Raw genomic sequence first — 47,380 nt, 5'->3', positions numbered from 1 at the left:
AGCGCTGCCACCGCGGCACGAAGGAATTCGAGACGGCCCTTTTCCGGCACAACCTCGAGGAAGAGGGTTCGTGCAACCAGTGCCACAATCCGCATGCGTCGAACGTCGACGCCCTGCTGACGGCCGAGCCGAGCGTCATGTGCGCGAACTGCCACTTCGACGAGCCCGAGCGCGAGAAGCCGAAGGCGGCGTACATGACGCACGACTCGATGAACTGCCTCGAGTGTCACGTGCCGCACGGGGCGAACAACGCGAACTACCTGATCTCACCCGACGGGGACTTCTGTCGGCCGTGCCACGAACAGGCCCATGCCGTCACGCACCCGGTGGGTCCCGAGGTCATCGACGCCCGTACCGGGGAGCCGGTCACGTGTCTGAGCTGCCACCAGCTGCACGGTGCGGAGTTCGACTGGTACCTGCCGCTCGATCCGGCGCGGGACCTGTGCATCCAGTGCCACCGGCGCTGAGGTCTCAGCGCGCGAGAACGGCCGCCGCATCCGAGCCCCGGGGCGCGTTGCGTGCGTGGCAACCCGTGCACAGCGCGGCATGCGACTCGAACGCGACCAGCATGTCGTTCTCGTGCCGGAAGATGTCGTGGCAGGTCGTGCACTCGATCCGGTCTTCGATCAGTTCGAGGCGGGGGTCGATCGACGTGCGGAGCCGGAAGCCGCCCCCGCGGTCTCCGGTGACCTCGACCAGGTAGGGATGGCTCGCCTGGGTGTGGGGACGAGGCGGATCCCATCCGTCGGCGAGTTCCGCCGGGAGTTCCTGCTGGTGGTCGTGGCAGCGCAGGCAGCTCTCGGTCACCGTCTGGTTCGTCACCAGCTCCATGTTCGCGTGGTACCAGTCCGCGGCCGCCCGGTGGGCGGCCGTGAGCAGGGAGAGGTCCGGGACGGTGTCGCCGTGGCAGGGACCGCAGGCCGTCGCCCCGTCCTGACTGCCGGCCGGCGCCAGGCGGGACAGCTCGGCGTGCTCGGTGCGGCCGGGGAGGGTCACGCGACCCGGCTCGTGGAAGGAGTGGCAGTCGATGCAGGCGCGCTCGCCGGTTCCGTGGAAGGCGGCGGAGCCCCACGGCCGGCTCGAGCCGGGCCCGTGGCAACCGGCACAGGTCGGGGTGGGGTCGTCCACGGTGGAGCGGCCCAGCTCGTGGCAGCGGCGGCAGTCCAGGGTCTCGTGGTGGTGGGCGTCGCCGGCGGTGGCCGACGAGGCCACCAGGAGCGCGAGAAGGGCGGCGAGCACGGGGGCACGGCGGAGGGGCCGATGTCTCGACGTGTGCATGGTACCAGCGGCTTCGGATGCGGAGTCTCGTGATGGAACTGGCGTGGGGGTGATCGGCAGGTCGCATCCGTGACTTGAGCCGCGGCTCGGGACTCGATCTCACGATTCAGGAGCCGTCGCCGCTCTTCGCGGGTGATAGTCTGATTGCATCATGAACGACGTCGTCGAGTCCTCGCCTCCGACGCGCGCGGCTCCGGGCAGCGGACTGGCCGCCCTGCTGGTCCTGTTCTTCCTCTCCGGTGCCGCCGCTCTGGTCTACCAGGTCCTGTGGCTGAAACAGCTGACCCGGCTGTTCGGCGTGAACGCGCACGCCACCGCGGTCACGCTCTCGATCTTCTTCCTCGGACTCGCCGTCGGGGGCTGGGTCTGGGGTCGTCGGGTGGGAGCGGTCCGGCGACCACTGCGGGTCTTCGCCGGGCTCGAGCTGGCGGTCGGGGCGAGCGCACTGCTGTTCTTCGGACTGTTCGCGGCCTTCCGCGCGGTGCAGACGCCGCTGCTGGAGGCGGTGGGGCACGAGCCGGTGCTGGCGCTCGTGGTGAAGAGCGCCCTCGCCCTGCTCATCCTGTTCCCGCCGGCCTTCTTCATGGGCGGCACGCTGCCGGTCATGGCGCAGTACCTGGTGCGGCGTCGCTCGGAGCTGGGCCGACGCACCACGCTCCTGTACGCGGTGAACACGCTGGGGGCCGCGACCGGTGCCCTGGCCGCGGGCTTCCTACTGCCGCGTGTGCTCGGTCTGTCCGGGGCGTACCTCTTCGCGATCGCGATCGACCTCACGGTGGCGGCGATCACGTGGTGGTGGTCGCGGTCGGAGGTCCCGGGGACCGCCGAGGTCGAGGAGTCCTCCGATCCCGCGGGTGAGGCGATCGACACGAGCCCGCGGCGGCTCTGGTTCGTGGCGGGTTTCTCGGGTCTGGCCGCGCTGGGGCTCGAGGTGCTGTGGACCCGGATGTTCTCGCAGGTCCTGCAGAACTCGGTCTACACCTTCGCCATCATCCTGACCGTGTTCCTGGCTTCGCTGGCCGTCGGATCGGCGCTGGCGAACCGCCTGTGCCGACGCACGCGGTCGGCCACGTCGACCCTCGTCGACCTGTTGGCCGTGTCGGGACTCGCGGTGGCGGTGACGCCGTTGCTCTTCCAGGCGATCGCCGGTGGACTCGAGTTCTGGAACAGCGACCTGGGCTTCTGGCCCTACGTCGGGCTCACCTTCGCCGGCACGGCGATCACGCTCGGACCCGCGGTGGCCGTGATGGGCGCCGTCTTCCCCTTCCTGATGAAGGTCAGCGAGCCCGGCATGCGCAGCGCCGGACGCACGGTCGGAGAACTCGCCGCGGTGAACACGGTCCTGGCGATCCTGGGCTCGCTGCTCGCCGGATTCGTGTTGCTGGGCACGCTGGGTGTCTGGGCGAGTATCTGGACGATCGCCGCAGCCTACTTCGTCGTGTCGCTCTTCTTGCTGCGCGGTGAGCAGCGCGGACGACGGGTCGTCGTCGCCGTGGGGGCCGTGGGTGCACTCGCGTTGGCCATCGGTCTCGATCTCGAGGAGATGCGGATCGGCTTCGACGACGCCCACGGCGAGGAGATCGTCGAGATGTGGCAGGGGCCCGACGCCGCCGTCGCCGTCACCCGTCACGACGAAGAGCAGCTACGGCTGCGGATCAACAGTTCGTACAACCTGGGTTCGAGTGCGTCTGCGATCAACGAGCGGCTGCAGGGGCAGTTGCCGGGCCTGCTGCACCCCGATCCGCGGAGTGCGTTCTTCATCGGTCTGGGGACGGGGATCACCGCGAGCGGGGCCATGCACTTCCCCTACGAGCGCATCACGGTGACCGAGGTGAATCCCGACGTCGTCACCGCGGCGCGTCGGCACTTCCAGCCCTGGCTCGAGGGTCTGTTCGACGATCCGCGCGTCGACGTCGTGGCCGAGGACGGCCGGATCCATCTGAGCACCCGCCGCGATCGCTACGACGTGATCACCGCCGACATCTTCCTCAGCTACAAGGCGGGCGTCGGGGCGCTGTACACGCTCGAGCACTTCGAGACCGTGCGGGACCGGCTGAACGACGGCGGAGTCTTCGTGCAGTGGTTCGGTGCCTTCGACACGTCGCGTCGCGAGTTCGACGTTCTGGCGCGCACGCTGCTCGAGGTGTTCCCCCAGGTCACCCTGTGGCGCCGCAGCTTCTCGCCCGTGTTTCCGGTGTACGCCTTCGTCGCGACCACCGACGAGCGTCCGCTCGACGTCGTGGCCCTCGAGCGCGACCTCGATCGCCTGGTCGACCAGGGGCACCTGGACGAACGCGTGTGGCTGCCGAACATTCCCCTGGCCGCCTACGTGGCCAACCTGACCCGGATCCGCGACGAGTTCGCCGGTGCGCCCCTCAACACGGACGACCGCACCGTGTTGGAGTACATGGCGCCGGTGACCGAGCGCCAGGCCAAGGGTTCCCACCAGCGCGAGGTCCTGGCCTGGGAGCCGTTGCTGCACTTCTGCCAGGAACTGCACGAGCGCGTGCCACCGGAGAGCGATCCCTATCTGCGGACGGCGCCTCCGGAGATGAGGCGGGAGGTCCGCGCGGGGACCGCCTACTACGGCTACGAGGTCATGCGCCGCACCGGACGCTCGGCCGAGGCCGCACGCTATCGACGTCAGTACGAGCGTCTGTTGCAGCCCTGACGGCCCTCACCACTGCATGGTCTCGAGGTGCTTGCGCAGCCGCGCCATGGTCGGGAACTTCCGCAGGATCAAGGTGCGCTTGAGTCCGCAGCAGATCTCCTTCACCGCCGCCGATTGCCGCGCGTAGGTCTTTCGCCCACCCAGCACATCGTAGAAGAGCCGGATCGCGTCGCACACGTCGGCGCGTCGGTTCTCGACCTTCGGCGCGTCCCAGTGGAAGAAGTCGATCAGCTTCAGTTCGAACTCCAGGCCGTGGCGCGCGACGATGATGTTACCGGCGTGCAGGTCACCGTGGTACTCGCCGGCCTGGTGGATCGGTTCCATGCCCACCACCAGGGCGTACAGCAGGTGGAGGGCCTCGAAGGGCGCGAGGCGACGGCCGGGCCGGGTCTTCAGGAAGTCGTCGAGGACGGGGCCGTCGACGTATTCCGAGATCAGCGCGGTGATCGTGTGGCCGCGCAGCGTGAGCTGCTCCTCGGTCTGGTACTGGATCAGGATGTCGCAGTGCCGCAGCTTGTGCAGCTTCTTCGCGTAGTCCCGCGAGGTCTTCAGGCCCGGATTGCGCTGCGGGAAGAACAGCTTGGCTGCGCGTTCGATCCCCGTCCGTACCTCCGCCACGCGGTAGACCTCGCCCTCGTAGCCGGCACCGAGTTGCTCGAGCACCCGGTACTTGCGGGCGAGGACGCGGTCGGGGGACAGGTCGAAGGAGTCGATGGTGGGGGTGCTCATGGGCGTGCCGGGAGAGAGGCCGGGGAACTGCGAGCCGCTTCGTGCCAGCACCGTTTCCGCCCCGGTCGGGGCCTCGGAATCGCCCCGGGGGTCGAGGCCGGGACGCGAACGATGCAAGTCCTCGGAGAACATGTATGATCGCACGCCCGGGGACGCATCGTCTCCGGGATTTCCGACGTTCCGGGAGGCTCCCATGATCACCGACGATCTCCGTGACGCCATCGCGACCGGCCACGCCGATGCGCTCGCCCGTGCCGTGGGCGGCGACCCCGAGCGCGCGAACGCCGCCATGTCGTGGGAGGAGCGCGAGGTCCCGCTGCTGGTCTACCTGATAGGCGCCCCCTTCCACGGTCTGTGCCCGCGGGGCGAGCAGACGGCCATGGCCGGGGTGCTGCTCGACGCCGGTGCCGCGGCGGACTGGGACCCGATGACCGACGAGCGGGCAGAGACGCCCCTGATGACGGCGGTCAGCGTGTACGAGCTCGGAATCGTCGACCTGCTGATCCGTCGCGGGGTGGATCTCGAGCGACGGGGCGGGGCCGTCGACGGTGGAACCGCCCTCGATCTCGGGATCGCCTTCGCGGCGACCCGCGAGGTGGATCGGTTGGTCGGAGCCGGGGCGGAGCTGGGCACCCAGGACCGCGCGGCCGGGGGCGGTGCGCTCGACGAGTTGCGGCGCCACCTGCAGGATTCGGCGCCGACCGATCGCGCGGTGGTGGGGGCCACGATCAATGCGCGCTTCCGATGCCTCGCTGCCTTGCGCGAAGCCGGCGCCGACCTCCAGGCCAACTACGGCGAGGCATCCCTGCTGCACTGGGCTGCGTGGTACGGGCGGCCCGAGGTGGTCGAACATCTGCTGTCGCATGGGCTCGATCCGAAGGCGGTGGATCCCAACCACGGCCGCACGCCACGGGGCTGGGCCCTGCACCGTCGCGACGACAAGGGCTGGCCGTTCCCCGACGGACTGACCGCCGCTGCCGAGGTGCTCGAACGCGCCGGAGGTTGATCCGGTCGCCTCGCGCCTCGGCAAAAGTGTGAGCCCCATGAAGCCGTGATCGATCTCACACTTTCGCGACCTGACAATGGACGGCGTTCGTCGACACTGTGCAGCGAATGCGTCGTCCAGGAGGTCGCACCATGATCGTCGGAGTTCCGCGCGAAGCGCACGGCTTGGAACATCGCGCGGGGTTGACCCCCTTCGCCGTCCATCGATTGTCGAGTCTCGGGCACACGGTGGTGGTCGAGAGGGGCGTGGGCGAGGACGCCCACTTCAGCGACGCCGACTACCAGAACGCCGGCGCGCAGATCCTCTACAGCGGAGAAGAGATCCTCCGTCGCAGCGACCTCTTGTGCTGCGTCGGTCGTCTCGACCGTGAGCAGGCCTCGATGTTGCGCCCTGGCGCGACCGTCTGCGGCTTCCAGCACATGGCCGTGGCCGGTCCCGAGACCGTCGGCCCCTTGCGCGACCGCGAGGCCACACTCATCGGCTACGAGTTGATCGAGGACGGCTCGGGGGAGGCTCCGGTCCTCGTTCCGTTCAGCGAGATGGCCGGGCACATGGTCCTGCAGATCGCCGCCCGCTACCTGCAGAACGGTGAGGGTGGTCGCGGGATCCTCCTCGGATCCGTTCCGTGTGTCGCGCCGCCCACCGTGCTCGTGCTGGGCGCGGGTCGGGTCGGGCACGCGGTCACCCGCCATGCCCTGCAGGCGGGTGCGCACGTCGTGGTCATCGACACCGACGTCGGCAAGCTCCGCCGCCTGCACGACGAGACCAACGGCCACGTGGTGACCATCGTCGCCGGCAGTGATCGGCTCGAGAAGTTCACCGCCATTTCCGACGTCATCATCGGCGCGGTGCTCATCCCCGGTGGGCGCGCTCCCTTCGTGGTGAGCGAGGAGATGGTCCGCGAGATGAAGCAGGGCAGCGTGATCGTCGACGTCTCGATCGACCAGGGTGGCTGCATCGAGACCAGCCGTCCGACCACGCTCGCCGATCCCGTCTTCGAACGGCACGGAGTGATCCACTACTGCGTTCCGAACATGACCTCGAACGTGGCTCGCACGGCGTCGCGCGCTCTGGCCAGCGCGGCCCTGCCCTACCTGATCGAGATCGCGCAGAACGGCACCGAGTCCGCGCTGCGCGAGAACTCCGGCCTGGCCGCGGGCGCGTACCTGTACAAGGGCGAGTTGGTGCACCGCCGCGTGGGCGACACGCTCGACATGCCCGTCACCCCGATCGAACGCTTGCTGGGAGAGTGACATGAGCTGGGTGGACGACTACAAGTCGAAGCTGGCCAGTGCGGCCGAAGCCGTGGGCATGGTTCGTAGCGGGGACCGGGTGTACTACGGGGGGAACGCGGCGATCCCGTCGGCCCTGGTGAGTGCACTCGCCGAGCGGCGCGACGAGCTCCAGAACGTCCAGCTGAACCACGTGCTCCTGCTGGGCGAGGACCTGCTGTCCCAGCCCGGCATGGAAGGGCACTTCCGCCACAATTCGCTGTTCGTGGGCCCGGCCGATCGCGCCGCCGTGAACGACGGCCGCGCGGACTACATGCCGATCTTCCTGCACCAGATCCCGCGTCTCTTCTGCGAGGGGATCGTGCCGCTGGACGTGGCCATGGTCCAGGTCTCGCCTCCCGACGAGCACGGCTTCATGAGCCTGGGGATCGAGGTCCTGGCCTCGAAGGCGGCGACGGCCTCTGCCAAGAAGGTCATCGTCCAGGTCAACCCGAACATGCCGCGCGTGCTCGGCGACGCCTTCGTGCACGTGAGCCGGGTCGATGCGGTCGTGGAACACGAGGCGCCCCTGCCGAACCTGCACACGAAGGATGCCAGCGACGTCGAGAAGGCCATCGCGGGTCACATCGTGCCACTGATCCGGCCGGGTGCCACGTTGCAGATGGGCATCGGCGGGATTCCCGACTCGGTCTACGGGGCGCTCGAGGGAAAGCTCGACCTCGGGATCCACACCGAGATGCTCAGTGACGGCGCCATGCGGGCCATCGAACGTGGTGTGGTGAGTGGAAGTCAGAAGACCCTGCATCCGGGCAAGGTCGTGATCACCTTCGCGCTCGGCAGCGACGCTCTCTACGACTACCTCGACAACAACCCGTTGATCGAGGCGCATCCGACCGAGTACGTGAACGACCCCTTCATCGTGAGCCAGCACGACAACATGGTGGCCATCAACTCGGCGATCGAGGTCGATCTCACCGGTCAGGTGTGTTCCGACTCCATGGGTCCGTACATCTACTCGGGCTTCGGTGGTCAGGTCGACTTCATCCGCGGCGCGGCCAAGAGCAAGGGCGGCATGCCGATCATCGCCCTGCCGGCCACGGCGAAGAAGGGCACCCTGAGCCGGATCCAGCCGTTCCTGAAGCAGGGGGCGGGCGTGGTCACCAGTCGGGCCGACGTGCACTGGGTCGTGACCGAATTCGGTGCGGTGAACCTCTTCGGCAAGAACCTGCGGGAGCGGGCCGAGGCACTGATCAGCATCGCGGCCCCGCAGTTCCGCGACGAACTCACCGAGCAGGCCCGCGAGCGCAAGCTGCTGGCCTGAGAGGTCCTGCGCCGGGGGCGGTTCCGATCGGGGCCGCCCCCGCGCTTGATTCCCCCCGCACCACGACTAGCTTGTGGCTCCGCCCGCGACCGCGGGTGCCCCGACCTCCCCCTTCTCTGGAGCCACGGTGTCCCGGTTCACCACGATCTTCGGCGTCCTCTTCGTCCTGCTCGGTCTGATCGCGTACTTCGCCACGGGTCAGGAGAGCATCACGGCTCTCATCCCGGCCTTCTTCGGCGTGGTCTTCGTCGTGCTCGGGTTGGTGATGCGCGACGAGTCGAAGATCAAGCACGCCGGTCACGCCGCGGCGGTTCTGGCACTGCTCGCCCTGATCGGGAGCGCCCGCGGGATTCCCGGAGCGATCTCCGTGGCGCAGGGCGGCGAGGTCGAGCGCCCCGAGGCCGCCGTCTCCCAGGCGATCATGGCGCTGCTGTCGGTGATCTTCCTCGTCGGTGCGATCAAGAGCTTCGTCGACGCCCGCAAGGCACGCGAAGCGCAGTCCTGAGCGCCGTCACTCCACGAGCACCACGCGGCGCCATCCGCTGCGGTCGCCGGCCGTCAGCCGCAGGAGATAGACGCCGCTGCCCACGGCGACTCCGTGGTCGTCGCGGCCGCGCCAGCGGAGCCGATGATCGCCGGCGGCGAGGGCCCGGCCGGCCGCGAGCGTGCGGACCACCCGTCCCCGTGCGTCGAGGATGCGCAGGGACACCGACGCGGGCCGCTCGAGCTCGAAGGCGAAGGTCGTCGTCGGGTTGAAGGGATTCGGGAAGGCACGCACCACGAGGGGAGCGGGTGCCGCGGGCGCCGCGGTGGACTCGCAGGTGGGCGCGTCGCCGAAGTACAGGAACTCGTCGCTGCCGTCGGTGTCGACGGCCCACACGATCGTGTCGGCCCGCCGCGCGGGATCCGCGTTGCCGTAGGCGGCCACCACCTGATCGCGATCGCTCCCGACGGGGACCTCCACCACCAGGATCTGCTTCTGCCAGGCGTCGGTGGCGCTGACGTTGGCGCTGCTCGCGCGGACGTCGTCGAGCTTGTCGAAGAGGACCTCCTCGGCGCGCGCCAGGGTGAGCGGCGTTCCGGGCGGGAAGGTGATGGCCCGCGTCACGCTCACCCCGATCCTCGTCCCGTCGATCTCGACCAGTAGATCGGTCTTCTTGCCGTTGGGATCGTCGTAGAGGATCTCGGTCTCGGTCTTCAGCAGGGTCGCGCCGTCGCAGGCCGCGGCGAGATCGTGGGCGAGGATCTCGGAGTAGATCGAGCTGCCGCCCGCGTTGCCGTCGGTGAAGATTTCGAGCCCGCCCTCGGTCATGCCCGCCTCGACGAAGTCGCACTCGAAGACCTCGACGGTGGTCGTGAAGAGGTGGGGGGACGCATCGAGGAGCTCGGTGTCGAGTTCGCCGCAGTCGCCGGAGACGATCGTGAGGTCGGCTTGGCCGGCCGACGGCAGCAGCACCACCGACAGGGCGACACCGACGACGACACGGCGAGCGCGCGAGAGCAGGTGAGCGATCACGGGGCGGGCCTTTCGCGGGAGTCCGTTCGGGATCCAGCCTACCCGCTCGCGCGACCGAACGGAAGCCGCCGCCCTTGATTCCCCCGGTGTGCCGCCTAGCATGTCCGATCACGACCACGATCACGACCACCCACAGACCCCGACCCGTGAGGATCCCACCATGGACATGTCCTACCGCCGCCTCGGCCGCTCCGGTCTCCCCGTGAGCGCTCTCTCCTTCGGCAGCTGGGTCACCTTCGGCACGCAGATGCAGCTCGACGAGGCGGCCGCGTGCATGCGGCTGGCCTACGAGCGGGGCGTGAACTTCTTCGACAACGCCGAGGCCTACGCCGCCGGCGAGAGCGAGCGCCTGATGGGCGAGGTGCTGAAGAAGGAGGGCTGGCCGCGCGACACCTACGTCGTGTCGAGCAAGGTCTTCTGGGGCGGCGATTGCCCGACCCAGCGCGGGTTGCACCGCAAGCACGTGCGCGAGGCCTGCGACGCGGCGCTCCGGCGGCTGCAGGTCGACCACCTCGACCTGTTCTTCTGCCATCGTCCCGACGTGGACACGCCGATCGAAGAGACGGTGTTCACCATGGACCAGCTGATCCGCGCGGGAAAGGTGCTGTACTGGGGAACCAGCGAATGGAACGCGCAGCAGATCCAGGAGGCGGTCGGCGTGGCACGCGCGAACCATCTGCACGCGCCGACCATGGAGCAACCGCAGTACAACATGTTCCACCGTGAGCGCGTCGAGGCCGAGTACCGCCCGCTGTACGAGACCGCGGGGATCGGCACCACCATCTGGTCGCCGCTGGCGAGCGGGATCCTCACCGGCAAGTACCGCGACGGCATTCCCGAGGGATCGCGGCCGACGCTGCCCGGCTACGAGTGGCTGCGCCGCCTCTTCGAGAACGAGGAAGGGCAGGCGAAGATCGAGAAGGCGCGCCGTCTCGAACCGATCGCGGCCGATCTCGACTGCTCGCTCGGCCAGCTGGCCATCGCGTGGTGTCTGCTGAACCCGCGGGTGAGCACGGTGATCCTCGGGGCGTCGCGCACCGATCAGCTGGCCGAGAACCTCGACGCGCTCGAGGTGCTGCCGAAGCTCACCGGAGACGTCGTCGAGCGGATCGAGTCGATCCTCGACAATCGGCCGGCGCCGCCCGCGCGATTCTGATCCCGCACCGCGTCGGTCTTCTCACATCTCCACAGTGGTCGAGCGGGGCCGCCTGGTGCAGCGTATTACGAGTTCGCAATTCGTAATATCCACCGGGAGGCCCCGTCATGCCACGCTCCCGTACCGCGATCGTGCTCGCGGTCCTCGTCGCCCTCGCCGTCACGCCCGTCGCGGCGCACGACGTCGCCGAACCGCCACTGTTGATCGACACCGACGCCGGTCTCGACGACCTGCGTGCCCTGGCCGTCGTGCTGGCCCAGCCCCGTCCCCAGGTGGCGGGCATCGTCACCTCGGACGGCGTGCTCGGGCCGGCCCAGGGTGCGTTCGTGGTCGAGGCGTGGATCGAGCGGCTCGGCCGCGGAGACGTTCCGGTGGTCGCGGGCCGGTCCGTCGGGGCATCGCCGCCGCCCTTCCGCGATTTCGTGCGGGCGAACCTGCGCGACGCCGGTCTGCCGATCCGCGACGACCGCCGCACCGACGGCGACCCCCTGGCCCACGTGCGGAAGTGGATCAGCGCCCAGCACGGCGCCGGGGTGAGGATCCTCTGCCTCGGTCCGCTGACCAACCTCGCGGCCCTGATCGAGTCCGATCCGGGGATCGTCGATGCGATCCACTCCGTGTACTGGGCCGCCGACCCGCGCAGCGACGATCCGGGCGCGCAGTGGAACCTCGAACGCGACCGCGCCGCGGCCGACGCGATCCTCGACCTGGGCATCGACCTGCGGCTGGTGACCCCCGCGGCGGGTGACGTGGCGTTGTTCGACGCCGCCCTGCTCGACGCCGTCGAGTCGCAGTCCACACCCGCGGCCGAGGCCTTCGCCGCTCTGCACGCCGTCGACGATCTGCGCGCGCACGCCCTCGAGCAGGCGGACTCGGTGGCCGACGACCTGGCCGCGATCGTCGCCCTGCAGCCGCTGGTCGCGCGCTTCGAGTCGTGGTCGGACACCAACCCGATCCAGGCCCGCACGGCGTCACTGGCCGACTGGGATCGTGATTTCGCGCGGACGGTCTACCGCGATCGCTTCTCCGACGACCACGGACCGCAGCCGCGTCCCTACGTCGTGCTCGAGCGCTACCCCACCGATCCCGAGCAGTTCCTGCCCGACGTGGCGCCCGTGGTCGACCCGATCCTCGAGCGCCACGGCCTCGAGGAATGGCGGGCGTCGGTACTCACGAACGAGCTGCACCGTCACCTGGGGATCTATTCGATCGTCGGCGTGAAGATGGGGATCCTCGCGCGGGAGCTGCTCGACGCCGATCTCGACGAACTGCGCGTGACGACCTGGGCGGGGCCGAAGCCTCCCGTGAGCTGTCTGGCCGACGGACTGCAGGTCGCCACCGGAGCCAGTCTGGGCCGCGGGACGATCGAGAACGTCGACGGCGGCCGCCCGCAGGTGCGCGCCCGCTTCACCAAGGGCGATCGTTCGCTCGAACTCGCCCTGTCCGACGAAGTCCTCGCGGACATCCGCACCGACGTCCGCACCGCCGCCGAGCGCTACGGCAACCTCACCGACGCCTACTTCGACGAGATCCGCCGGCTCTCGTTGCAGTACTGGCTCGACCTCGACCGCCATTCGATCTTCGAACGCACCGACGACCGGAGGACCCGATGAAGACGGCCGCCCCCTGGCTGTTCCTGTTTGTCCTGTTCACGACCTTCTCCGCCAGTCCGGCCCGAACGCAATCGACCGAGGGCACGTCCGACCATCCCTACGTCCTCCCCGACACCGTCGTGGTGACGGGCTCGCGCATCGTCCGCCCGCAGCGGTCGGTGAGCGCGACGGTGACCGTGGTTGGTCGCGAGACCCTCGAGGACGACACCGACAACGTCCTGCCCACCGTGGCCAGCACCGTGCCAGGCGTGTTCCTGCAGCAGCGCACCACCACGGGCTTCGGCATCGGGCCGGGCTCGGGCGGCAACATCAGCATCCGCGGGATCAGTGGGCAGCCGAACACGCGCATCCTCATGCTGATCGACGGCCAGCCGCAGTTCATGGGGATCTTCGGCCATCCGATCTCGGACACCTACGCGACCCAGGACGTCGAGCGCGTCGAGGTGATCCGTGGAGCGGCGTCGGTGCTGTACGGCAGCAACGCCATGGCCGGGGCGATCAACCTGGTCACCCGCCGCAGCGGGCGCGAGGGTTGGTCGACGTCGGCCATGACGAGCTTCGGCTCGGAGACGACGAGCGAGAACAGCCTTTCGGCGCAGTACAACGAGGGACCGACCTCGGTCTTCACCGGACTCACCTTCAACCGTACCGACGGTCACCGCGACGACTTCGACGACGGCTTCGAGAATCTCGGAGGCACGGTCAAGGTCGAGCGCGAACTCGGCGCGCAGTGGCGACTGGTGGGCGACCTGAACCTGGTCGACGCCGAGTACGAACAGCCCAACGCCGTGGGCGCCGCCACTGCGCCGGCCGACTCGATCCGCGAGTACCTGCGCGGTCGCACCTCGATCGCCCTGCACAACCGCAGCGAGCGGCTCGAGGGCACGCTGCGCGCCTTCTACAGCTGGGGCGACCACGAATTCTCCGACGGCTTCGACTCGAACGACTTCTACGCCGGGTTGTCCGCGCACCAGAGCCTGCGCGCCCGAGAGACCACGGTGACCACCTTCGGCGTGGATCTGGCGCGTTACGGCGGCGACGCCCGCAACCCGAGTGCCGGCGGTGACCTCGTGGACGAGACGCTCGACCAGGTCGACGTCTACGGCTTCCTCGAGCAGGGACTGCCCGCGCGCTTCGACCTGACCGCGGGCCTGCGCTTCGTGAAGAGCTTCGATCTCGAGGAGGGCGATACGCAGTGGCTGCCCTACGTCGGGCTCACCCATCAGCTCACCGGCAGCACGACGCTGCGCGCCTCGGCGGGGCGCTCGTTCCGCAACCCCACGCTGCTCGACCTGTTCCTGTTCCCGCCGGCGAACGCGGAGCTCGAACCCGAGAGCATGTGGAGCACCGAGGCGGGCGTCGACCAGTGGCTGCTGGGCCGGCGGCTGCGCGTGGAGCTGACGGGCTTCGTGGCCGAGGGCGACAACCTGGTCCAGGTGGTGCCGCAGGCGGCCGGACCCCCGCGCCGACTGAACAGTGGCGAGTTCTCCCACGCCGGCGTCGAGACCGGCCTTCGTTGGTTTCCCGTCCGGCAGCTCGAGTTCCGGCTCGGCTACACCTGGCTCGACACCGAGGACCCCGAGCTACTGGCCCCCGCACACGACCTGAACCTGACCTCGACCTACCGCCACGAGCGCTTCCGGCTCACCGTGGGTGCCCACGCGGTGTCGGATCTGTACACGTCGCTGCCGTCGCCGGCGGGTGGTGGCACGCAGGAGGACTACGTTCTGCTCGACGCCTCGCTGCACGTGCCGGTGGGCCACGGCGTCACCGCCTTCGTGCGCGGCGAGAACCTGACCGACACCGAGTACGAGATCGACCGCGGCTACCCCATGCCGGGGGCCACGGTCATGGCCGGGCTGCGGTTGGAGCGCTGATCCGGAGCGCCCCGGGGGAAGACCCTCGGGGCGCTGCCGCTCAGACGGTGACGACCTTGTCGGCCCCGCCCAGGGCGATCGCGATCCGTTGCATGTCGACCACCTCGCCCACGCGCACGCGGTCGGCCACACCGTAGTGCTCGATGCACGTACCGCAGAGCAGGATCGGGACCCCGGCGGCCTCCAACTGCTCGAGGTCGCCCAGCACCGGCGAGCCCTCCAGCGCCGCCTTCACGCCCTCGGTGTACAGGCAGATCGCCTCGGGCGGCTCGGGCGCGCCCACGAGCTGGCCCAGGAACTTCCCGAGCATCTTCTGCCCGAATTCGAGGTCCTCGGGCGCGACGTGGCCGAGGTGTGGGCGGGTCACGAGATAGGCGGTGTCCATGATCGGCTCCTCGTCGTTGCAGGAAGTCGTCAGTCTAGCCCCGACGGCCCCGGGGCCGCGAATCCGGGGCGGCGCCCCCCTCCGGGTGGGGTTCTCGCGGATCTTCGCCTTGTGGGAGATCGGGAACCGCTCCATCTTGGATACGTACGGTTGATCGTACGTCCCCGGCGAAGGATGGGTGAACACCCATGGATACCCTCTACGTCCTGCTGTTCCTGGTCGCCTGGTTCGCGCTGCAGCGCTGGGTGCTGCCGCGATTCGGCATTGCCACCTGAATGGCGCCCGACGGCTGCTCGGTCGAGCAGCGCGAGAGCCCGAAGTCGTCCCGGATCGAGACGGACGACGAAGAGACGGGCGTGTCGTCCTCGAGTCGCTGAACCGCGGCGACGCGCCCAGTTACCCTGGAGTCGCCCGTGTCCTACCTGGAGCGCCTCCGCTGGGGTGAGGTGGAACCCCGCCTGCAGCGGATCTTCGAACACTTCCACGACGAGCGCGGGAACGTGCCCAACCTGTTCCGGGTGATGGGCCGACGTCCCGAACTCATGAAGACGTTCAACGCGCACTTCGGAGCGGTGCTGTCGGCCGACGGTACCCTCACCGTGGGCTTCAAGGAGATGCTCGCGGTCCGTGTGTCGCAGATCAACGAGTGCCGCTACTGACTCGCCTCGCACACCGTCTTGGCAAGACGGCACGGAATTCGCGATGAGGTGCTCGAGACCCTCGAAGACCCCGAGACCTGTCCGGTGAGCGAGGGCGAGCGCGAGGCACTGCGCTTCGCCGAGCGCATGACGCGCGAGGCACGGGCCATCGAGGAGCCCGACATCGTGCGGCTTCGTGCCCACTTCGACGACGACCAGATCGTGGAGATGGCCTGCGTGATCGGCATGTTCAACTACCTGAACCGCTTCGCCGAGGCGATGGGCCTGTGGCCCACACGGCCGGGAGAGGGTGGACCCGACGACCCGGAGGTCGCCGGGTGATCCGAGGTCCGGTCCTGGCCCTGCTCTTCGTCGTCCTGCCGACGTCGGCCGGGGCGGTCGAGTGGGACTTCTTCCCGCCCCGGTTCGACGGGGCCGGGATCGTGCTCGTGCCCAAGGCCTACCACTCCTCCCAGGACGACTTCGGGGTCGGTCTCGAGGCCATCCGACCCTTCCGTACACCACTTCAGGGCGATCTCTCCGTCGATTCCGAGTTCACGGTGAAGGGGCGTCTGCACACGACCGGCCACGGATCGGCCGAGGCCGTGGCGACGGTCTACTTCGGCAAGGGCACCTGGTTCCTCAAGAGCAAGGTCGAATTCGAGACCCTCGCGCGGCGGTTCTGGGGGCTGGGATCGGACTCGCCGGAGTCGAACGAAGAGACCTACCGCCCCCAGAGCCTGCTCGCGTACGTCGAACTCTTCCACCGCGTGTTCGACGGCTTCCGCGTCGGCGGGCGGGTCGAGTGGAACGACTTCCGTTACCTCGAGACCGAAGACGGTGGCCTGCTCGACACACGGGACTATCCGGGCCTCTGCTGCGACAACGCCGCCGGCGCCGGAATCGTCTGGGAGTGGGACGGCCGCGACAACCTCTATGCACCGAGCAGTGGTGTCCACGCCCAGGGATTCGCACTGTTCTTCAGTGAGGACATGAGCGGCGACTTCGCGTTCCAGAACTACCACCTGGACTTCCGCTCGTACCACGACCTCGGAGGCGGGAACGTCCTGGCCTTGCAGGCCTTCACCTTCGCTCTCTTCGGAGACCCTCCGATCTGGCGCTACGCCGCCGTCGGGGGACGCGCGCATTCGCGGGGATACCAGCGGGGGCGTTTCCTGGAGCGGCGCATGGCCGCCGTGCAGGCCGAGTGGCGGCGACCACTGATCGGGCGGCTCGACGGGGTGGCCTTCGGCGGGTTGGCGAACGTCGCGCCCGCCTACAACGACTTCAAGCTGGGCACCATGCGACCCACCGTCGGGGTGGGGCTGCGCCTGCACGCCACCGAGGACCGGGATCTCCTGATCCGCGCGGATCTGGCCGTCGGCGAGGAGTCGATCGAGGGGGACCTGTCCTTCGGGCACGCCTTCTGATCACCGTTCCGGGCACATCACACATTTCGAAGTCACCGACGGGGCGTTCGGGCGCACACTCGAATCCCGACCCCGTGTCGCTCCGGTCATGGCGGAGATGCCTCCGGGGGGTCGGACCGCTGTGACCGGTGTCTCGCCGGGCCGGGGATCGCTTCCCGGACGGAGGGGACACGTCATGCAACGCGAACTGACGATCGAAGCCCACGGTGAGCTCTATCACCTGCGGTTCCACAACTACATGGGCCCCTGGGAGGGCCATCAGATCGAGAAGGCCCTCGACCTCGAAGAAGTGGAGCCCCCGCCCGACGGGGAGAGCTACGACTCCGTGCTCGGGCCCAACCAGGCCTTCCTCTGGCACGAGATGGACTTCGATTCGGACCTGCACGCGCTGGTGACCGCCGACCGGCTCACTCGCGTGGCGCAGGTCGTACGCGATCGCGACGTGAAGGTGCTCGAGGGCGCCGACCTCTTGCCCGAGCCGCCCGGGGAGCCCCTGCACGTGGCGACGTCGTCGGAGCCGTACACGAGCTACGTCGACACCATCGAGCAGCGCCACCAGTCCGTCTGGGAGCGGGGGCCCAAGGCCGTGGCCGGAGCCTTCGCGCTGCGCGCGATCCCGGTGCTGATCGTCGCGGTGGCCATCGTGGTCGTCGCGCGCCACACCGGCGACCGGTACGAGACCGTGCCCCTGGGTCAGATGTTCGCCCGCGCCGAACGGCCGACGGTGGAGCAGAGCTGGTGGTCGGCGGTGCTCGACCCGGACCATTCCCGCTTGGTGCGTCACGAGATCCGGCGGGTCCGTTACGCGTCGGGGCCCTACATGATCCTTGCCGACGGTCATTTCCTGTGCTTCGAGGGCGCCGACGAGGTCATGCCCTGGCTGAACGAGATGCGGGCCCGGTCGGCGCCGTTGATCGTGGACGCCGTGGCGGCCGACGGTGAGCTGCGGGTGGAGAGGGTGCACTGCGCAGGACAGGTCCTGGCCCGTGATCTGGTCCTCGAGCGGGTGGCTCGACTCGCCTCGTCGGACGAGCAGCCGGTCCGCGGGCCCCTTGCCCAGGAGGTGGGCTTCCGCACGTTCGACCGTCTCGATCTCGGGGCCGAGGCGGGGGTCGACACGCTCGAGGGCCGATCCATCGCGCTCGACGGCCGGATCGTGCTCGAGAGCGGTCGCCACGTCCTGCGGACCGAAGGGGGAACGGGCGTCGTCCTCCGGACCTCGCAGCTCGGCCACGCGTTGCGCGAGTTCGTCGACGCGATCACCGGCCGGCCGTGTCCGGTGACGCTGGATCTGGTCGTGCGCGAGATCTATCCGTGGACCCGACGGGGCGAAGGGCCGTCGCGGCAGGAGGACCGCTTGCTCGGAGTGGCGACGATCCGCTCGGCCTCGGCCCAGAACCACCACGTGGTCGGGCGCCGCGCGTCCTGAGGGCGGGCTCTGCCGTGGCCGTCCGGGGGCAGCGTGTTATAGTGCCGCGCTGCCCCCTGGACGTCTCGACCCGAGCCTCGCGGAGAACCCATGGATCTGCTACGAACCCTGCCCATCGCTGTGTGCAGCGCTCTTCTCGTCGCCGGATGTGGCGGCGGAGACTCGTCGTCCGGGGAGCAGGCGAATGCCTCGACCTCGGCCCAGGAGGTCGCTCCGGCGAACCCCGGTGACACTCCTGCGCAGCCGACCGGCGGTGCCGTCACCCTGGCCGGGATCCGCTTCGCGCCGGCCGACGCGTGGAAGGACCTCGGACCGAGCCGCATGCGGAAAGCGCAGTACACGCATCCACCGGTCGAGGGCGACACCGAACCCGCCGAGTTGAACGTGTTCTACTTCGGTCCGAATCAGGGCGGCGACGTCGAGAGCAACATCGGCCGCTGGGTCGGGCAGATGGAGGCACCCGACGGCGGCGATGCCGGCGCGGTGGCGGTGCGGAGCAAGCTGACCACGGCCAATGGACTCGACGTCCACTTCGTCGAAGTCGACGGCACCTACAACATGAGCATGGGCGGTGGTCCCATGACGGGCGGCCGCACCAAGGCCATGGAGGGCTACCGCATGGTCGGTGCGATCGTCGAGGCACCGCAGGGTCTCGTGTTCTTCAAGCTCACCGGCCCCGAGGCCACCGCGAAGGCGATGGAAGAGGAGATGCGGGCGATGCTCGCCGAGGCGTCGACGGTCTGAGCCCGAAGACCGTCGACGGCAGCGTGTGATTGCGCCCCACTTTCACCTCTTCACCGGATCTTGCCCGAGATCGGAGAAGGACGCGTTCCCGGACCTGGGTCTGGTCGGTTACACTGGAAGCACGCGTCCACGATCGTCGACGATCGTCGGACCTGAACCCCGTGCGCGCGGCCCCCTGCTGTCCTCGCGCCCGTCCGAACGCCTCTGCACCGTGGAGGACCAAGGAGACACAATGCTACGGAAGCTCTTGCTGGGCGCCGGCCTCGTGGCCGTCACCGCCCTGCCGGCCCAGGCCGACCTGATCATCAGCGAAGTCGTCGACGCCACCCTGCCCGGTGGTCTGCCGAAGTTCGTGGAACTCACGAACACCGGTCAGGATCCGGTCGACCTGTCGAACTACAGCATCGGCAACTTCAACAACGGTGGCACCGAGCTCGGCGGCGGCGCCTCGACGGTGCTGTCCGGCACGCTCGGTTCCTGCGAGACCTACGTGATCTCGTACGAGTTCGGCGACGAGCCCGGGATCGGCCTGTTCTTCGACACCTACGGCTTCGATCCCGACAACTTCGACCTCGGCGCCTTCTTCAACGGTGACGACGTGATCGCCCTGTACGAGGGCCCGGCCACCGGCGACGGCAGCGACGCCACCCTGATCGACGTCTACGGCGTGATCGGTGTCGACGGCTCGGGTGAGGTCTGGGAGTACACCGACGGCTACGCCCAGCGTCTGACCAACAGCGCCAACCCGACCTTCGATCCGACCGAGTGGACGATCGGCGGTGCGGACTCCCTGGAGACCGGAGACGACGCCACCGAGCTCGACCTGATCCTGCAGCTCACCAACCCGGGCCGGAACGAGGCCTGCTCGCCGGTGAGCAACGACGACAGCAGCTTCGGCGCGCTGAAGAGCCGCTTCTAGTCGCTCTTCGTGTTCCGCGTACGACGAGGCCCCCGCTCCGGAGTGGAGCGGGGGCCTTCGTACGTCGGACGTCGGGCCCGGCCTACTTCCAGCTGCCGGTCATGAAGCCCTCGATCTCGGGCACGCCGCCCTGGAAGACGAGATACCCGTCGTGCGGTTCGCGCGGAGTCATCTCGTCGGCCAGTGGCGTGCGCATGAGCGATTCGACGGCTCCTGGATCGTCAGGGTGCATCCCCAGGGCCCAGCCCAGCTTTATGTAGGCCGCCTCGGGGAGCATGTTCGCCAACGGCACCACACCGAGCTGCAGGATCTCGCGGCCGGTCTCGTACACGTGCATCTGCACGAAGCCCCACAGGGTCTGCAGGGTCATGAAGACCAGCACGCCGGCTTCGCGGGCGCGATCGAGCGCCGGATAGACCTGGCGGTTGACGTGGCCCAGGCCGGTACCCGCGATGACGATGCCGCGGTATCCGGCGTCGACCAGCGCGTCGAAGACGTCGGCCTTCATGCCCGGGTAGTAGTACTGCAGGCTGATCTGGTCGTCGAAGACCGCGTGCACGTCGACCTCGGTGTCCTTGCGGCGCGGGCGGATGTCGTCCTTCAGCGGGGTGATCCTCCGTTCGTCGATCTCGAGCATCGCCACCGGGATGTCGCCGAGCGTGCGGAAGGTGCTGCGGTAGGAGCTGTGCATCTTGCGCACACGGGTCCCGCGGTGCAGCAGGTTGTAGCGATCGCTGGTGGGACCGAACATGCACACCAGGACCTCGGCGATATCGCCGTGTGCCGCGGCCGTGGTCGCGGCGATCAGGTTGCGGGCCGCGTCACTGCTCGGGCGATCGCTGCTCCGCTGGCTACCGACCATGACGATCGGCACCGGCGGATTCTGCACCATGTAGCTGAGCGCCGCGGCGGTGTGGTGCATGGTGTCGGTGCCGTGACCGATCACCACGCCGTGGTAGCCGTCGCGGATCGCCTGGCCCACGTTCTCGGCCAGCTCCACGTACTGTTCCGGCCCCATGTTCTCGCTGAACACCCCGAAGAGCTTCTCGGTCTGCAGGTTGCACACATCGGCCAGCTCGGGGACCGAACCGTAGAGCTCGCCCGGCGTGAAGGCCGGGATGACGGCTCCGGTGCGGTAGTCCAGACGCGACGCGATCGTGCCGCCGGTCCCGAAGAGCTTCACGTTCGGCTTCGCGGCGTCGACCGGGAATTCCTGTTCGGGAACCTTGTAGTGCGCCTCGCGGAAACCGATCGCCTCGAGCGCGCGGATCCGGTCGTGTCGCAACCCGATGTTGTAACCGGTGGGGAGTTTGATCACCAGGTGTTCGGGATCGCTCGTCTCGCTGCGCGGAAGGATCAATCCCTCGAACACCCCGCGCTCGGTGACGGCGCGGACCTCGCACCAGACCGTGACGCCCTCGCGCTCCATGACGTCGCGCATCGGGGAGCGGTAGCCCTTGTAGAGATCGTCGTTCACTCGGGGTCTCCCTCTTCGGGGGTCACTCGACCGAACCGGAACGGATCGTGGAGTCGAGTTCGGTCTCGACCCGATCGCGGATGGTGCGTGGGTCCACGTGACCGAGCATGGTCGGCATGATGCGGCCCATGGCCCAGCGGAGCACGGCGTCGGGCTCGTCACGGCGGCGTAGCGAGGGAGCCTCGCGCGCCACGTCCTTCACGAGCTGATCGAGCGCGCGCTGGTCGCCGGGGTGCGGGCGCATGCGTTCGAGCACGGCCTCGGCCGGACGCGAGGTCTCGGCCAGGATCCGTTCGAGCGCGTTCTCGACGGTCGATGCCGTCAGGTCACCCGCTCCGATGGCGTCGACCCACGGCTGCAACCGGTCGGCGCCGGGCAGCGCTTCGACACCGTCCTCGCGCACGAGGCGTGGCAGCCGGTGCTGCATGGCGCGTTCGGCGAGACGGGCTGTGTCTCCCGCGGGAACGTCGAGTCTCTCGAACAGGCCGATCCACGGCGAGGCCACGAGCCGTTGGGCGGCGGTCCGGTCGAGCCCCAGCGCCAGCAGGGCGTCCTCGCGCTCCCACGGCCGGCGGGGGCGACGGGCACGGATCGATTCCATCCACGCCGGCGGAATCGGCATGGGTGGAGTGTCGGTGTCGGGATACATACGGTCTGCACCCGGCAGGATGCGTTCGAAACCGGTCGTGCCGTCGGGCCGTGCCTGGCGGGTCTCGGCGGGGACGCCGGCGAGAGCATCCTGGGCCCGGATGAACGCTTCGCGGACGGCGGTGTCGACGTCCTGTCGCGGACCCCAGACCAGGACGATGGTGTCGGTCTTGCTCGCGCGCAGGGCCTTGCGCAGTTGTTGCCATTCGCTGCCGCGCAGGCCGTAGCCCTCGATGTCGCTGTGGATCATGAACGGGCGGCCGGTCAGGCACGCGATCACGCGCATCCGCTCGGACATCTCCTGGGCGAAGATGATCCCGCTCTGGGTGCGATGCGTGAGGAGTCCGCGGAACTCGGGCAGGCGCAACGCGGCGACCATGCCTCCGGCCGCGACGGCGTCGCGCAGGGGTGCGAAGTCGCTCTTGCGCAGCGCGTTCGTGGCCTCGACGGCCATCGGTGAGACGTCCCACGCGAGTCCACCGTCGGGGATCAGCAGTGCTTCGTGGGTCACGCCGCGGCGTTGCAGTTCGCTGCGGATGCGCAGCAGGTTCAGCTGGCGGTAGGCCTCGTTGTGCACCAGTCGGGGTAGACCGCGGTGGTGGCTCACGCCCTTGATCTCGATCCGCCGGCCGCCGGCCACGGACACGTTCACGTCCTGGCGCGCAGCGCCTCCACCGCGGCGCGTTCGCGAGCACACACGGGTGGTGTTCGCCACCAGCCGCGCCCCCGCCTGCAATTCCAGCGGCGAGTAGAACTCGGGCTCGGTCACCACCTCGGTCAGCGGCATTCCCAGACGGTCGGTCCGGAAGACGACGCGATGACCGATGTCGCTGACCTCGCGGCAGCTGTCCTCCTCGAGCGAGAGCTGCCGGATGCGCAGGGAGCGGTCGATTCCGAGTTCCGGGACACGGAAGGGGACCTGGCCGTTCAGTCCGATCATCGCCGTGCGCTGGAAGCCCGTGGGGATCGATCCGTCCAGGTACTGTTTGCGCATGACGTGCAGTTCGTCGACCGGATCGAGATCGAACAGGTCGGCGATCTCGAGAGAGACCCGCACCGCCTCGTCGTCGACCTCGAAGGGCGGCGTGTCGTCCATCTCGTAGGTGCACACGCTGCGACGGTCGAGCAGGTAGACGATCTCCTTGCGCGTCTTGAACTCCATGAGCGCGGTGCCGTCGTACTCGCCCAGCTCGCTCAGCGTGGGTCGCATGTGGCGCAACACTTCGGCGTCGGCGTGGTCGGTGTAGTGACCCGTCGGGCACCGGCAGAAGAGTTTGGTCGCCGTGTCGAGCTGCTGGTGGACTTCGAGCCCACCCATGAATCCGAGCTCGTGGTAGTCGGACTCGCTCAGCTCGTCCCACTCGCGGTCGGGGAAGTCGAGCAGTGGATCCGGGTTCGGATTCAGGTCGCTCGGGGGCGCGAGATGCGGGCCGAGGTCACGGACGTCTTTCATGCGCACGACCAGGGACTGGAGGGTCGGACTGCGACGGAGAAGGCCCGGGTCGCCGCCTTGCTCCGGGACGGCCGACCGGTGGGCAACCCCGGCACTCTCGGGCAAGCGCGCGGCGGGGTCAACCGTGCGTGGAATGGCAAGATAGGGCGGAACGGACGGCCTGGGGCACGCGGATCACAAATTGCCCCTTGAGTGGGAACGGTCTGTCGTCGATACTATTGAACGTGAGGCGGAGGTGGCGCCCGGTCCGTGACCGCTCAGCATCTCCTTCGCCAGACACGTACCCTCTACGCCGTGGGCCTGGGCAAGTCAGACCACAAGAGGCCCACCGCAAGATAGGTGTCGACGTGACCCGGGGGACGCCCCGGGTTGCGTTCTTTCAGGGAGACCCCTCCCCGGGGTTCCACCACGCACGCCGGTCGCGCACCCGATCGCCCTCGAAGTCCACGCCTTCCTCTTCGAGCAACGCTCGTTGCAACGCGTGTGCGTCGGTGCCTTCGGGTAGACTGATCCGCCCGGCCGCGTTGATCACGCGTTGCCAGGGCACGTGGCTGTCGGCGCCGAGTGACGACAGCACCCGTCCCACCAACCGGGCGCGGCCGGGAAGTCCGGCAAGGGCGGCGACCTGACCGTAGCTGGCCACGCGCCCGCGGGGGATCGCGAGGACCGTCTCCACGATCCGCTCGCGGGCCTTCATCGAAGACGGCGCTCCATCCAGCGCAGCACCTGACGTTCCAGCCCGCGCGGAGCGTCTTCGCCGAGGTCGAGACGGCGCGGGAATCCGACGTGCCCGCCGGCGCTGACCCGGCGCACCTCGAGCAGCGGGTTGGCGCCGTCGAGTGAGACCTCGATGTCGCCGAGCGCGAGCATCGGGTCCTGCCGGCTGACCACGAGCAACGAGGGCACGTGCAGATAGCGTAGCAGGGGACCGACGCTCTGCGTGGCGTAGTACTCCTCGGGGCTGCCGAAGTCCCAGCGCGGGCACACGGTGAGCGAGTCCCACTCGCGAAGGGTCTGCACGCCCAGCAGTTCCTCGGGAGGCGTGGGTACGGGGCGTTTCTCGGCGATCCGCCGGTACATGGTCAACAGGCCGCGCAGGACGTAGTGGCGGTACAGCGGCCATGCGCGGTGGTCGAGGTAGTGGGCAGTGCGGTCGAGGTCCAGGGGTGAGCAGATCGCTGCCACCGCGCGCACGCGGGGGTCGGGCCGGTCGCAGGCATAGCGTAGCGCGATGTGGCCGCCGAGGGAGTAGCCGAGCAGGACGATCCGTTCGTAGTCCCTGAGCACGGGGGAGGCCAGGGTCGCGTCGAGGTCGTCGGTCAGGCCGGCGTGGTAGAAGTCGCGGGAACGGCCGTCCGCCCCCCTCAGGGCGAGGCGGAGACAGCTCCAGCCGTGGGCCTGGATCGCCTGCGCAGCCCGCAGACAGTAGGGACGCTGGTGGCTGCCGCCGAGACCGTGGAGGACGACCACCGCCACCGTGCTGGGTTCGCCACGCCAGCGGCCCGACAGCCGGATCTCGCCGATGTCCGAGTGCGCAGGAGTGCTCCAGGGCACGGACTCGGGTGCGGACACGGGCAGGATCCGCTGCCGGATCGAGGGCCAGAGCGTCCAGGCGTGGCCGGCGATGCGTGTGCGAGGATCCATGGCGGGTGTCAGCCTCCCGCGCCGAAGTCGGGCAGCGGTTCCGGGCGACCGAAGCGGTAGCCGTGTTCCCGGGCCGTACTCCGGATCCGCTCGATGCGTTCCGTGGACATGGGATGGGTCCGCAACCAGGCGAGCGCCGCACTGCCGTCGCGGTGGACCATGCGTTCGAAGAAGTCGGTGGCGCCTCCCACGTGTCCGTAGGTGGCGTTCAGGAGTTCCAGCGCGAGAGCGTCGGCTGCGCGCTCGTCGTCACGGCCCATCTTGCGCTCGAAGCCCTCGGTGCCCACCCGACTCAGTTGTTCGAGGCCTGTCGTCCCGCCGAAGATCGCGTTGAGCACGGTCCCCACGACGACCTGACGTCCCATGCGCTCCAGGTGGTCACGGTGGTGATGATGGGCGATCTCGTGTCCGAGCACCATGGCGATCTCGTTCTCGCTCTCGGCGGCGTCGAGAAGACCGCGGAACACCAGGATTCCTCCGCCCGGTACCGCGGCCGCGTTCACGGCGGGGTCGTCGACGACGACCACGCGGTAGCGCAGTCCCCGTGCCGGAAGATGCGTGGCCATCGCATCGACGATGTCCTGGAGGTGATCGCGCGCGGCGAGCGACACGGGGTCCTGACCCTGCATCGTCTCGACCGAGAACACCTCGCCGAGGCGACGTTCCACGTCGTCGGGGATCCGGGTCGCGAGGGCTCCCCCGATCCATCCCAGGACCAGCCACGCCACCACCAGGACCGCCACGAATCCACCGGCCAGCAACGCCACCATCCGCCAGGGAGGAGCGTCGGAGATGTTCGGGTTCGGACCGGGGTCCGACGGAACGTAGGGTGTGTTCACGATTCGTACTCCACGGCGGTGGCGTAGGCGAGCGCCTCGATGCTGGTCGCATTGGCACCCGGCTCGTTCTGATCGATCATCGAGGTCTCCACCCGCAGGTTCACCAGGGTGTCCGCCGCGCCCGCCTCGTCGAACAGTCGCAGGATCGCCTCGCGACGCGCACGGTCGACCAGTGACTCGTAGGCCCGTACGCGGCCGCCGAAGAAGATCTGGATCGCGCCGACCATGGCCTTGAAGGCGTCCACCGACACGACGACACTCGCGCTGACCAGCTGCGATCTCGCCACGCGGCGATTCCGGTCGAGCTCGCGCACGTTGGTCACCGGGATCGGCCGTCGCTCCCGCTCACGCCGTTCGATCGAGGCGTAGTGCCGTCGCTCGACGAAGCTTCCCCAGAAGAATCCCAGCGCCACGAGCAGGACCGGGATCCCGACCCGCAGCGCGAGGTCCAATTCGAGCGGCACGATCTACCGCACCTCGACGGCGGTTCCGTACACGTAGAGTTCGGCCGCGCCCGAGGCCACCGCACTGGTGGCGAAGCGGACGTTCACCACGGCGTTCGCCCCGACCTGCTGCGCCTGTTCGCACATCCGCATGACGGCGTCGTGGCGGGCCTCCTGCAGGAGTTCGGTGTACTCCTTCAGCTCGCCACCGACGATGTTCCGCAGACCCGCCAGGAAATCCTTGCCGAAGTTCTTGGCGCGCACGGTGCTGCCGGTGACGACGCCGAAATGCGCGACGATCGTCCGGCCGGGAATCGTCTCCAGGTTGCTGACCTCGATCGAGGGATGGTCCACGAACACGGTCTGCCCTCTCGCTGGGGGACGCGAACACGGTCACGGTGGATACCGTGGATGCCGGGTCCGCGGGGAAGTCTATGGAGCCGCCGGAGATTCGGCCATGTGGAGCGCCGGACGGCTTGACCTGCGAAACCGAGCGCCGCATCCTGCGACCGCCTCGCCGCGGCCGCGGCCGCGGCCGCGGTCCGCGGTGCTCGCCGTGTTCACGACACCCCGCCATTGGAAGTGGAATGCAGTATCCCGAGACCCGGAAGGTCGACGTCGTCGACGACTATCACGGCACGAAGGTCGCCGATCCGTACCGCTGGCTCGAGGACCAGGACGGCGACGAGACCGCGGCCTGGGTGGAGGCCCAGAACGAGGTCACCTTCGACTACCTCGAGTCGCTCGAGAGCCGCGGGCCGCTGCGTGAGCGCTTGACCGGACTCTGGAACCACGAACGCTTCGGCACCCCGTGGCGCGTGGCCGACCGTCTCTTCTGGTTCAAGAACGACGGTCTGCAGAATCAGAGTGTGTTGTACGTGCAGGACGACGGAGGCGAGCCGCGCGTGCTGCTCGATCCGAACACGTCGAGCGAGGACGGGACCGTCGCCCTGGGTGGACTCGAGATCAGCGACGACGGCAAGTCCATGGCCTACTCGCTGAGCGTGAGCGGGAGCGACTGGCGCACCTGGTACGTACGCGACGTCGACACCGGCGAAGACCTCGACGACGTCGTCGAATGGAGCAAGTTCAGTGGCGCGAGCTGGGCCCCCGACGCCAGCGGCTTCTACTACAGCCGCTACGACGAACCGGCCGCGGGCGACGAGCACGAACAGGCCAACTACCACCAGAAGGTCTACTTCCACCGGTTGGGCACGGCCCAGGGCGAGGACGAACTCGTCTACGAGCGTCCCGATCAGAAGGAGTGGGGCTTCGGCGCCGAGGTCACCGAGGACGGCCGGTACCTGATCCTGTCGGTGTGGAAGGGCACGAGCCAGAAGAACGGTGTGTTCTACCGTGAATTCGCCGCGGGCTCCGAAGTCGTCGAACTGCTGCCGGACTTCGACGCCGACTACACCTTCGTGGGCAACGACGGCCCGGTGTTCTACTTCCGCACCGACCTCGACGCACCGCGGGGACGGCTGATCGCCATCGACACGCGCGAGCCCGCGCGCGAGAACTGGACGACGGTGATCGCTCAGACCGCGGACGTCCTGCAGGGCGCCAGCCTGACCGCCGGCATGTTGGTGGCCAAAACCATGCACGACGCCCACGACGCGATCGTCCTGCACGAACTCGACGGGACCGTGATCGGGGAGGTCGCGTTGCCCTCGCTGGGCAGCGTGAGCGGCTTCGGCGGCCGCTACGACGCGACCGAGACCTACTACTCGTTCACGTCGTTCCTGCACCCCACGGTGATCTACCGTTACGACTTCGCCAGCGGTGAGAGCGAGCTCTTCCGCGAGCCCGACATCGCCTTCGACTTCGACGCCTACACCACCGATCAGGTCTTCTACCGGAGCAAGGACGGAACGCGGGTGCCGATGTTCCTGGTCCATCGGAAGGACCTCGAGCTCGACGGCGACAACCCGACACTGTTGTACGGCTACGGTGGCTTCAACGTCTCGCTCACGCCGGGCTTCGCGGTGTCACGACTGGTGTGGTTGGAGATGGGCGGCGTGTTCGCCATGGCCAATCTGCGCGGCGGCGGCGAGTACGGCGAGGAGTGGCACCGGGCCGGAATCGTGCACGACAAGCAGGACGTCTTCGACGACTTCGTGGCCGCGGCCGAGTGGTTGATCGAGAAGGGCTACACGCGACCGGAGAAGCTGGCGTGCCAGGGTGGGAGCAACGGAGGACTGCTCGTCGGCGCGGTGGTGAACCAGCGACCCGACCTGTGGGGCGCGGCTCTGCCCGCGGTCGGGGTCATGGACATGCTGCGCTTCCACCGCTTCACCATCGGATGGGCGTGGGTGAGCGACTACGGGAGCAGCGAGGACCCGGACGAGTTCGAGACCCTCTACGCCTACTCGCCGTATCACAACCTCGAGCCTCGGGAGTACCCGGCGGTCATGGTCACCACTGCCGATCACGACGACCGTGTCGTGCCGGGTCACAGCTTCAAGTACGCGGCCCGGCTGCAGGAGATGCAACGCGGGGACGCTCCCACGGTGATCCGGGTCGAGACCAAAGCAGGCCACGGCGCGGGCAAGCCGACGGCGAAGGTGATCGAGGAGTTGGCCGACCGCTACGCGTTCCTGATCGACAATCTGGACATCCCAACACCCAGATTCTAAGTTCTCCGTACGGCTTGCGAGATTCCGGGCCCCTGGTCGCCGTCGCGGCCGCGTTGGACTCGAGCGCTCCGTCGACGGCCACCGGAGTCGGCCCACGCGAGTTCCTGTACGGTACCGTCCTGCTGTTCGTGGCCTTCACCGGCTCCGGCCGGCGTGCCCCTGTGCCTGGGGCCGGCGTGGATCGCGCTGCGCACGCTCGGCCCGGCGGCCTTCGGGGCCCTGCCGGGGACGTCGACCGCGCCGCTCGAGCGGGTGGCCGAGGCCCTGGGGGCAACGGCGCCGATCCCGCTCGGGTTCGCGTTGCGGGCCGCCTTCCGGCGCAGCGTGTCGCGTCCGGCGGAGCGACCGTCGTGATCGCGGGGCGCGGTGTCGGTGCACATCCGTACCCGGTCCGGCGACGAAGTGTCGAGTCGCCGGGCCTGTTCCGAGGACTTCGTTCGGGGGATGCCGATCGATGACGACCGTGAGTACCGCTCCCAAGCACGAGCCCCCTACGCCCGCGCGCACGCGGGGTGAGTTCATGCGCAATGCGATCGCCCTGTTCCGCCATTTCGGGGTGACGCTCCGCCGCGGCCAGAAGCGCGAGACCATCCAGTGGATGCGCAGCCTGCCGTTCCTGTTGATGCATCTCACTCCGCTGCTCGCCTTCGTCGTCGGCTTCAGCCCGGTGGCGGCCTGGGTGGCCTTCGGATTCTGGCTCGTCCGTATGTTCGCGATCACGGGCTTCTACCACCGCTACTTCTCACACCGGGCCTTCAAGACCTCTCGCGTCATGCAGGCGATCATGGCCTTCTGGGGTGGGACGGCCGTGCAGAAGGGCGCGCTGTGGTGGGCGGCGCACCATCGGGACCACCACCGGTACAGTGACGAGCCCGAGGACGTCCATTCGCCGGTGCGGCACGGATTCTGGTGGAGTCACGTGGGTTGGGTGCTGAGCGGTCCGTTCAAGCCGACCGCCATGAACAAGGTGAAGGAGTTGGCGCGCTATCCCGAATTGCGCTTCCTCGACCGTTTCCACGTACTGCCGGGGATCGTGGCCGGGGCGGGCATGTTCGGCCTGGGGGCGCTGTTGGAGCGCATGGCACCGTCGCTCGGCACCAGCGGCGGGCAGATGCTCGTGTGGGGCTTCTTCGTGTCGACGCTCCTGCTCTACCACACCACCTACACGATCAACTCGCTCACCCACACGTTCGGCACGCGCCGCTACGCCACGAAGGACGACAGTCGCAATCACTGGCTGTTCGCGTTGATCACGCTCGGCGAGGGATGGCACAACAACCATCACCACTATCCGTCGAGCGCGCGCATGGGCTTCTTCTGGTACGAGTACGACCCGACGTACTGGGGACTGTGGGTCATGAGCAAGCTCGGTCTGATCTGGGACCTGCGGCCGGTGCCGGCGCACGTGCGGGAGGCCGTACCCGAGAGGTCGTCCTAGTCGGCCCAGGTGGCCGGTGCCGGAGCGTTCCGGTCGCCGGTCACGATCGCGTGCAGACCGACCGGCGCGTCGCGCCACCACGAGTCGGCCGCCTCGGGCCAGGTCCCACTGCTGGCCGTCCAGAACGCCCGTGACCAGGGCTCGAGCCGCAGGGTCGAGCGTCCCCAGATCCGCGCCTCTTGCCCCAGGTGCACCAGAGGGCCCAGCCACGAGGCCTGGTCCAGGCTGCCGGTGATCCGGGCCTCGACCGGGACGGGGGGCCAACCGAGCTCGACGACCACGCCGTCGGCCCGCGGCTCGGCGGCCAGGTTGCACCGCAGGATCCGGGGATGGTCGTCACGGACGGTGTCGATGTCCTCGAGGGCCCAGGGTTCGACCGCGGCGCTGGTGAGAACGGTGAGGTCGACGAAGTCCACGGCTTCGCTCCCCCGCAGGGCGATCCACGCGCGAGGACGTCTCCCGAAGAGGATCTCGGCGAATCGATCTGCGAGAGCGGTCGCCGTGGAGGGCTCGTCGTCGGCCAGATCGGGGCCCTCGGCAGATCCGTCGGCGACCGCCCGGAGTTCGAAGGGCCCCTGTCCGCGGTGGACGAGGACGCGTTCACCGACCTCGAGGGCGACGCCGCCCCCGCCGGCGTTGAACCACACGGCCCATCGTTGCCCGGCGGAACGGCGTTCACGTCCGAGGATCGTCGACACCGGATCACGCGCGGTGATCGGCGTGTCGAGGCGCGCGCCGCGCGCGTCGGTCCGAGGCTCCCACCAGAGCACCGGGACCGTGAGCGATGCGACGGGGTCGTCGCTCCGGCCCGGTCCGAAGGGAGCCGCGCGCGTGCGGCCGGGCGAGCGCACGATGCCGTACAAGAGCACGTGGACGCCTTCGCGCTCGCGCAGAGCGTCGATCCGATCGACGAGATCGGTGTCGATCCAGCGAAGCCCCTCGACCCTCGACGCTCCGGGAGCGGGCGGGCCCGGTGGAGTGCCGGTGGCGAAGGGATCGACGAGCAGCGCGTGGACCCCTCCGTCGGGCGGGGGGTCGAAGGACGCGAGATCGTTCCCGACCACCGCGACATCCGCCCCCAGCGCGCGGCTGGCTTCGGGTTCGGAGCGCAGGGTGGGGGCGATCCCGTGGACCTCGAAGCGGCGACCGGCGTCCTCCCAGGCAGAGGCCGGGTCTCGCGGCGTCCGGACCTGGTCGAGGGCGGGACGGCCGTCGAGAACGGCGAGTGCTCCCGCCGTTCCGGTTCCCGAGGCCCGTGCGTCGGTCCAGTGGACGGCGTCCTCGGCGGCCGACACGAGGGCCGGCAGGACCGCGGGGTCGACGTCGCCGGGCCGCAGGTCGACCACGCCGATGGCCACGATCGTGTCCGCCGGGTCGAGAGTGTCGATCCCGCCCCGGAGTGTTTCCCCGCGGCAACCGGCGAGCACGAGCAGCAGGGCGATCCACGGGCCGGCCTGCCGGGGCCGGCGCGGGCTCAATGCGATCCGTCCCACGTCTTCTCACCGGCGAGGACGGCCACGTCGAGAACGTTGTCCGGCGGGGGGAGCGGACACGTGGAGTAGGGCGTGAAGGCACACGGAGGATTGTAGGACTGGTTGAAGTCGAGGGTCGTCCGCCCGTCGGGACCCGGCGGGTCGAAGTAGAGGAAGCGACCGCCCCCGTACGACGCGACCCCGTTCGTGGCGTCTCCGTAGATGAACGACCACCTCTCGGCACCGTAGCCGGTGGGCTCGAGCCGAAGCGTCGTGCCCTGCAGTTCGAACTCCAGCACGCCCCGGCACTCGACCCCGGACCCGCCGCCCAGGACGTCCGGCACGAACAGTTCGTGCGACTCCGCGTGGGGAAGCCAACGCGCCTCGACGCGGTAGGCAGGATCGTAGTCCCAGCGTTCGATGCCGTCGAAGGTGCGCAACAGAGGCGCTTCGCGATCCTTCACCCGCAGATAGGGACGATCGTTGCGCTCGATCACGTAGAACAGCAGCGGGCCGACCTCGACGACCGTCGGGGTGCCCTCGGTGTCGGATTCCAGACGCAGCGCGTCGATCGCGCGGTCGTCGACCCGTGCCTCGACGTCGGATGCCGCGCGGAACCGGACCCCGTCCTCGCCCACGAGAAGCGTTCCCACGCGAGCGGGATGACGGTCGGGCAATTCGAGATCCGACTCCGGGTCGCTGCCCAGCGTGAGCTGCGGTCGGTTCAGGACGAAGAGACCGACCAGCGACAACCAGCCGTCGTCGCGGGTGAGCGAGGAGAGCCGGCGTTCGACGAAGGCCTCGGTCTCGGCGCGTCCGGTGGGTTCCTGACCGGGCGCCGGGGCGGAGGCGGCCAGCAGCACGACGGCGATCGACAGGGACAGCGGAATTCTCGGTGGGACGCAGATCATTGCCGCATCATACGTGCCCGGGCGCGCGGGGACCAGGGCGGCGATCGGGACCACATCGCGATCAGGGGTTGTACACCTCGGTCTCGCGTCGCTGGACGACCTGGAAATTCAGGCGCAACTGCAGGGTGAAGTCGTCGGGGGGATCGTCCACGGTGCGCTCGTTCTGCCAGCGGGCACTGACCGAGAGCACGCGATCGGTGGAGATGTCGCCGGTGGAATCGTACTCGGCGAAGGCCGCACCGGTCAGCCGGTTCAGCTCGGCGGCTCCCTGCGCCTGGAGTTCGAGCATGAATTCTTCGGGGAACGTCGTTCCACCGCCGGCGAAGACGATGGCGCGGCGGCCCGCACGGTTGTCGGGAATCGCCTGCCTCGTGGTCAACAGGAACTGCTCGGCTCCCGGCTCGCCCGCCCAGATCTGGAGTTCACGCTCGGTGTCGAAGCCTTCGCTGCGGACGAAACGCGCCGCCGTCCCCACCCACAGCAACGTGTCGGGATCGGCGCCCCGGCCTTCGATGTCCTCGAGCGCGGCGAGGATCCCGGCCGACAGGTCCTGCGTGACGACGACCGTGTCGGTGGGTGCGGTGTTGCCCGCCACCTCGATGTCGAAGACCACCGGGAAGTTCACGACGGTGTCGATCGAACGGTCGACGGTGGTGCACGAGTCCGCGCGGAGCAGCAGGCTCAGCGACAGGGCGGCGAGGATCACGAGCGGCTTGCGCGACATGGTTCCGTTCGCTCCGGCGAAGGGCACGGGATCACAGGCCCAGCGCGACGCCCACCGCCACGCTGAAGAAGTCGTTGAAGCTGAGTTCGGCGTTCAAGTGCGCCAGCGGCAGGGCGACCCCGCCACCCAGCGTGACGCGCGGCCGCGACTCGGTCTCGCTGGCGTCGACGCGACCGCCGTCGGGTCCCTCGTAGTCGAGTCCGAAGTCGATGGTGTCGAAGGTCACCGCCGAGTAGACCTCGCCGCGGCCGAATCGGCGACCGACCTGCAGACCCGCGGTCCACAGCGTGGCGTCCATGAGTCCGTCGGCGAACTCCACGGATTGGTAGGCGCCCATGAAGGCGACCCTGACCGGCAGGTCCTCGTCGAGGTACCGGGTCACGTCACTGCGCAGGCCCAGGCCGAAGATCCGCAGGTCGCCCAGTTCGGCCGTGCCCGAGTTCACGTCGGAGAAACGGACGACCGCCTCGTGGCCGCGGTAGCCCAACGTGAGCTGCGGAGCCGTCACCGCCAGTCCGTCGAGATCGAAGCCCCCGGGCAGGCGCACGGCCTGTTCCGTCGTCGCGAGGTCGACGACCATCTCGACCGATTCGGTCGAGCCCACGATCGACGGCGCGTCGCGCTCCACGGGCAGCGGTGTCTTGGCTCCGAAGCCGTCCTGTTGCGCCGGCAGCTGGGCTGGCAGGCCGAGCGGGCCGCGGGCGCGGAATTCACGATCCTCGTCGCGGAAGGAGATGCGCAGGTACTGGACCGAGGCCCGGGCCACGAAGGTCTGCTCGGTTCGTACGAGCCCGGTCGCGAACAGCCCGTTGCCCAGTCCGGCGACCAGCGCGCTGCGGACGGGGGCGGTGTAGCCGATCGCGTTCTCGGCGTCGTAGTTCGACAGGTTCACGGCCAGCTGGGCGCTCGACGCGACGGGCAGGCACACGCACGCGATCGCGAGGGCACCCGTCCAGGGCCACGAGAGGCGATGATGGCGCATTCGTCTCGGATCCTCGGCGGACGGAATCGGAGCTCGCGGGGACCGCGCCCGTGGCGGCGGTCGACCCGACATGTTGCCACATGGTGCTGCCGTCGCCTATCTGTGGCATCCCCGGAATCGAACCTTAACCGAGAGTTCATCGAGTGATCACGGTCCGGCTCCTGATTCCCGCCTTCGTCGTCCTGGGGCTGACCGCGGTGGTCCCCTCGGCCGGCGCCCAGGATCTGCGCCTGCTCGACGCGCGCTGCGTCGACGTCGAAACGCGGTCGATCGTGCCGGCGTCGCTGTGGATCGACGGCGGCGTGCTCCGCGCTCGGGGGATGCCCGACGGCAACGATCTGCCGGAAGCGGCCTTCGCCGCAAGGGCGATCGACCTCGAGGGGGCGTACGTGCTGCCCGGCCTGGTGGACCTGCGCGTCTACGGCGACGTGCAGCGGTCGCCGGGCCACCGGGACTCGCTCGGGGTAGCAGCGGCGTCACGGCTGGCGCTCGCCGCCGGGACCGTGGCGGTCCTCGACGTGTTCGCCACGTCTGATCGTACCGGTGACGACGGTGCGCGTTGGCTCGCCGGGGCTCCCCTGCTGGTCGCGCCCGGAGGGTCGGGGAGTGACTTCCCGTCGGTGCGCACGGTCGGTGGGCCGGAACAGGCGCGGTCGGTGGTACGGCGGACCGGGACACGGCCGGTGCAGGTGATCCTGGACCGCAGCCGTTCGCAGCGGCTGTCGCCGGAGAGCGTGTCGGCGATCCTCGACACTGCCGCCGGGTCCGGGGCCCCGGTCGTGGTCGAGGTCGGTGGCTGGGGCGACGCCGAACTCGCACTCGAGCGAGGGGTTCGCTGGCTGGTACGGCTCCCCGACGGCCCCATGCCCGCCACCCTACGTGCGCGTGTGGCCGAACTCGGCTCCGAGCTGGTGTGGACCCCACAGCTCACGGTGGGCCTGGAACTGGCCGCACTGGTGAGCACCCCCGAACTGCGGGACGATCCGCTACTGGCGCGCGTCCTGCCCGACACCATGCGCGACGACTACGCTCGTGTCCGCGTTCCGCAGACCCGTCTCGCCGAGGTCGATGCCCGTCGGCAGCAGGCCTACGAGACCCTGCGGGCGCTCGATGACAGCGGCGTGCGCTTACGTGCGGGCAGCGGTGCAGGAGCGATGGGAACCGCACTCGGTTTCACTCTGGTGCGTGAGGTCGAGGCCTGGATCGAGGCGGGGATCGATCCCTGGGACGCACTGCGGGCCGTCACCGTCGACGCCGCCGCCGTTCTCGGTGTCGAGTCGGGATTCGAGCCCGGTGACGCGGCCGACTACGTGGTGTTGCCCGCTTCGCCGATCGGCGAAGCCACGGCCCTGCGCCGAACGGAGTCCGTCGTCCGCGCGGGCCGGATCCACGACCCCGGCCTCCTGGCCGCGGGTGTGGACCACCGGATCACCGAAGACCTGCCCGACAATCCGCTGCCGGGCGGCGGTCGGGTTCCCCTGGTGGTGATCGTCGTGGCGGGATTCGCGGTCCTGCTGTTCGTTCGGCGGGCCATCAAACGAGCGGCCGCTCGGGCGCTGGCCGAGGACGAAGGTCCGACGCCGGATTGACGCGTCCCGGAGATTGTCGCAGGCTCCTCGGATCTCCATCCGCCGCGTGCACCCACCGTGAGTCCCATGAATGCTCGTCGCCGTTTCGAGTTGGCAGAGCCGATCGTCGTCGGTTGGCGTGAACACGTCGCGTTGCCGGGGCTCGGTCTCGATCGGATCGACTGCAAGGTCGACACCGGAGCCCGGACCTCTTCGTTGCACGCGTTCTCGATCGAGACCTACGAGGAGGAGGGCCACGAGCGGGTACGCTTCGGCGTGCACCCCGTGCGGGGCGACGACGAGTCCGAGGTGTGGTGCGAAGCACGCGTGCTCGGCGAGCGCGACGTCACGAACTCGGGCGGCTTCAAGGAGACCCGGCTCGTCATCCGGGCCCGCTTGCACCTCGGCCATCATGTCTGGCCGATCGAGTTGAACCTCACCGACCGGTCCACCATGGGCTATCGTATGTTGCTCGGCCGGACCGCCATGCGCCATCGAGTCTGGGTCGATCCCTCTGCTTCGTTCCGGCAGGGGCTGCCCGCGGATCCCGAGGAAGACGAAGTATGAAGATCGCGATCCTTTCCCGTGCCCCGCAGCTCTACTCGACTCGTCGACTCGTGGAGGCGGCGGAGCAGCGCGATCACTACGTGCGCGTGATCGACGTGCTGAAGTGCTACTGTGACATCACGTCGCACGCACCGCGCATCGGGTATCTCGGCGAGGAGCTGGAGCACTTCGACGCGGTGATCCCGCGCATCGGTGCGTCGGTGACCTTCTACGGACTGGCCGTGCTACGGCAGTTCGAGGTCATGGGCACGTTCCCGGTGAACGAGTCGGTGGCCATCGGCCGTTCGCGCGACAAGCTCCGGTCCATGCAGTTGCTCGCCCGGAGGGGGATCGGTCTCCCGGTCACCGGCTTCGCGCATTCGACGCGCTACACCGAGCCGATCCTCGACATGGTCGGTGGCGCGCCGGTGGTGATCAAACTGCTCGAGGGCACGCAGGGCATCGGCGTGGTGCTGGCCGAGACGCGCAAGGCGGCCGAGAGCGTGATCGAGGCCTTTCGCGGGCTCAACGCCAACATTCTCGTGCAGGAATACATCAAGGAGGCCGGCGGGGCCGATCTGCGCTGCTTCGTCGTCGACGGCAAGGTGGTCGCCGCCATGAAACGGCAGGCGAAGGCCGGAGACTTCCGCAGCAACCTGCACCGCGGCGGGAGTGCCTCGCTCGTGAAGATCACACCCGAGGAGCGCAGCACCGCCACGCGGGCGGCGAAGATCATGGGACTGAACGTGTGCGGTGTGGACATGCTTCGGAGCAATCACGGCCCCGTGGTCCTCGAGGTGAACTCGTCGCCCGGGCTGCGTGGGATCGAGGAGGCCACGGGCAAGGACGTGGCCGGACTGATCATGAGCTTCGTCGAGAAGAACGCTCGTCCGAACCGCACGGGCACGAAGGGCAAGGGTTGAGGCCGGATTTCGAGGTCGGAGGGGTCGAGGTCGTTCGCGGGCAGAGGCGGACGATCGAACTCGACGTGGGCCGCCTGGTCACCGACACACCGCTCACCATGCCGGTACACGTGATCCGTGGGCATCGCGACGGTCCCACCCTGTTCGTGTCCGCCGCCGTGCACGGCGACGAACTCAATGGTGTCGAGATCGTCCGACGCCTGCTGAAGAGCAGTCGTCTGCGCTCCATGCGCGGAACACTGCTCGCCGTGCCGGTGGTCAACGTCTTCGGATTCGTCAATCGGTCCCGCTATCTGCCCGATCGCCGCGATCTCAACCGCTCGTTCCCCGGATCGGACAAGGGTTCGCTGGCCGCGCGTATGGCGTACCTGTTCCTCGACGAGATCGTCGAGCGGGCCGACTACGGGATCGATCTGCACACCGGGGCTCTCCAGCGCAGCAACCTGCCCCAGGTCCGGACCACGCTCGACGAGGCGGCGAATCGGGAGCTGGCGCTGGCCTTCGGCGCGCCGCTCGTGCTGCACAGCGATCTGCGCGACGGTTCGCTGCGGGAGTGGTGCCAGGAACGGAACACCCCCGTGCTCCTGTACGAGGGCGGCGAGGCGCTCCGCTTCAACGAGATCGCCATCCGCACCGGTGTGCGCGGGGTGTTGCGCGTGATGGAGGCGATCGGGATGCTCCGCCGGCGTTCCCGTACGCGGGGCGCCGGTCCCGTCCAGGCGCGCGAGAGCGGTTGGGTGCGCGCTCCCGAGAGCGGGATCCTGCGCGAGGGTCTCCAACTGGGGCAATGGGTCCGTGAAGGAGATCGGCTCGCCGTGATCGGCGATCCCATGGGCGAGACCGACGAGGCGGTGGTCGCGCCCTACGACGGTCTGGTCATCGGCGCGGTGACGAGCCCTCTGGTCAACGAGGGCGACGGGCTGTACCACATCGCGCGCCCGACGCAGCCGGGGGACATGGCCGAACGTGTGGCGGGGTTGATGCCCGAGTACGACGGGCCGACCGACCCGGCGTCCTATGCCGGCGAGAACCCCCCCGTCACCGGTCCGGACGAGCGCGGATCTTCTCGAGCAGACGATTGAGCGTATCGAGCTCCTCGCCGCTCAGATGCCCGAGCTGCTCGCGGTGGAACGCGTCGGTGGGCCCTTCGAGGCGATCGGCCAGGTCCCGGCCCTTCGCGGTGAGTCGGATCCGGACGACCCGACGATCCCGGTCGCAGCGCTGACGCGTGACCAGGTCGGAGCGCTCCATCCGGTCGACGAGGCGCGTGACGTCGGGCACGCGGGTGACCATGCGGTGCGCCACCTCGAGGCTGGGCAGGCCCTCCTCCCCCGCACCGCGCAGGATGCGGAGCACGTTGTACTGCTGTTGCGTGAGACCGTACTCGCGGAACAGTTCGTTGAACTCGCCGTGGAGCTGGTCGTAGGTGCGCGCGAGATTCAGGTAGGCCTCGAGTTCCGGGAGCCGGAACGGTTTCGTCATGCGGATCTCGTCGGCCAGCTTGCGTGCCGTCATGTCGTGTCGGTCTCCCGGAGCCGGGGTGGGCGCAGGCCCGGAAAAAGTATGCAGTGACATCTGTTGTTGCAACAACGGAGTGTCGGGGCCGTAGCGCGGTGGGGGTCCGGACCGTACTCTTGGGCGGTGTCCGCATCGAGTCGCGGATCGACGGAGGTCGAAGGGATGAAGGGCTTTCTGGCCGGGCTACTGCTCCTCCTGCCGCTGGTTCCCGCGCGCGCGGAGGTGCCGCGCTACGTGGTGTCGATCCTTCCGCTGCAGGGCGTCGTGTCGGAACTGGCGGGCGGCGATCGCGAGGTCGAAGTCCTCGTCGGCCCCGGTGCCACGCCGGCCATGTACGAACCCACGGCGCGTCAGATGGTCGCCCTGAGCGGGGCCCGGGCCCTGTTCGTGATCGGTGTGCCCTTCGAGAACACCTTTCTCCCGCGCGTGCGTCGGCAGGTGTCGGATCTACGCATCGTCGACGCGGCGGCCGGGATCCCCACCCGATCCCTGGCCGAGGGCCACGGTCACGACGGCCACCACCACGAGACCGACCCGCACGTCTGGACCGATCCTCTGGCCATGCTCACGGTCGTCGACAACGTGGCCACGGCTCTCGCCGAAGCGGAGCCCTCGCGGGCGGAGTCCATCGACTCGCGGCGGCAGGATCTGCGTGACCACTTCCTCGCGCTGCACCAGGAGCTCGAGCGTTCCCTGCAGGACGTCACACCGCGTGTGATCGCGGTCTTCCATCCGGCCTTCGGGCACTTCGCCGACCGCTACGGTTTCCGTCAGGTCGCCGTCGAATCGGGCGGGGTCGAGCCCGGCGCGCGGCATCTCGTGGAACTGGCGGGACAGCTGGAGGACCTGGGCGTCGACCGGGTCTTCGTGCAGCCGCAGTTCTCACCGCAGCGGGCAGAAACACTGGCCTCGGTGCTCGACGTCGAAGTCGTTCCGATCGATCCCCTCTCGCCCGACGTGGCCGGCATGCTGCGCCGCTTCGCCCGAGAGCTCGGCGCGGATCTGGGGGAGGCCCGTCGATGACTGCGTCGATCGTCCTGCGCGGGCTCGATTTCTCCTACGGACGCCGCCCGGTGCTCGAGGACGTCGACCTCGAGATCGAGCCCGGCCATTTCGTGTCGGTGGTGGGTCCGAACGGTGGGGGCAAGAGCACGCTGTTGAAGCTCCTTTTGGGCCTGCTCGAGCCCGACCGCGGATCGATCGAGGTCCTGGGGCGACGTCCGGAGGAGGCGCGGGAGAGCGTCGGGTACATGCCGCAGACCCAGCATCTCGATCCGTCCTTCCCGATCACCGTCGAGGAGGTCGTACGTCTGGGGCGGCTGGGGTCCCGTTCGATCTTCGGGCGTCTGGGGCGCGAGACCCGTCGGGCGGTCGACGAGGCGCTCGATGCCGTCGCGTGTGCGCATCTGCGCGATCGCAGCTTCTCGGACCTCTCGGGCGGGCAGCGCCAGCTCGTGCTGATCGCGCGGGCCCTGGTCAGCCGGCCCCGGATCCTGCTCCTGGACGAACCCACCGCCAATCTCGACCCGGCGGTCGAAGAGTCGTTCTACGCGCTGCTGCAACGCCTGCGCGGCGACATGACCATGTTGCTGGTGTCGCACGACATCGGGCTGGTGTCCGAGCAGACCGAAGAGGTGGTCTGCGTGAACCGGCGGGTCGTCAAGCATCCGGCCCACGAGATGTCGAGCGAGATCGTGGAGTCGATGTTCGGCAGCTCGGGTGCGTTGCTGGTCGACCACGGCCACGCGCACACCGAGCGCGGGGAGCCGCACGGGTGATCGAGTTCTTCCGGGCACTGGCCGAGTTCGAGTTCCTGCGGCACGCCCTGCTGGCCGGCGTGTTGGCGAGCGTGGCCAGTGGGGTCGTCGGAACCTACGTGGTCACCCGGAGGATCACGGTGATCGCGGGGAGCCTGGCCCATTCGGTCCTCGGTGGAATGGGAGTGGCCTACTGGGCCGCGACCGTGCACGGCATCGGTTGGCTGCAACCGCTGCACGGAGCCCTGGTGGCGGCCGTGATCGCGGCCTTCGTGATCGGGACGGTGCGCTTGCGCGGCGCCGAGCGCGAGGACACGGCCATCAGCGCGCTCTGGGCGCTGGGCATGGCCACGGGGATCCTGTTCCTGGCGCAGACACCGGGCTACAAGGCCGATCTCATGACCTACCTGTTCGGCAACGTCGTGCTGGTCGACACGTCCGAACTCCGTCTGTTGCTGATCGTCGACGTCCTCGTGGTGGCGGTGGCGGTGTTGTTCCACCAGCCGCTACTGGCGATCTGTTTCGACGAGGAGTTCGCCCGGGCACGCGGGCTGCGCGTGGGATTCTTCTACTACCTGTTGCTGTTGCTCGTGGCCCTGACCGTGGTCACGTTGGTCTACGTGGTGGGCATCGTCCTGGTGATCGCGCTGCTGACCCTGCCGGTCGCCATCGCCGGGAGGTTCGCGCGCAAGCTCTGGCAGATGATGGCCGTGGCCGCGGTGCTGAGCGCGGTGATCACGACAACGGGCCTGGCCGTGAGTTATGCTCCCGACCTGCCCGTGGGCGCCACGACGATCCTGCTGGCCGGGGGCCTGTACCTGCTGGTGACCGCGCTGGGCCTGCGTCGACGGACCCGGCGGGTGCCCGACGAGAGCCCGGGGGGTGAGACTTGATCGAGTTCCTCCGACAGACCGTGGCGATCTTCGTCGAGTCGGCGCCCTACCTGCTCCTGGGCTTCGGACTCGCCGGGCTGTCGAAGGTGTTCCTCGATCGCGAGAGCTGGCTGGCGCGTTCGCTCGGCCGCAAGGGGCTGCGCTCGGTCGGCCTGGCCTCGGTGATCGGGGCGCCGCTGCCGCTGTGTTCGTGCAGCGTGCTGCCGGCGGCACTCGGTCTGCGCCGTCAGGGCGCTAGCAAGGGTGCCACGTCGTCGTTCCTGATCAGCGTGCCCGAGACCGACATCGTGTCGGTGTTGCTGACCTACGGCCTGCTCGGGCCGGTGATGGCCGTGCTTCGTCCGGTGGCGGCGCTGGTGACGGCACTGGTCACCGGGGTGGCCGTCGATGCTCTCGACCGCGACACCGAGCGAGCGTCCGGTCCGACTGCCGCCGAGGCCGTGGGGCGTCCCGACGACGCATGCGACGACGACGGGTGCGCGGATGACCACCCGCCGCACGGCGCGTCCCTGGACACGGGCCCCTGGTGGAAACGGGCGGCGCACTTCGGCTTCGTCGAGTTCTTCGACGACATCGCCGGACCGCTGATCCTCGGTATCCTGCTGGCCGGCCTGGTGGCCGCGCTCGTGCCCGCCTTCGACACCATCGGTTTCGGGAACACCGTCGTGCTGGGGTACGTGGTGGCGTTGGTCGTGGGCATCCCCTCGTACGTCTGCGCGACCGCGACCACGCCCGTGGCCGTGGGGCTGATCATGGCCGGGATGAGCCCAGGTGCGGCCCTGACCCTCCTGTTGGCCGGGCCGGCGACGAACATCGCGAGCTTCGTGGTGCTGGGCCGGGAGTTCGGCCGGCGGTTGCTCCTGGTCTACCTGCTCGGCATCGCGAGCATCGCGGTGACCTTCGGCCTGCTCGTCGACATGGTCTGGGGGGCCGATGCGGTGCGCTTCGGATCGGTCGCCGAGTCGGGGTCCGCGCCTTCGGTGATCGGTGTGGTCAGCGCGTGGATCCTGTTCGCCATGGTCGTGGGCAGCGCTCGGCGCACGCGTCTCCTGCAGACCACCTGGGCGCGTGGGGCCCGGCTCGTCGGCCTGCCGACATCGCCCCGTTTCGCCGCCAGCGCCCTTGGTGGTGTCGTCGCGGTGGTGTGGGGCGTGAGCGGAGTCTTCACGGTGGCACCGGGCGAACGCGCGGTGGCGACGGTCTTCGGGCAGGCGACGACCGACGTCCTCGGTCCCGGCCTGCACCCGGGCTGGCCTCCGCCGATCGGCGACGTGCGCCGGGTCGACGTCGAGGGCATCCGGGCCCTCGAGGTCGGTTTCCGGCGCGACGCCAGCCGCGAGGAACGGGTGCGAGCCCTGCCGCGCGGGCGGGAGACCGAGGCGTGGATGCTGACCGGCGACGAGAACATGGTCGACGTGCAGGCGGTTCTCCACTGGCGGGTGCGCGATGACGGCGACGCGGTGCGCGCGGTGCTGTTCGGGCTCGAATCACCCGAGCAGCTCCTTCGGAGCGGGCTCGAAAGAGGCCTGCGCACGGCGGCCGGACGGCGCGGGATCGACGCGCTGCTCACCGTCGACCGCAGCCGCGTGGAGGACGAGGTACGCGAGCGCTGGCTGCAGCCCTTCCTCGACCGCTGCGAGTCGGGCCTCGAGGTGGTCGACATCAGCATCGTCGACCTGCACGCACCGAACGCCGTCCACTGGTCGTTCCGCGACGTGGCCAGTGCGAGCGAGGATCGCCGCCGCGACGTGCACCTGGCGGCCGAGTACGCCGAGCGCGTCGTGCGCGAGGCCCGCGGCGATGCGGCGCGTCTGCGTGCCGAGGCGATCGGCGAGGCCGCGATGCGACGTGACACCGCCCACGGTGAGGGACACGCCTTCGTCGCGAAGGTCGAGGCCTTCTCCGCCGAGCCCGAGGTCCACCGCCGGCGCCTCTACCTGGAGCGCCTCGAGGCCTCTCTGCGGCCACTCGACCTGATCGTCGACCTGAGCGGCGACGGCACCGGCATCGAGCTGTGGCAACGACAGGGGGACCCGGGCAGTGCCCTGCTCGGACTGCCGCCCGCCACCGCGCCTCTGCGCATCGATCGGAAGGACGACGAGCATTGAAGCGGAGTACCACGTGGATCCTGGCCGCCGTCGTGCTGGTCACCGTCGCGAGCAGTGTGTACACGGTCGACGAGACCGAGTCCGCCGTCGTCCTGCGCTTCGGCCAACCCGTGCGCACGGTCGAGGAGGCCGGTCTGTACTTCCGGGCCCCCTGGTGGATCGATCGGGTCGATGCGGTGGACCAGCGTCTGATGGTCTTCGACACGCCTACCGCCGACGAGCCCACGCGCGAGGTCCTGACCCTCGACAAGAAGAACGTGGAGATCGCAGCGACCACCTGTTGGCGCGTCGTCGATCCGTTGCGCTTCCTGCAGACGGTCGGCGGGCGCGTCGGTGCCGAGGCCTTCCTGGCCGACGTCGTGGTCAGCGAACTGGGGAAGGTCCTGGGTCGAACTCCATTGTCGGCGCTGATCAACACCGATCCCGACAGCGTGCGCGTCGAGGAGATCGACGCGCTCATCCGCGCGACCAGCGACACCAAGGCGCGGGAGGAGTGTGGCGTCGAGGTCGTGGACTTCGCGATCAAGCGCATCACCTTCCCCGAGCAGAACCGAGGGTCGGTGTTCGAACGCATGCGGGCCGAGCGTAAGCAGATCGCCACCCGAATCCGTAGCGAGGGTGAGGAGGAGGCCCGGAAGCTGCGCGCAGAGGCCGACCGCGAGCGCGCCGAGATCCTGGCCGAGGCCCGGCGCCTGGCCCTGGAGCTCGAGGGGGAGGCCGAGGCCGAGGCGGCACGCGTCTACGGCGATGCCTATGGCCGCGATCCCGAGCTCTACCAGTTCCTGCGCACGCTCGAGTCCTACGAGAAGACCCTGGGCGAGGGCACGACGGTGATCCTTCCGCGCGACATGCCCTACCTCGAGACCCTCATCGACCCGGACCTGCCGGCCTTGCGGCCTCCTCGCGCCGAGCCGGAGCCCGACCCCGAGGGAACGCGACGATGAACGGCCGCCGACGCTGGGCCCTCGCCGTGGTCGGTGTGTTGCTGGGGGGCTGGATCGCCACCGGCGTGTTCGCGGTCGCGTCGAACGAGCGTGCGGTCGTGCTCGCCTTCGGCCGGGTCGTCGCGGAGACGGGTCCCGGACTGGGTCTGGCCCCGCCGTGGCCGATCGGCGCCGTGCTGCGGGCTCCGGTGACCGAAGTGCGTCGCCTGGAGGTCGGATTCCGCAGCCGCGGCGAGCTGTACAGCGAGGCGCGACGCAGCGACATGCTCACCGGTGACGAGAACATCCTGAAGGTGATGATGGTCGCACAGTACCGGATCACCGACGCACGCGAGTACCTGCTCAACGCGGTCGACCCGGACTGGCTCGTGGAACGCGCCGTCGAGTCGGCCCTGACGCGTCACGTGGCGGGCATGCAGGTCGACGATCTGCTCACCACGGCGAAGGCCGCGATCGAGATCCGTTCGATCGAAGCTGCCCAGGACGAGTTGGATCGCTACGAGGTCGGGATCCGACTCCTCGGCGGCAACCTGCAGACGGTGTCGCCGCCGGTGCCCGTGGTGGAGGCCTTCAACGACGTCACGCGGGCGAAGAAGGACAACGAGCGCCTGGTGGAGGACGCGCGTTCCTACGCCAACGAGATCCTCCCCGAGGCCCGGGCCGAGGCGAACGAACAGGTCGAGCAGGCCCGCGCCGCCGCCGACACGCGGGTACGGCGGGCGCGCGGGGAAGCGCGACGCTTCGAGAACCTGCGCGAGGAGTTCGAACGTGCCCCGGAGTTGACCCGCCGTCGCCTCTACCTCGAGATGCTCGAGCGCGTGCTCGACGGCGCCGAGGTCGTCGTGCTCGAGGAGGGCACGCGTCTGAACCGGATCGGACGCCCGGGTTCCTGATCGCTCGTTCCTTTCCCTCCGCCCCGGTCCCGGAGACACCGTGCACGGCCCCCGCCGCGGCCGAGCGCGGGAACACGTCCTTCGTCGAGGACTCTTCCCATTGACCGGTCAACGTGTGGCAGGGCAACGAGTTGGGGAGATGGCCGGACGCGGTGCCGGTCGAGGTCCCGTCTCCCTGATCCCGTGCGGGCGCGGTCGGCCGCGTTGCGGACGCCGCGTCGGCGCGCTAGAATTCTGCGCTGTTGCATGACCCGGGCCCGGCCCGGAACCCGACGGCCCGAGCCGAAGGAGAAAGACCATGGCCAAGCCCGGAAACCGTGTGCAGGTGAAGCTCAAGAGCACCGAGAGCGCGCACCACTACTACACGAAGAAGAACAAGCGGAACAATCCCGACCGGATCTCGCTGCGCAAGTACGATCCCGTCGTCCGCAAGCACGTGGAGTACAAGGAGACGCGCTGAGCGGTCCACCCACGGACCCAGGGATTCGCAGGAGGCCGGCAGCGATGCCGGCCTCTTCGCGTTTCCCGGGGGGACCCGGCGCCCCTATCCCGATCCGCGGAGCAGACCCGTGGATGTCGCTCGGTCACGTAGGCACCTCGCGGGACGATACGCGACCCGTATCGATCACCTCGAAGCCAGTTCGGCCCCCTGCGAAGTCCGCTGGAGTCGTGACGACACGTTCGTGTCGCGACGTTCTGGGTGTGACAGTCGGGTTGCCGGAAAAGCAGATCCCCGAGCTCTCGACCATGGATCTCGGGTTCGCGCCCGTCGACGAACTCGGCCGTGTGTTCGGCGAGTTCGTGAATCGCCAGGACCCTGTCGACGGTCCAGCGGGCCGTGAATCCGACCGCTTCGAGCATGAACAGGAGCCACGGTTCCCAGGCGTCCGAACGCGTCACGTCGAGCAGGAGTTGGCAGTCGTCTGCGCGAAGCTGGATCAGGGATCGACTCAGGTAGAGCACGAGAAGCGAGAGCAGGTATCCGTCTCGATTCAGCCGAATCCGTTCAACCCGAAGACGCAGATTCGGTTCTCGCAGTCGCAGGCAGGTAAGGTTTCCGTCCGGGTGTACTCCCTACGTGGTACCCTTGTGTGGGAGAAGGAACTCTCGGGTCTGGTCGCTGGCCATCATGCCGTCGAGTGGCACGGAACAGATTCGGCAGGCCTGGCCGTGGCAAGTGGCGTCTACCTGGTGCAAGTACGGCTTCCAACTGCGGTCCTGAACAAACGTGCCGTGCTTCTGAAGTAGGCAGCGATGTCCCGTGAACCTGTGTTGGCGTGGGCTATCGTTCTCGGCTCACGCCAATCGGTGCAATCAGTGAGAGGAATGCTGTGCAACTGAAGTTTCCCTCTTGGCTATCTTGTGCAGGGGGCCTCTGTCTGGTCGTGGGCTGTGTCGACTCCGCTCGAGCTCGTACGATCCACGTCGAGTTGGATGGAAGCGGCGACACGAGATCACTGGAGACCGCGGAGCTTGCGGCGAGTCCGGGCGACACGATCCAGATTGGTTCTGGAACGTGGAACGAAGACTACACGTGGAGCACCCTCGACGGTCAGGTGGTTCAGGCACTTCTCGGTGTCAATACCGACAGTCTCACGATTCGAGGGGCAGGCGAGGGT

At 68.9% G+C, this 47,380-nt stretch carries 46 protein-coding genes; 30 read left to right on the top strand and 16 right to left on the bottom strand.

Features of this window, described 5'->3' with window-relative positions; all coding sequences use genetic code 11:
- Positions 1–467 (top strand): cytochrome c3 family protein (locus VKA86_12835; GenBank protein HKK72100.1); only part of this gene is annotated, 467 nt, incomplete at its 5' end.
- Positions 468–471: 4 nt separating this feature from the next.
- On the opposite strand, the gene VKA86_12830 is transcribed toward VKA86_12835, so the two are convergent.
- Entirely contained in the window at positions 472–1,278 is an 807-nt protein-coding gene (locus VKA86_12830; GenBank protein ID HKK72099.1) for a cytochrome c3 family protein, read from the bottom strand.
- 151 nt (positions 1,279–1,429) lie between these two features.
- On the opposite strand from VKA86_12830, the gene VKA86_12825 reads away from it, so the two are divergent.
- Positions 1,430–3,949 carry a fused MFS/spermidine synthase gene (locus VKA86_12825; GenBank protein HKK72098.1) on the top strand — a complete coding sequence of 840 codons (2,520 nt, stop codon included), beginning with the start codon at positions 1,430–1,432 and terminating at the stop codon, positions 3,947–3,949.
- 6 nt (positions 3,950–3,955) lie between these two features.
- Here VKA86_12825 and VKA86_12820 read toward each other — a convergent pair whose 3' ends face one another.
- A complete protein-coding gene (locus VKA86_12820; protein HKK72097.1) occupies positions 3,956–4,678 on the bottom strand; it encodes a protein kinase in 723 nt (240 codons plus the stop codon).
- A gap of 193 nt (positions 4,679–4,871) precedes the next feature.
- On the opposite strand from VKA86_12820, the gene VKA86_12815 reads away from it, so the two are divergent.
- The 4 genes from VKA86_12815 to VKA86_12800 all read left to right on the top strand — a co-directional run bounded on the left by VKA86_12815 (position 4,872) and on the right by VKA86_12800 (position 8,742).
- Complete coding sequence (locus VKA86_12815) at positions 4,872–5,684, top strand: hypothetical protein (GenBank protein HKK72096.1); 813 nt, start codon at positions 4,872–4,874, stop codon at positions 5,682–5,684.
- Positions 5,685–5,815: 131 nt separating this feature from the next.
- Positions 5,816–6,937: an alanine dehydrogenase gene (locus VKA86_12810; protein HKK72095.1), complete on the top strand. Its 1,122-nt coding sequence runs from the start codon at positions 5,816–5,818 to the stop codon at positions 6,935–6,937.
- A gap of 1 nt (position 6,938) precedes the next feature.
- Complete coding sequence (locus VKA86_12805) at positions 6,939–8,237, top strand: acetyl-CoA hydrolase/transferase C-terminal domain-containing protein (GenBank protein HKK72094.1); 1,299 nt, start codon at positions 6,939–6,941, stop codon at positions 8,235–8,237.
- Between the two features lie 127 nt (positions 8,238–8,364).
- Positions 8,365–8,742: a hypothetical protein gene (locus VKA86_12800; GenBank protein ID HKK72093.1), complete on the top strand. Its 378-nt coding sequence runs from the start codon at positions 8,365–8,367 to the stop codon at positions 8,740–8,742.
- A 6-nt stretch (positions 8,743–8,748) separates the two neighbouring features.
- Here VKA86_12800 and VKA86_12795 read toward each other — a convergent pair whose 3' ends face one another.
- Entirely contained in the window at positions 8,749–9,753 is a 1,005-nt protein-coding gene (locus tag VKA86_12795; protein HKK72092.1) for a FlgD immunoglobulin-like domain containing protein, read from the bottom strand.
- A 166-nt stretch (positions 9,754–9,919) separates the two neighbouring features.
- On the opposite strand from VKA86_12795, the gene VKA86_12790 reads away from it, so the two are divergent.
- The 3 genes from VKA86_12790 (at position 9,920) to VKA86_12780 (ending at position 14,399) form a co-directional block, all read left to right on the top strand.
- A complete protein-coding gene (locus VKA86_12790) occupies positions 9,920–10,909 on the top strand; it encodes an aldo/keto reductase (protein ID HKK72091.1) in 990 nt (329 codons plus the stop codon).
- Between the two features lie 107 nt (positions 10,910–11,016).
- The gene (locus VKA86_12785) at positions 11,017–12,522 is read left to right on the top strand and encodes a nucleoside hydrolase (GenBank protein ID HKK72090.1); all 1,506 of its coding nucleotides are present in this window, start codon (positions 11,017–11,019) and stop codon (positions 12,520–12,522) included.
- Positions 12,519–14,399 carry a TonB-dependent receptor gene (locus tag VKA86_12780; GenBank protein HKK72089.1) on the top strand — a complete coding sequence of 627 codons (1,881 nt, stop codon included), beginning with the start codon at positions 12,519–12,521 and terminating at the stop codon, positions 14,397–14,399. The genes VKA86_12785 and VKA86_12780 overlap by 4 nt, the downstream gene beginning before the upstream one ends.
- 40 nt (positions 14,400–14,439) lie before the next feature.
- On the opposite strand, the gene VKA86_12775 is transcribed toward VKA86_12780, so the two are convergent.
- On the bottom strand, positions 14,440–14,784 hold the full coding sequence (locus VKA86_12775) for a hypothetical protein (GenBank protein ID HKK72088.1): 345 nt from the start codon (positions 14,782–14,784) through the stop codon (positions 14,440–14,442).
- 413 nt (positions 14,785–15,197) lie between these two features.
- Here VKA86_12775 and VKA86_12770 point away from each other — a divergent pair, with 413 nt between their 5' ends.
- The 6 genes from VKA86_12770 (at position 15,198) to VKA86_12745 (ending at position 19,944) form a co-directional block, all read left to right on the top strand.
- Entirely contained in the window at positions 15,198–15,443 is a 246-nt protein-coding gene (locus VKA86_12770; GenBank protein ID HKK72087.1) for a carboxymuconolactone decarboxylase family protein, read from the top strand.
- Positions 15,444–15,491: 48 nt separating this feature from the next.
- A complete protein-coding gene (locus tag VKA86_12765) occupies positions 15,492–15,764 on the top strand; it encodes a hypothetical protein (protein HKK72086.1) in 273 nt (90 codons plus the stop codon).
- Positions 15,761–16,852, top strand: a complete 1,092-nt coding sequence (locus VKA86_12760; protein HKK72085.1) for a hypothetical protein — start codon at positions 15,761–15,763, stop codon at positions 16,850–16,852. The genes VKA86_12765 and VKA86_12760 overlap by 4 nt, the downstream gene beginning before the upstream one ends.
- Before the next feature lie 175 nt (positions 16,853–17,027).
- A complete protein-coding gene (locus tag VKA86_12755; protein HKK72084.1) occupies positions 17,028–18,281 on the top strand; it encodes a hypothetical protein in 1,254 nt (417 codons plus the stop codon).
- A gap of 90 nt (positions 18,282–18,371) precedes the next feature.
- Complete coding sequence (locus VKA86_12750; protein ID HKK72083.1) at positions 18,372–19,025, top strand: hypothetical protein; 654 nt, start codon at positions 18,372–18,374, stop codon at positions 19,023–19,025.
- Positions 19,026–19,257: 232 nt separating this feature from the next.
- The gene (locus VKA86_12745; protein ID HKK72082.1) at positions 19,258–19,944 is read left to right on the top strand and encodes a lamin tail domain-containing protein; all 687 of its coding nucleotides are present in this window, start codon (positions 19,258–19,260) and stop codon (positions 19,942–19,944) included.
- Positions 19,945–20,026: 82 nt separating this feature from the next.
- On the opposite strand, the gene gatD is transcribed toward VKA86_12745, so the two are convergent.
- From gatD to VKA86_12710, 7 genes are all read right to left on the bottom strand, one after another.
- Positions 20,027–21,421 (bottom strand): Glu-tRNA(Gln) amidotransferase subunit GatD, encoded by a 1,395-nt coding sequence (gene gatD / locus VKA86_12740; GenBank protein ID HKK72081.1) that lies wholly within the window; start codon positions 21,419–21,421, stop codon positions 20,027–20,029.
- A 22-nt stretch (positions 21,422–21,443) separates the two neighbouring features.
- On the bottom strand, positions 21,444–23,522 hold the full coding sequence (gatE, locus tag VKA86_12735; GenBank protein ID HKK72080.1) for a Glu-tRNA(Gln) amidotransferase subunit GatE: 2,079 nt from the start codon (positions 23,520–23,522) through the stop codon (positions 21,444–21,446).
- A 379-nt stretch (positions 23,523–23,901) separates the two neighbouring features.
- Positions 23,902–24,219 carry an MGMT family protein gene (locus VKA86_12730; protein HKK72079.1) on the bottom strand — a complete coding sequence of 106 codons (318 nt, stop codon included), beginning with the start codon at positions 24,217–24,219 and terminating at the stop codon, positions 23,902–23,904.
- Positions 24,216–25,166, bottom strand: coding sequence for an alpha/beta fold hydrolase (locus tag VKA86_12725; GenBank protein HKK72078.1), 951 nt, complete (start codon positions 25,164–25,166; stop codon positions 24,216–24,218). Before VKA86_12725 ends, VKA86_12730 begins: the two co-directional genes overlap by 4 nt.
- Before the next feature lie 8 nt (positions 25,167–25,174).
- Complete coding sequence (locus VKA86_12720) at positions 25,175–26,005, bottom strand: M48 family metallopeptidase (GenBank protein HKK72077.1); 831 nt, start codon at positions 26,003–26,005, stop codon at positions 25,175–25,177.
- Entirely contained in the window at positions 26,002–26,469 is a 468-nt protein-coding gene (locus tag VKA86_12715; GenBank protein HKK72076.1) for a heavy metal-binding domain-containing protein, read from the bottom strand. The genes VKA86_12720 and VKA86_12715 overlap by 4 nt, the downstream gene beginning before the upstream one ends.
- Positions 26,470–26,472: 3 nt before the next feature.
- Positions 26,473–26,787 (bottom strand): YbjQ family protein, encoded by a 315-nt coding sequence (locus VKA86_12710; protein HKK72075.1) that lies wholly within the window; start codon positions 26,785–26,787, stop codon positions 26,473–26,475.
- 248 nt (positions 26,788–27,035) lie between these two features.
- Here VKA86_12710 and VKA86_12705 point away from each other — a divergent pair, with 248 nt between their 5' ends.
- The 3 genes from VKA86_12705 to VKA86_12695 all read left to right on the top strand — a co-directional run bounded on the left by VKA86_12705 (position 27,036) and on the right by VKA86_12695 (position 30,522).
- Positions 27,036–29,084, top strand: coding sequence for a prolyl oligopeptidase family serine peptidase (locus VKA86_12705; protein HKK72074.1), 2,049 nt, complete (start codon positions 27,036–27,038; stop codon positions 29,082–29,084).
- A 153-nt stretch (positions 29,085–29,237) separates the two neighbouring features.
- Positions 29,238–29,438: a hypothetical protein gene (locus VKA86_12700; protein HKK72073.1), complete on the top strand. Its 201-nt coding sequence runs from the start codon at positions 29,238–29,240 to the stop codon at positions 29,436–29,438.
- Between the two features lie 109 nt (positions 29,439–29,547).
- The gene (locus VKA86_12695) at positions 29,548–30,522 is read left to right on the top strand and encodes an acyl-CoA desaturase (protein HKK72072.1); all 975 of its coding nucleotides are present in this window, start codon (positions 29,548–29,550) and stop codon (positions 30,520–30,522) included.
- Here the strand turns inward: VKA86_12695 and VKA86_12690 are convergent.
- From VKA86_12690 to VKA86_12675, 4 genes are all read right to left on the bottom strand, one after another.
- The gene (locus tag VKA86_12690) at positions 30,519–32,015 is read right to left on the bottom strand and encodes a hypothetical protein (GenBank protein HKK72071.1); all 1,497 of its coding nucleotides are present in this window, start codon (positions 32,013–32,015) and stop codon (positions 30,519–30,521) included. The two genes, VKA86_12695 and VKA86_12690, sit on opposite strands and share 4 nt — an antisense overlap.
- Positions 31,997–32,905: a DUF1684 domain-containing protein gene (locus VKA86_12685; protein ID HKK72070.1), complete on the bottom strand. Its 909-nt coding sequence runs from the start codon at positions 32,903–32,905 to the stop codon at positions 31,997–31,999. Before VKA86_12685 ends, VKA86_12690 begins: the two co-directional genes overlap by 19 nt.
- A gap of 61 nt (positions 32,906–32,966) precedes the next feature.
- Positions 32,967–33,629: a hypothetical protein gene (locus VKA86_12680; GenBank protein ID HKK72069.1), complete on the bottom strand. Its 663-nt coding sequence runs from the start codon at positions 33,627–33,629 to the stop codon at positions 32,967–32,969.
- Between the two features lie 31 nt (positions 33,630–33,660).
- Positions 33,661–34,611 (bottom strand): DUF6588 family protein, encoded by a 951-nt coding sequence (locus VKA86_12675; protein HKK72068.1) that lies wholly within the window; start codon positions 34,609–34,611, stop codon positions 33,661–33,663.
- Positions 34,612–34,754: 143 nt separating this feature from the next.
- On the opposite strand from VKA86_12675, the gene VKA86_12670 reads away from it, so the two are divergent.
- The 4 genes from VKA86_12670 to VKA86_12655 all read left to right on the top strand — a co-directional run bounded on the left by VKA86_12670 (position 34,755) and on the right by VKA86_12655 (position 38,730).
- The gene (locus VKA86_12670) at positions 34,755–36,200 is read left to right on the top strand and encodes an amidohydrolase family protein (GenBank protein HKK72067.1); all 1,446 of its coding nucleotides are present in this window, start codon (positions 34,755–34,757) and stop codon (positions 36,198–36,200) included.
- Between the two features lie 90 nt (positions 36,201–36,290).
- Entirely contained in the window at positions 36,291–36,746 is a 456-nt protein-coding gene (locus VKA86_12665) for an ATP-dependent zinc protease (GenBank protein ID HKK72066.1), read from the top strand.
- A complete protein-coding gene (gene rimK, locus VKA86_12660; GenBank protein ID HKK72065.1) occupies positions 36,743–37,648 on the top strand; it encodes a 30S ribosomal protein S6--L-glutamate ligase in 906 nt (301 codons plus the stop codon). Before VKA86_12665 ends, rimK begins: the two co-directional genes overlap by 4 nt.
- Positions 37,645–38,730 (top strand): succinylglutamate desuccinylase/aspartoacylase family protein, encoded by a 1,086-nt coding sequence (locus VKA86_12655; GenBank protein HKK72064.1) that lies wholly within the window; start codon positions 37,645–37,647, stop codon positions 38,728–38,730. The genes rimK and VKA86_12655 overlap by 4 nt, the downstream gene beginning before the upstream one ends.
- Here the strand turns inward: VKA86_12655 and VKA86_12650 are convergent.
- Positions 38,687–39,163 (bottom strand): MarR family winged helix-turn-helix transcriptional regulator, encoded by a 477-nt coding sequence (locus VKA86_12650; protein ID HKK72063.1) that lies wholly within the window; start codon positions 39,161–39,163, stop codon positions 38,687–38,689. The two genes, VKA86_12655 and VKA86_12650, sit on opposite strands and share 44 nt — an antisense overlap.
- Before the next feature lie 165 nt (positions 39,164–39,328).
- On the opposite strand from VKA86_12650, the gene VKA86_12645 reads away from it, so the two are divergent.
- The 8 genes from VKA86_12645 to VKA86_12610 all read left to right on the top strand — a co-directional run bounded on the left by VKA86_12645 (position 39,329) and on the right by VKA86_12610 (position 47,009).
- A complete protein-coding gene (locus tag VKA86_12645; protein ID HKK72062.1) occupies positions 39,329–40,189 on the top strand; it encodes a zinc ABC transporter substrate-binding protein in 861 nt (286 codons plus the stop codon).
- Positions 40,186–40,944 carry a metal ABC transporter ATP-binding protein gene (locus tag VKA86_12640; GenBank protein ID HKK72061.1) on the top strand — a complete coding sequence of 253 codons (759 nt, stop codon included), beginning with the start codon at positions 40,186–40,188 and terminating at the stop codon, positions 40,942–40,944. The genes VKA86_12645 and VKA86_12640 overlap by 4 nt, the downstream gene beginning before the upstream one ends.
- Complete coding sequence (locus VKA86_12635) at positions 40,941–41,816, top strand: metal ABC transporter permease (protein HKK72060.1); 876 nt, start codon at positions 40,941–40,943, stop codon at positions 41,814–41,816. The genes VKA86_12640 and VKA86_12635 overlap by 4 nt, the downstream gene beginning before the upstream one ends.
- Entirely contained in the window at positions 41,813–43,924 is a 2,112-nt protein-coding gene (locus VKA86_12630; protein ID HKK72059.1) for an SO_0444 family Cu/Zn efflux transporter, read from the top strand. The genes VKA86_12635 and VKA86_12630 overlap by 4 nt, the downstream gene beginning before the upstream one ends.
- Positions 43,921–44,868, top strand: a complete 948-nt coding sequence (gene hflC / locus VKA86_12625; protein HKK72058.1) for a protease modulator HflC — start codon at positions 43,921–43,923, stop codon at positions 44,866–44,868. The genes VKA86_12630 and hflC overlap by 4 nt, the downstream gene beginning before the upstream one ends.
- Positions 44,865–45,761, top strand: coding sequence for an FtsH protease activity modulator HflK (hflK, locus tag VKA86_12620; protein HKK72057.1), 897 nt, complete (start codon positions 44,865–44,867; stop codon positions 45,759–45,761). The genes hflC and hflK overlap by 4 nt, the downstream gene beginning before the upstream one ends.
- Positions 45,762–46,059: 298 nt before the next feature.
- On the top strand, positions 46,060–46,221 hold the full coding sequence (gene rpmG, locus VKA86_12615) for a 50S ribosomal protein L33 (protein HKK72056.1): 162 nt from the start codon (positions 46,060–46,062) through the stop codon (positions 46,219–46,221).
- Positions 46,222–46,430: 209 nt separating this feature from the next.
- A complete protein-coding gene (locus VKA86_12610; protein HKK72055.1) occupies positions 46,431–47,009 on the top strand; it encodes a FlgD immunoglobulin-like domain containing protein in 579 nt (192 codons plus the stop codon).
- Positions 47,010–47,380: the final 371 nt, after the last annotated feature.

The organism is Candidatus Krumholzibacteriia bacterium, from assembly GCA_035268685.1.
In the GTDB taxonomy this organism is placed as follows: domain Bacteria; phylum Krumholzibacteriota; class Krumholzibacteriia; order JAJRXK01; family JAJRXK01; genus JAJRXK01.
This window is presented reverse-complemented; position numbering and strand designations above follow the sequence as displayed.

What these genes read in the sequence shown, in the direction of transcription:
- VKA86_12830 (HKK72099.1), bottom strand. Translation starts at nt 1,278, where the DNA reads ATGCACACGTCGAGACATCGGCCCCTCCGCCGTGCCCCCGTGCTCGCC.
- VKA86_12825 (HKK72098.1), top strand. Translation starts at nt 1,430, where the DNA reads ATGAACGACGTCGTCGAGTCCTCGCCTCCGACGCGCGCGGCTCCGGGC.
- VKA86_12820 (HKK72097.1), bottom strand. Translation starts at nt 4,678, where the DNA reads ATGAGCACCCCCACCATCGACTCCTTCGACCTGTCCCCCGACCGCGTC.
- VKA86_12815 (HKK72096.1), top strand. Translation starts at nt 4,872, where the DNA reads ATGATCACCGACGATCTCCGTGACGCCATCGCGACCGGCCACGCCGAT.
- VKA86_12810 (HKK72095.1), top strand. Translation starts at nt 5,816, where the DNA reads ATGATCGTCGGAGTTCCGCGCGAAGCGCACGGCTTGGAACATCGCGCG.
- VKA86_12805 (HKK72094.1), top strand. Translation starts at nt 6,939, where the DNA reads ATGAGCTGGGTGGACGACTACAAGTCGAAGCTGGCCAGTGCGGCCGAA.
- VKA86_12790 (HKK72091.1), top strand. Translation starts at nt 9,920, where the DNA reads ATGTCCTACCGCCGCCTCGGCCGCTCCGGTCTCCCCGTGAGCGCTCTC.
- VKA86_12785 (HKK72090.1), top strand. Translation starts at nt 11,017, where the DNA reads ATGCCACGCTCCCGTACCGCGATCGTGCTCGCGGTCCTCGTCGCCCTC.
- VKA86_12780 (HKK72089.1), top strand. Translation starts at nt 12,519, where the DNA reads ATGAAGACGGCCGCCCCCTGGCTGTTCCTGTTTGTCCTGTTCACGACC.
- VKA86_12775 (HKK72088.1), bottom strand. Translation starts at nt 14,784, where the DNA reads ATGGACACCGCCTATCTCGTGACCCGCCCACACCTCGGCCACGTCGCG.
- VKA86_12755 (HKK72084.1), top strand. Translation starts at nt 17,028, where the DNA reads ATGCAACGCGAACTGACGATCGAAGCCCACGGTGAGCTCTATCACCTG.
- VKA86_12750 (HKK72083.1), top strand. Translation starts at nt 18,372, where the DNA reads ATGGATCTGCTACGAACCCTGCCCATCGCTGTGTGCAGCGCTCTTCTC.
- VKA86_12745 (HKK72082.1), top strand. Translation starts at nt 19,258, where the DNA reads ATGCTACGGAAGCTCTTGCTGGGCGCCGGCCTCGTGGCCGTCACCGCC.
- gatE (HKK72080.1), bottom strand. Translation starts at nt 23,522, where the DNA reads ATGAAAGACGTCCGTGACCTCGGCCCGCATCTCGCGCCCCCGAGCGAC.
- VKA86_12730 (HKK72079.1), bottom strand. Translation starts at nt 24,219, where the DNA reads ATGAAGGCCCGCGAGCGGATCGTGGAGACGGTCCTCGCGATCCCCCGC.
- VKA86_12725 (HKK72078.1), bottom strand. Translation starts at nt 25,166, where the DNA reads ATGGATCCTCGCACACGCATCGCCGGCCACGCCTGGACGCTCTGGCCC.
- VKA86_12705 (HKK72074.1), top strand. Translation starts at nt 27,036, where the DNA reads ATGCAGTATCCCGAGACCCGGAAGGTCGACGTCGTCGACGACTATCAC.
- VKA86_12685 (HKK72070.1), bottom strand. Translation starts at nt 32,905, where the DNA reads ATGATCTGCGTCCCACCGAGAATTCCGCTGTCCCTGTCGATCGCCGTC.
- VKA86_12680 (HKK72069.1), bottom strand. Translation starts at nt 33,629, where the DNA reads ATGTCGCGCAAGCCGCTCGTGATCCTCGCCGCCCTGTCGCTGAGCCTG.
- VKA86_12675 (HKK72068.1), bottom strand. Translation starts at nt 34,611, where the DNA reads ATGCGCCATCATCGCCTCTCGTGGCCCTGGACGGGTGCCCTCGCGATC.
- rimK (HKK72065.1), top strand. Translation starts at nt 36,743, where the DNA reads ATGAAGATCGCGATCCTTTCCCGTGCCCCGCAGCTCTACTCGACTCGT.
- VKA86_12650 (HKK72063.1), bottom strand. Translation starts at nt 39,163, where the DNA reads ATGACGGCACGCAAGCTGGCCGACGAGATCCGCATGACGAAACCGTTC.
- VKA86_12645 (HKK72062.1), top strand. Translation starts at nt 39,329, where the DNA reads ATGAAGGGCTTTCTGGCCGGGCTACTGCTCCTCCTGCCGCTGGTTCCC.
- VKA86_12640 (HKK72061.1), top strand. Translation starts at nt 40,186, where the DNA reads ATGACTGCGTCGATCGTCCTGCGCGGGCTCGATTTCTCCTACGGACGC.
- hflK (HKK72057.1), top strand. Translation starts at nt 44,865, where the DNA reads ATGAACGGCCGCCGACGCTGGGCCCTCGCCGTGGTCGGTGTGTTGCTG.
- rpmG (HKK72056.1), top strand. Translation starts at nt 46,060, where the DNA reads ATGGCCAAGCCCGGAAACCGTGTGCAGGTGAAGCTCAAGAGCACCGAG.